The 47,591-nt window shown below is 69.7% G+C and carries 39 protein-coding genes; 27 read left to right on the plus strand and 12 right to left on the minus strand.

From position 1 onward, the window contains the following. Positions 1-197: 197 nt before the first annotated feature. Positions 198-773, plus strand: a complete 576-nt coding sequence (locus ACFU53_RS16950) for a hypothetical protein (protein WP_383992165.1) — start codon at positions 198-200, stop codon at positions 771-773. 90 nt (positions 774-863) lie between these two features. Here the strand turns inward: ACFU53_RS16950 and ACFU53_RS16955 are convergent, their stop codons facing one another. Beyond that, positions 864-1,169 carry a ferredoxin gene (locus ACFU53_RS16955; RefSeq protein WP_383992168.1) on the minus strand — a complete coding sequence of 102 codons (306 nt, stop codon included), beginning with the start codon at positions 1,167-1,169 and terminating at the stop codon, positions 864-866. 245 nt (positions 1,170-1,414) lie between these two features. Between ACFU53_RS16955 and arc the strand changes: the two genes are divergently transcribed. The 6 genes from arc (at position 1,415) to prcA (ending at position 7,586) form a co-directional block, all read left to right on the plus strand. Beyond that, on the plus strand, positions 1,415-3,181 hold the full coding sequence (arc, locus tag ACFU53_RS16960) for a proteasome ATPase (protein WP_383992171.1): 1,767 nt from the start codon (positions 1,415-1,417) through the stop codon (positions 3,179-3,181). Between the two features lie 234 nt (positions 3,182-3,415). After that, the gene (dop, locus tag ACFU53_RS16965; RefSeq protein ID WP_383992174.1) at positions 3,416-4,927 is read left to right on the plus strand and encodes a depupylase/deamidase Dop; all 1,512 of its coding nucleotides are present in this window, start codon (positions 3,416-3,418) and stop codon (positions 4,925-4,927) included. 189 nt (positions 4,928-5,116) lie between these two features. Beyond that, entirely contained in the window at positions 5,117-5,332 is a 216-nt protein-coding gene (locus ACFU53_RS16970; RefSeq protein WP_005485230.1) for a ubiquitin-like protein Pup, read from the plus strand. 49 nt (positions 5,333-5,381) lie between these two features. Next, positions 5,382-5,981, plus strand: a complete 600-nt coding sequence (locus ACFU53_RS16975; protein WP_383992177.1) for an endonuclease VII domain-containing protein — start codon at positions 5,382-5,384, stop codon at positions 5,979-5,981. After that, a complete protein-coding gene (prcB, locus tag ACFU53_RS16980; RefSeq protein WP_383992180.1) occupies positions 5,933-6,778 on the plus strand; it encodes a proteasome subunit beta in 846 nt (281 codons plus the stop codon). The genes ACFU53_RS16975 and prcB overlap by 49 nt, the downstream gene beginning before the upstream one ends. Positions 6,779-6,845: 67 nt before the next feature. Then, positions 6,846-7,586 (plus strand): proteasome subunit alpha, encoded by a 741-nt coding sequence (gene prcA / locus ACFU53_RS16985; protein ID WP_383992183.1) that lies wholly within the window; start codon positions 6,846-6,848, stop codon positions 7,584-7,586. A gap of 148 nt (positions 7,587-7,734) precedes the next feature. On the opposite strand, the gene ACFU53_RS16990 is transcribed toward prcA, so the two are convergent. Further along, positions 7,735-8,757, minus strand: a complete 1,023-nt coding sequence (locus ACFU53_RS16990; RefSeq protein ID WP_383992185.1) for a LacI family DNA-binding transcriptional regulator — start codon at positions 8,755-8,757, stop codon at positions 7,735-7,737. A 117-nt stretch (positions 8,758-8,874) separates the two neighbouring features. Between ACFU53_RS16990 and ACFU53_RS16995 the strand changes: the two genes are divergently transcribed. The 11 genes from ACFU53_RS16995 to ACFU53_RS17045 all read left to right on the plus strand — a co-directional run bounded on the left by ACFU53_RS16995 (position 8,875) and on the right by ACFU53_RS17045 (position 20,414). Then, positions 8,875-10,134 (plus strand): MFS transporter, encoded by a 1,260-nt coding sequence (locus ACFU53_RS16995; protein WP_383992187.1) that lies wholly within the window; start codon positions 8,875-8,877, stop codon positions 10,132-10,134. Positions 10,135-10,143: 9 nt separating this feature from the next. Next, on the plus strand, positions 10,144-11,505 hold the full coding sequence (gene pafA / locus ACFU53_RS17000; protein ID WP_383992190.1) for a Pup--protein ligase: 1,362 nt from the start codon (positions 10,144-10,146) through the stop codon (positions 11,503-11,505). A 130-nt stretch (positions 11,506-11,635) separates the two neighbouring features. Then, positions 11,636-12,628 carry an FKBP-type peptidyl-prolyl cis-trans isomerase gene (locus ACFU53_RS17005; protein ID WP_383992193.1) on the plus strand — a complete coding sequence of 331 codons (993 nt, stop codon included), beginning with the start codon at positions 11,636-11,638 and terminating at the stop codon, positions 12,626-12,628. 62 nt (positions 12,629-12,690) lie between these two features. Continuing rightward, complete coding sequence (locus ACFU53_RS17010; protein WP_383992196.1) at positions 12,691-13,062, plus strand: FKBP-type peptidyl-prolyl cis-trans isomerase; 372 nt, start codon at positions 12,691-12,693, stop codon at positions 13,060-13,062. 150 nt (positions 13,063-13,212) lie between these two features. Beyond that, positions 13,213-14,166, plus strand: coding sequence for a helix-turn-helix transcriptional regulator (locus tag ACFU53_RS17015; RefSeq protein ID WP_383992199.1), 954 nt, complete (start codon positions 13,213-13,215; stop codon positions 14,164-14,166). Positions 14,167-14,181: 15 nt separating this feature from the next. After that, on the plus strand, positions 14,182-15,180 hold the full coding sequence (locus tag ACFU53_RS17020) for a helix-turn-helix transcriptional regulator (RefSeq protein WP_383992202.1): 999 nt from the start codon (positions 14,182-14,184) through the stop codon (positions 15,178-15,180). Between the two features lie 106 nt (positions 15,181-15,286). After that, entirely contained in the window at positions 15,287-15,547 is a 261-nt protein-coding gene (locus ACFU53_RS17025) for a hypothetical protein (protein WP_383992270.1), read from the plus strand. A gap of 128 nt (positions 15,548-15,675) precedes the next feature. After that, complete coding sequence (locus tag ACFU53_RS17030) at positions 15,676-15,870, plus strand: hypothetical protein (RefSeq protein ID WP_383992205.1); 195 nt, start codon at positions 15,676-15,678, stop codon at positions 15,868-15,870. 258 nt (positions 15,871-16,128) lie between these two features. Continuing rightward, positions 16,129-16,416 carry a Sec-independent protein translocase subunit TatA gene (tatA, locus tag ACFU53_RS17035; protein ID WP_383992208.1) on the plus strand — a complete coding sequence of 96 codons (288 nt, stop codon included), beginning with the start codon at positions 16,129-16,131 and terminating at the stop codon, positions 16,414-16,416. A 50-nt stretch (positions 16,417-16,466) separates the two neighbouring features. Continuing rightward, positions 16,467-17,426, plus strand: coding sequence for a twin-arginine translocase subunit TatC (tatC, locus tag ACFU53_RS17040; RefSeq protein WP_383992211.1), 960 nt, complete (start codon positions 16,467-16,469; stop codon positions 17,424-17,426). Positions 17,427-17,564: 138 nt separating this feature from the next. Continuing rightward, a complete protein-coding gene (locus tag ACFU53_RS17045) occupies positions 17,565-20,414 on the plus strand; it encodes a DEAD/DEAH box helicase (RefSeq protein ID WP_383992214.1) in 2,850 nt (949 codons plus the stop codon). A gap of 188 nt (positions 20,415-20,602) precedes the next feature. Here ACFU53_RS17045 and atzF read toward each other — a convergent pair whose 3' ends face one another. The 4 genes from atzF to ACFU53_RS17065 all read right to left on the minus strand — a co-directional run bounded on the left by atzF (position 20,603) and on the right by ACFU53_RS17065 (position 27,579). After that, complete coding sequence (atzF, locus tag ACFU53_RS17050) at positions 20,603-22,261, minus strand: allophanate hydrolase (protein WP_383992217.1); 1,659 nt, start codon at positions 22,259-22,261, stop codon at positions 20,603-20,605. A 334-nt stretch (positions 22,262-22,595) separates the two neighbouring features. Further along, complete coding sequence (locus ACFU53_RS17055) at positions 22,596-26,123, minus strand: 5-oxoprolinase/urea amidolyase family protein (protein WP_383992220.1); 3,528 nt, start codon at positions 26,121-26,123, stop codon at positions 22,596-22,598. Next, complete coding sequence (locus ACFU53_RS17060; protein ID WP_383992223.1) at positions 26,120-26,758, minus strand: urea amidolyase associated protein UAAP2; 639 nt, start codon at positions 26,756-26,758, stop codon at positions 26,120-26,122. The genes ACFU53_RS17055 and ACFU53_RS17060 overlap by 4 nt, the downstream gene beginning before the upstream one ends. Continuing rightward, positions 26,755-27,579, minus strand: a complete 825-nt coding sequence (locus tag ACFU53_RS17065) for an urea amidolyase associated protein UAAP1 (RefSeq protein ID WP_383992226.1) — start codon at positions 27,577-27,579, stop codon at positions 26,755-26,757. Before ACFU53_RS17065 ends, ACFU53_RS17060 begins: the two co-directional genes overlap by 4 nt. A 200-nt stretch (positions 27,580-27,779) precedes the next feature. Between ACFU53_RS17065 and ACFU53_RS17070 the strand changes: the two genes are divergently transcribed. The 6 genes from ACFU53_RS17070 to ACFU53_RS17095 all read left to right on the plus strand — a co-directional run bounded on the left by ACFU53_RS17070 (position 27,780) and on the right by ACFU53_RS17095 (position 33,431). Then, entirely contained in the window at positions 27,780-28,415 is a 636-nt protein-coding gene (locus ACFU53_RS17070) for a TetR/AcrR family transcriptional regulator (protein WP_383992229.1), read from the plus strand. Between the two features lie 345 nt (positions 28,416-28,760). After that, complete coding sequence (locus ACFU53_RS17075) at positions 28,761-30,398, plus strand: sensor histidine kinase (RefSeq protein WP_383992232.1); 1,638 nt, start codon at positions 28,761-28,763, stop codon at positions 30,396-30,398. Further along, complete coding sequence (locus ACFU53_RS17080) at positions 30,395-30,802, plus strand: roadblock/LC7 domain-containing protein (RefSeq protein ID WP_383992235.1); 408 nt, start codon at positions 30,395-30,397, stop codon at positions 30,800-30,802. Before ACFU53_RS17075 ends, ACFU53_RS17080 begins: the two co-directional genes overlap by 4 nt. Further along, positions 30,799-31,209 (plus strand): DUF742 domain-containing protein, encoded by a 411-nt coding sequence (locus ACFU53_RS17085; protein ID WP_383992238.1) that lies wholly within the window; start codon positions 30,799-30,801, stop codon positions 31,207-31,209. The genes ACFU53_RS17080 and ACFU53_RS17085 overlap by 4 nt, the downstream gene beginning before the upstream one ends. Next, positions 31,190-31,813, plus strand: coding sequence for an ATP/GTP-binding protein (locus ACFU53_RS17090; protein WP_383992240.1), 624 nt, complete (start codon positions 31,190-31,192; stop codon positions 31,811-31,813). The genes ACFU53_RS17085 and ACFU53_RS17090 overlap by 20 nt, the downstream gene beginning before the upstream one ends. A gap of 139 nt (positions 31,814-31,952) precedes the next feature. After that, a complete protein-coding gene (locus tag ACFU53_RS17095; protein WP_383992243.1) occupies positions 31,953-33,431 on the plus strand; it encodes a cytochrome P450 in 1,479 nt (492 codons plus the stop codon). Between the two features lie 19 nt (positions 33,432-33,450). On the opposite strand, the gene ACFU53_RS17100 is transcribed toward ACFU53_RS17095, so the two are convergent. The 3 genes from ACFU53_RS17100 to ACFU53_RS17110 all read right to left on the minus strand — a co-directional run bounded on the left by ACFU53_RS17100 (position 33,451) and on the right by ACFU53_RS17110 (position 38,150). Continuing rightward, the gene (locus tag ACFU53_RS17100; protein WP_383992246.1) at positions 33,451-34,392 is read right to left on the minus strand and encodes an RluA family pseudouridine synthase; all 942 of its coding nucleotides are present in this window, start codon (positions 34,390-34,392) and stop codon (positions 33,451-33,453) included. A gap of 530 nt (positions 34,393-34,922) precedes the next feature. Beyond that, positions 34,923-36,038 (minus strand): terpene synthase, encoded by a 1,116-nt coding sequence (locus ACFU53_RS17105; RefSeq protein WP_383992249.1) that lies wholly within the window; start codon positions 36,036-36,038, stop codon positions 34,923-34,925. A 591-nt stretch (positions 36,039-36,629) separates the two neighbouring features. Next, the gene (locus ACFU53_RS17110; protein ID WP_383992252.1) at positions 36,630-38,150 is read right to left on the minus strand and encodes an amino acid permease; all 1,521 of its coding nucleotides are present in this window, start codon (positions 38,148-38,150) and stop codon (positions 36,630-36,632) included. A 319-nt stretch (positions 38,151-38,469) separates the two neighbouring features. Between ACFU53_RS17110 and ACFU53_RS17115 the strand changes: the two genes are divergently transcribed. Beyond that, positions 38,470-39,360, plus strand: a complete 891-nt coding sequence (locus ACFU53_RS17115) for an N-formylglutamate amidohydrolase (protein WP_383992255.1) — start codon at positions 38,470-38,472, stop codon at positions 39,358-39,360. Here ACFU53_RS17115 and ACFU53_RS17120 read toward each other — a convergent pair. The 3 genes from ACFU53_RS17120 to ACFU53_RS17130 form a co-directional block, all read right to left on the minus strand. Further along, positions 39,347-40,963 carry a serine hydrolase gene (locus ACFU53_RS17120; protein WP_383992258.1) on the minus strand — a complete coding sequence of 539 codons (1,617 nt, stop codon included), beginning with the start codon at positions 40,961-40,963 and terminating at the stop codon, positions 39,347-39,349. The genes ACFU53_RS17115 and ACFU53_RS17120 overlap by 14 nt on opposite strands. A gap of 283 nt (positions 40,964-41,246) precedes the next feature. Beyond that, a complete protein-coding gene (locus ACFU53_RS17125) occupies positions 41,247-42,092 on the minus strand; it encodes a siderophore-interacting protein (protein WP_383992261.1) in 846 nt (281 codons plus the stop codon). A 171-nt stretch (positions 42,093-42,263) separates the two neighbouring features. Then, complete coding sequence (locus ACFU53_RS17130; RefSeq protein WP_383992273.1) at positions 42,264-43,193, minus strand: 5'-3' exonuclease H3TH domain-containing protein; 930 nt, start codon at positions 43,191-43,193, stop codon at positions 42,264-42,266. A 506-nt stretch (positions 43,194-43,699) separates the two neighbouring features. Between ACFU53_RS17130 and ACFU53_RS17135 the strand changes: the two genes are divergently transcribed. Both ACFU53_RS17135 and ACFU53_RS17140 read left to right on the plus strand, forming a co-directional pair. Then, entirely contained in the window at positions 43,700-44,893 is a 1,194-nt protein-coding gene (locus tag ACFU53_RS17135; protein ID WP_383992264.1) for a glycine betaine/L-proline ABC transporter ATP-binding protein, read from the plus strand. Beyond that, entirely contained in the window at positions 44,886-47,498 is a 2,613-nt protein-coding gene (locus ACFU53_RS17140) for an ABC transporter permease/substrate binding protein (RefSeq protein ID WP_383992267.1), read from the plus strand. The genes ACFU53_RS17135 and ACFU53_RS17140 overlap by 8 nt, the downstream gene beginning before the upstream one ends. Positions 47,499-47,591: the final 93 nt, after the last annotated feature.

The following is a 47,591-nucleotide window of genomic DNA, read 5'->3' on the forward strand; positions in this document are numbered from 1 at the left end:
GCGACCCGCCGCGTACAACGCGCCCTAGACATGGCCGAGTTCCCGGCAGCGCCCGGGAACTCGGCCACGGCGCTTTCCCGTTGACGCGCCACCAGAAAGCTGCGGGAACCACGTACCCCGCCGTTCCACCCCCACTGTGACGTGTGGCACCATGCGGGTCATCCTCACCGGCACAGCACCCTCGGGAGACGCTCCTAGTGCAGCAATCCGCCGTCCCGGAACTGGCACACGCGCACACCCGCCCCATCCACTGGCTCGCCACGGCCACCGCCCTCGCCGGAGTCGTGGCCCTGTCGTCCGCCCTCCAGCCCGACGCGGCGAGAGCGGCCCAGCCCGTCCCGAAGGCGAACCCGGCCCCGGCCGTCGTGGCCGCCCCCGACCCCACCGAGGTCGACCTCCCGCTCGACTGCGGGCCCGTCGGCGTCGTCGTGAAGAAGAAGGGCTCCGGGGACCTCGACGGAGACGGCCGCCCCGAGACCGTGGCCGTCGTGCACTGCGACGCCAGCATGGGCACCCCGCCCGACGGCGTGTACGTCCTCACCCGCTCCACCGACGCGGCGCAGCCCCGGGTCGTCGCCACCCTCGTGAACCCCAAGGACCGCGAGACCGTCACCGACTTCACCGTCCGTGACGCCGTCGTCACCGCGACCCTGCACGGCTACTCGTCGGCCGACGTGCCCAACTGCTGCCCGGACGTCACGGACCCCGTCAAGTGGCAGTGGAAGAACGGGGCGTTCGTACGCTCCACGCCCGCCGGAGTACAAAGCGTCTGACACCGCCCGCCCCCGGGCGAACGGGAAGTGATCACCCGGCAAACCCGGTGTGAGAAAGCAGACACAGGGCGACGCGGAGTGCCCGCCGGGTCACTCCGCGTCAGGCCCGAAGACCTCGACGCTGTCCGAAACCCGACGTACGTGGATGCAGTCGCCCGGACACTCCTTCGCGGAGTCCACCACATCCATGAGAAGCGGCAGCGGAACGGGCGTTGTGGCCCCCGGGGCCTGCAGCAACTCGTCTCCCGGGCTCTTCACGTACGCCAGCCCGTCGATGTCCAGCTCGAACACCTCGGGCGCGTACTGGACGCAGATACCGTCACCGGTACAGAGATCCTGGTCGATCCAGACCTCCAGCGCCTCGCCCGCGACCCCGGCCTCCTGCTGCACGGTCATCTCTCCTGCCGTCTCGATCGTCGAGCCGGTCGGGAACGATGCAGGCTCTGACGGGTGTTGAACACTTCGACCCTACCCGGGGCGGCTTCCCAACCATGTTCGGTGGGTATTCCCCTGGCGTGAGGGAGAGCGCAAGGGTGAAGATCGGACACACCCCGACCGTCTTTGTGATCTAGGGGTTTCAATCGACACCCACCCAGGTAGGGTCTGGAAGCGTCCAGCTCCCCTTGGAGGAGGTGAGGACCGTGGCAGCCCACGACGACGACATGAACCGCGGCATCCGCCCGGGACGAGGGTCCGACGACCCTGCCGGGCAGATTGCCTACCTTGAGCAGGAGATCGCCGTCCTGCGGCGCAAGCTCGCCGACTCTCCGCGACACACGAGGATTCTCGAAGAGCGGATCGTCGAGCTGCAGACCAATCTGGCCGGCGTGTCCGCACAGAACGAGCGGCTCGCCAACACACTCCGTGAGGCCCGCGACCAGATCGTGGCCCTCAAGGAAGAAGTCGACCGGCTCGCACAGCCGCCGGCCGGCTTCGGTGTCTTCCTCACGGCGAACGAGGACGGCACGGCCGACATCTTCACCGGCGGCCGCAAGCTCCGGGTGAACGTCAGCCCCAGCGTCGAACTCGAAGAGCTCCGACGCGGCCAGGAAGTGATGCTCAACGAAGCCCTCAACGTGGTCGAGGCCATGGAGTACGAGAGCGTCGGGGACATCGTCACCCTCAAGGAAATCCTCGAGGACGGCGTACGCGCCCTGGTGCAGGGGCACACCGACGAGGAAAGGGTGGTACGGCTCGCCGAACCACTCCTGGACGTCGTCATCCGCCCCGGCGACGCCCTCCTGCTCGAACCCCGCTCCGGCTACGTCTACGAGGTCGTACCGAAGAGCGAGGTCGAGGAACTCGTCCTCGAAGAGGTCCCCGACATCGGCTACGAGCAGATCGGCGGCCTGGGCAACCAGATCGAGATGATCCGCGACGCCGTCGAGCTCCCCTATCTCTACCCCGACCTGTTCAAGGAGCACGAACTGCGGCCGCCCAAGGGCGTCCTCCTCTACGGGCCCCCCGGATGCGGCAAGACACTCATCGCCAAGGCCGTCGCCAACTCGCTGGCCAAAAAGGTCGCCGAGGTCACCGGACAGGCCACCGGCAAGAGCTTCTTCCTCAACATCAAGGGCCCCGAACTCCTCAACAAGTACGTCGGTGAGACCGAGCGGCAGATCCGCCTCGTCTTCCAGCGTGCCAGGGAAAAAGCCAGCGAGGGCACACCCGTCATCGTCTTCTTCGACGAGATGGAATCCCTCTTCCGCACCCGCGGATCAGGCGTCAGCTCGGACGTGGAGAACACCATCGTCCCCCAGCTGCTCGCCGAGATCGACGGCGTGGAAGGCCTGCAGAACGTGGTCGTGATCGGCGCCTCCAACCGCGAGGACATGATCGACCCTGCCATCCTGCGCCCCGGCCGCCTCGACGTGAAGATCAAGATCGAGCGCCCGGACGCCGAATCGGCGAAGGACATCTTCCAGAAGTACCTCACCGAGCGCCTCCCGCTCCACCCCGACGACGTGGGTGAGCACGGCAACGACAAGACCGCCACCGTCCAGAGCATGATCCAGACGGCCGTGGAACACATGTACGCGGAATCCGAGGAGAACCGCTTCCTGGAGGTCACCTACGCCAACGGTGACAAGGAAGTCCTCTACTTCAAGGACTTCAACTCCGGCGCCATGATCGAGAACATCGTCGGCCGCGCCAAGAAGATGGCCATCAAGGACTTCCTCGACAAGAACCAGAAGGGCCTCAGGGTCTCCCACCTCCTCCAGGCCTGCGTGGACGAGTTCAAGGAGAACGAGGACCTGCCCAACACCACCAACCCGGACGACTGGGCCCGAATCTCCGGAAAGAAGGGCGAACGGATCGTCTACATCCGTACGCTGATCACCGGAAAGCAGGGCGCCGACACCGGACGCTCCATCGACACGGTGGCGAACACCGGACAGTACCTGTAAAAGACAGGGCGGCTGCGGGTGCCCTCAGTGGGTGCCCGCAGCCGACTGTTTTTCTGGTAAAGGCCGGAGCAAGGCAAAGACGCAAATGATCTCCCAACCAGCGCAGAGCCGTTCTAGGCTCGTTCGTACCGCCGAGTCGCGCAGTGCGGGGACGGGCACCGCACACGCACCGGAGCGCCAGCGGTACTTGAGCGGCGTCCCCGACCGAGGACGCCGCCGGGCAAGGAGGGCCGCATGACCGTACGGCGAGTAATGGGCATCGAGACGGAGTACGGGATCTCCGTCCCCGGCCACCCCAATGCCAATGCCATGCTCACCTCGTCCCAGATCGTCAACGCCTACGCCGCGGCGATGCACCGGGCCCGCCGGGCCCGCTGGGACTTCGAGGAGGAGAACCCGCTGCGGGACGCGCGAGGCTTCGACCTCGCCCGCGAGTCCGCCGACTCCAGCCAGCTCACCGACGAGGACATCGGCCTCGCCAATGTCATCCTCACCAACGGCGCGCGGCTCTACGTCGACCACGCCCACCCCGAATACAGCGCCCCCGAGGTCACCAACCCCCTGGACGCCGTCCTGTGGGACAAGGCCGGCGAACGCATCATGGCCGAAGCCGCCGAACGCGCCGCCCAGCTCCCCGGCGCCCAGCCGATCCACCTCTACAAGAACAACACCGACAACAAGGGCGCCTCCTACGGCACGCACGAGAACTACCTGATGAAGCGGGAGACCCCCTTCTCGGACATCGTGCGCCACCTCACGCCGTTCTTCGTCTCCCGCCAGGTCTTCGCCGGCGCCGGCCGCGTCGGCATCGGCCAGGACGGCCACGAACACGGCTTCCAGCTCAGCCAGCGCGCCGACTACTTCGAGGTCGAGGTCGGCCTGGAGACCACCCTCAAGCGCCCCATCATCAACACCCGCGACGAACCCCACGCGGACGCGGAGAAGTACCGCCGCCTCCACGTGATCATCGGCGACGCGAACCTCTCGGAGATCTCCACCTACCTGAAGCTGGGCACGACGGCCCTGGTGCTGTCGATGATCGAGGACGGCTTCATCGCCGTCGACCTGGCCGTCGACCAGCCGGTCCGCACGCTCCACCAGGTCTCGCACGACCCGACCCTGCAACGACTCGTCACCCTCCGCAGCGGACGCACGCTGACCGCCGTACAACTCCAGATGGAGTACTACGAGCTGTCGCGCAAGTACGTGGAGGAGCGGTTCGGGGCGGATGCCGACGACCAGACCAAGGACGTCCTGAGCAGGTGGGAGGACACCCTCAACCGGCTCGAGAACGACCCGATGAGCCTCTCCGGCGAGCTGGACTGGGTCGCCAAGCGGGAACTCATGGAGGGCTACCGGCGCCGCGACGACCTCGACTGGGACGCCGCCCGGCTCCACCTCGTCGACCTCCAGTACGCCGACGTGCGCGCCGAGAAAGGCCTCTACAACCGTCTCGCGGCCCGCGGCAAGATGAAGCGGCTCCTGGACGAGACGGACGTCGACCGGGCCCGTACGAAGCCGCCGGAGGACACCCGGGCGTACTTCCGAGGTCGTTGTCTGGAGCAGTACGCGGACGACGTCGCGGCGGCCTCCTGGGACTCGGTGATCTTCGATCTCCCGGGCCGGGATTCGCTCCAGCGCGTCCCAACCCTCGAACCGCTTCGCGGAACGCGAAATCACGTCAAGGAGCTCCTGGACCGCTGTCGAACGGCAGAAGACCTGGTCAGGGTCCTGTCCGGCCACTGAACCGGGCTGTGATCCGATTCCGCCGGGCAGGGTGGAAACAGCGGCGTCCGGGAATCATCGAGGTGGTCCCCGGACGTTGTGCAAACAACGGGGCCAATGTCAGACCCGGCTTGTAGGGTCTGATCATGACCGATCGGCAGGAAAGCAGACCTGCCGACCATGTCGGGCGAACTGAGCGGGGTGAGGGTTATGGCGACCAAGGACACCGGCGGCGGCCAGCAGAAGGCGACCCGTTCCACCGAGGAGACCGAGGCGGCGCCGGAGGCGCAGGCATCGGAGGACCTCAAGGAACGACAGGAGAAGCTGAGCGACGACGTGGACTCGGTTCTCGACGAAATCGATGATGTGCTCGAGGAAAATGCCGAGGATTTCGTGCGTTCATTCGTGCAAAAAGGTGGCGAGTAAAGGTAAAGAGCCACTTTGACCTTCGGATCGAAGATTCGGGTGGCGGGGGATGGAAGAAGCCGGCAAGCGGTGCAGCGGGTGCAGGCGAGTGCAGCCCGTCACCGCTTTCGCGAAGGACAAGAACCGTAGCGACGGCCTCCAGGTGAGGTGCCGGGAGTGCGTGGGCGAGTACAGCGCCGCGCACTACCGGCGTCGCCGAGAGGTCATGGGGAAGCCCGCACGGGAGAAGGTGGATGTCCCCACCGGGCACAAGGTCTGCCGGACATGTGGTGAGGTCAAACCGCACAGCGAGTGGCATCGCAACGCAACCGCGTCTGACGGCTTGTCTACGCGTTGCAAGGCGTGCCGAGCTGTCCAGAGCAGGCAGGACCATCTGAAGCGCCAGTACGGCATCACCGAAGCCGAACGTGATGAGTTGGTCGCCTCTCAGGGGGGCGTCTGCTGCATATGTTTGGCGGCTTTGCCGGTGCATGTGGATCACTGCCACGAGACGGGTAGGGTCCGAGGCGTACTGTGCTTCAGCTGCAACGCGGCGCTGGGGCAGTTCAAGGATCGGCCCGACGTCATAAGGCGGGCTGCGACATACGTGGAAGGAAACGCGTGGAAGCCAACACTCGTAGCACCGGGCGTCTACCAGCTGCCTTCCTGACGCCTGGGTCGTCGTCCTTCATGGACTTCCTGTCGGACCACCAGCCGGAGCTGCTCCCCGGCAAGCGGCAGCTGCCGCCGATCCAGGGTGTCATCGAGGCCCCGCACGGCACGACGATCGTGGCCGTGTCGTTCCCCGGTGGTGTGGTGCTCGCCGGTGACCGCCGGGCCACGATGGGGAACATGATCGCGCAGCGGGACATCGAGAAGGTGTTCCCGGCGGACGAGTACTCGGCGGTGGGCATCGCCGGCACGGCCGGTCTGGCCGTGGAGATGGTGAAGCTGTTCCAGCTGGAGCTGGAGCACTTCGAGAAGGTCGAAGGCGCCCAGCTCTCCCTGGAGGGCAAGGCCAACCGTCTGTCGACCATGATCCGTTCCAACCTCGGCATGGCCATGCAGGGCCTCGCCGTCGTCCCGCTCTTCGCCGGTTTCGACGTCGACCGCGGCAAGGGCCGCATCTTCTCCTACGACGTGACGGGTGGCCGCTCCGAGGAGAGCGGCTACGCGGCCACCGGTTCCGGCTCGATCTTCGCGCGCGGCGCGATGAAGAAGCTCTTCCGTGCCGACCTCACCGAGGACGAGGCCACGACCCTCGTCATCCAGGCCCTCTACGACGCGGCAGACGACGACTCGGCCACCGGTGGTCCCGATGTCGCCCGCCGGATCTACCCCATCGTCACCGTGATCACCGAGGACGGCTTCCGCCGGCTCACCGACGAGGAGTCCTCCGACATCGCCCGCTCGATCCTGGAGCGGCGTCTGGAGCAGCCCGACGGCCCGCGCGCCGCGCTGCTCTAGCCGGTCCGGTCGACGGCCCTCTTATCAAGGTGATCCAGTGACTTCGACAGAAAGGGACGGATAACCGGTGTCGACGCCGTTCTATGTCTCACCCCAGCAGGCCATGGCCGACCGGGCGGAGTACGCCCGCAAGGGCATCGCCCGTGGCCGCAGCCTGGTCGTGCTGCAGTATGCCGACGGCATCGTGTTCGTCGGCGAGAACCCGTCCCGCGCGCTGCACAAGTTCAGCGAGATCTACGACCGGATCGGTTTCGCGGCCGCCGGCAAGTACAACGAGTACGAGAACCTGCGGATCGGTGGTGTGCGGTACGCCGATCTCCGTGGTTACACCTATGACCGTGACGATGTGACCGCCCGTGGTCTCGCCAACGTCTACGCGCAGACCCTGGGCACGATCTTCTCCTCGTCGGCCGAGAAGCCGTACGAGGTGGAGCTGGTCGTCGCCGAGGTGGGGGAGACCCCCGAGGGCGACCAGATCTATCGGCTGCCGCACGACGGTTCGATCGTCGATGAGCACGGCTCGGTCGCGGTCGGCGGCAACGCCGAGCAGATCAGCAGCTACCTGGACCAGCGCCATCAGGATGGAGTGTCCCTGGCGGAGGCCCTCAAGCTCGCCATCCAGGCCCTGTCCCGTGACACCAACGGCACAGAGCGGGAGATCCCCGCCGAGCGCCTCGAAGTCGCCGTCCTCGACCGTACGCGCCCGCAACAGCGCAAGTTCAAGCGCATCGTCGGCCGCCAGCTGGCCCGCCTCCTGGAGGCCGAGGGCGCCGCCACCGAAGCCGAAAGCTCCGAGGAAGAGGAGTAGCACCGGCTCCTTCGAACCCCGTCCGTAGTGTGCCCCGGCCGACCGAGGCCGGGGCGCGCGGCGTGATGGGGTGCAGTGCAGCGCCCCTGAAAGGGGTTCGGGGGACTGCGCGATGAGCCACGGACGACTCGCAGTCGGGCGGCTCTGCTCAGGGCCCTGGTGGTGCCGTGGATCCCCGCACCACCAGTTCCACGGGAATGTCCCCCTCGGCGGGTGTGCGGCCCTCCAGGACGGCCAGCAGGGCCTCCATGCCCCGCTCCCCGAACAGCTCCGCGTCCAGCCGCACGGTTGTCAGTTCGGGATCGAGCGCCGTGGCGAGGGCCAGGTCGTCGAGCCCGGTCACGGAGACGTCCTCCGGCACTCGTAGCCCCAGCCGCCGTGCGGCCTTGTAGGCGCCGGCCGCGAGTTTGTCGTCGTCGCACACCAGTGCCGTGGGCCGGGACCCGGTCGGCGCGGCGTCGGTCAGGGCGGTTTCGGCGGCAGCCAGTGCCCCCTCGATGGAGATCGGCGCGGCGGCCGTACGAAGGGACGTCCCCGGCATCGAACCCAGCCGCGCCGCCAGTTCCCGCGCGCGGACGTCGAAGGTCCAGGAGGGCACGTCGGCGGCCAGATGCAGGAAGTGGCGATGTCCCAGCCCGAGCAGGTGCTCGGCGATCTGTCGTACCCCGTCGCGGATGTCGAGGTTGACGGTGGCGGCCCCCAGGCTGCCTTCCGGGTCGCTGTCCAGCATCACCAGGGGCAGTTGGTCGCCCCGGATCGCGGTCAGTGCGCCGGCGGCCATGGAGGAGGCGATCACGCCGTCGAGGGCGGCCTGGGCGGAGGCGAAGGGGTCGCGGGCGGGGCCGACGCCTTCGGGGGAGGGGTAGAGCACGACGCCGAAGCCGTGGCGTGCGGCGACCCGGGCGGCGCCCGTGTAGACGCCGGCGAAGAACTCGGTCGTCAGGGCGGGGACGACCAGCAGTACGGTCCGGGTGCGGCCGAGGCGGAGGTTGCGGGCGGCGAGGTTGGGCCGGTAGCCCAGCTCGCGCGCGGCTTCGCGTACGCGTTCGGCCGTGGTCTCCGAGACGCGGCCGCGCCATTTGTCGCCGAGGACCAGGGAGACGGCTGCCTGGGAGACGCCGGCGGCCTGGGCGACGTCACGGCTCGTGGGCCGCGTACTACCTCGTGCCACCGTCGGCCTGCTCCCTCGTCTGGACTCGCGGACAGGGCACATGGTACGTATGACGGAGGACGTTATACGTAACACTTCCTCCGTCGAGAGCCGACGGGAGCCGTCGAGAGGCAGGACATGGCCGCCGGATATCTCGAGATCCTCAGGACGCGGCACGCCGCGCGGCTGCTCGCCGGAACGCTGGTGGGCCGGTTGCCGAACGCCACCGCCGCGATCGCGATCGTGCTCTTCGTCCGCGCGGAGGGCGGCACCTACAGTCTGGCGGGCGCGCTGGCGGCCGTGTACGGCCTCGCCAACGCGGTCGGGCAGCCGCTGCTGGGGCGGCTGGTGGACCTCTATGGACAGCCGCGTGTGCAGTTGCCGGCGGCTGTCGTCTCCGCCCTCGCCATGACCGTCTTCGCCCTGTCGGAGCTGGATCCGCGGCCGGTGGCGTATCTCGCCATGGCGGTCGCCGGGCTGTTCACGCCTCCTCTGGAGGGCGGGCTGCGGGCCCTGTGGTCCACCGTTCTCCGCAAGGAGGAGCAGGTGCACACGGCGTACGCGATGGACGCGGTGGCCCAGGAGATCATGTTCACTGTCGGGCCGCTTCTGGTGACCCTGTGCGTGGCGCTGTGGTCGGCGTCGGCCGCGCTCGTCGTGCTCAGTGTCATCGGGGTGCTGGGCGCCCTCTGGGTGGTCGTCTCGCCGCCCTCGCGGGCCTGGCGTTCCGCGCCGCGCGAGGCCCACTGGCTGGGCGCGCTGCGCTCGCCCGGGTTGCTGGCGCTTCTCGGCGCGTTCCTCTTCGTCGGTATCGCGCTCGGCTCGATCACCGTGGCCGCCGTCTCGTACGCGGACGACAACGGCGGGGACGCCGTGTACGGCTGGCTGATGGCGGGCGTCGGGCTGGGCGCGCTCGTGGGCGGCACGGTGTACGGCGCGCGGCAGTGGAGCGGGGCGCCGGAGCGTCGCCTGCAGGTGTTGGTGGCGCTTCTGGCGGTCTGTTATGTGCCGCTGACGCTGATGCCCGGTCCGGTGGGCATGACGGGGCTCACGACGCTCGCGGGTGTGTTCCTGGCGCCGGCCATCGCCTGTGTGTTCGTCCTGGTCGACAGGCACGCGCCGCGCGGCACGGTCACGGAGGCGTTCTCCTGGATCGTGACGACGTTCACCGTGGGCCAGTCGGTCGGAACGGCCGTCGCGGGACCGGTCGTCGAGTGGGGCGGGACGCTGTGGGGGTTCGTCGTGCCGGGGGCCGCGGGGGCCGTGTCGTTGCTGGTTCTGCTGGCTACGGGGCGGGTTCTCGCTGTTCCTTCTGAGGGTGCGGTGGTTGCGGCCTCTTCGGAAAATGATCCAAACCGTGCTGCCGAACCCCGTTTCAGCTCGGTGGATCGGGCGTAATGTTCAGTCATGGACCGCCGCATTTTCGGGCTGGAGAACGAGTACGGCGTCACATGCACGTTCAGGGGACAGCGCCGTCTGTCTCCTGACGAGGTGGCGCGGTACCTCTTCCGCCGTGTCGTGTCATGGGGCCGCAGCAGCAATGTGTTTCTGCGGAACGGGGCCCGCCTCTATCTCGACGTGGGCTCACATCCGGAATACGCGACACCCGAATGTGACAACGTGACCGAACTGGTCACTCACGACAAGGCCGGCGAGCGCATTCTCGAAGGACTGCTGGTCGACGCCGAACGCCGCCTGCACGAGGAGGGAATCGCGGGCGACGTCTACCTCTTCAAGAACAATACGGACTCGGCGGGCAACTCATACGGTTGCCATGAGAACTATCTGGTGGCGCGGCACGGGGAGTTCTCCCGGCTCGCGGACATCCTGATTCCGTTCCTCGTCACCCGGCAGCTGCTGTGCGGCGCGGGCAAGGTGCTGCAGACCCCGCGTGGTGCGGTGTACTGCGTGAGCCAGCGCGCGGAGCACATCTGGGAGGGCGTCAGCTCGGCGACCACCCGCTCCCGGCCGATCATCAACACCCGCGACGAGCCGCACGCGGACGCGGAGCGGTACCGCCGTCTCCACGTCATCGTGGGCGACTCGAACATGTCCGAGACGACCATGCTGCTCAAGGTCGGTGCCACCGACCTGGTGCTGCGCATGATCGAGGCGGGCACGGTCATGCGTGACCTCACCCTGGAGAACCCGATCAGGGCGATCCGCGAGGTCAGCCATGACCTGACCGGCCGCCGCAAGGTGCGGCTGGCCAGCGGCCGTGAGGCCTCCGCGCTGGAGGTGCAGCGCGAGTACTACGAGAAGGCCGTGGACTTCGTCGAGCGCCGCGGCATCCGTACGGGCACTGTCGAGCAGGTCCTGGAGCTGTGGGGCCGCACGCTGGACGCGATCGAGGCCGAGGACCTCGACCGGATCGGTACCGAAATCGACTGGGTGATGAAGTACAAGCTCATCGAGCGGTACCGCGCCAAGCACAACATGACCATGTCGAATCCGCGGGTCGCGCAGATAGACCTCGCGTATCACGACATCCACCGCCGCCGTGGCCTCTACTACCTGCTGGAGAGGAAAGGTCAAGCCACCCGCATCTGCAATGACTTGAAGATCTTCGAGGGCAAGTCGGTTCCGCCGCAGACCACTCGGGCGCGGCTGCGCGGCGACTTCATCCGGCGCGCGCAGGAACAGCGTCGTGATTTCACGGTCGACTGGGTGCATCTCAAGCTCAACGACCAGGCACAACGTACCGTGTTGTGCAAGGACCCGTTCCGTTCCGTCGACGACCGGGTGGAGAAGCTCATCGCGGGAATGTGAGCAGAGATGTTCCGGGAGACTTTCCGGAACGCAACGCGGGGCGCCGTACGTTTGCCGTACGGCGCCCTTCTCACGCCGTAGAGTTGCGCGCACGCCATCCGACAAGATCGACCGATACGAGGCCTTCACCGTGCGCCGACGCTCACTCCTCATCGCTGTCCCCGCTGGACTGGTCACGCTCGCTGCCTGCGGTGACGGTGAGTCCGACTCGGCCAAGGCCAGCAGCACACCGTCCGCGTCGGCGAGCGCGGCGAAGCCGCCGAAGATCGTGGACGGTCCGCTGCCGGCGATCACGGACGGGGTGAAGTTCGACGAGAAGCCGACCGTGGCGAAGGGCAGTGGCGATCCGTCGAAGGATCTGGCGGTGAAGACGGTCATCGCGGGCAGCGGGCAGACGGTCGCCGAGGGTGACTACATCCAGGCGAACTACCTGGGGCAGATCTGGGCCACGGCGAAGGTCTTCGACAACTCCTACGACCGCAAGACACCGCTGGTCATCCAGCTCAGCCCGCAGGGCATCATCGACGGCTGGCGGTACGCGCTGACCGGGAAGAAGGCCGGTAGCCGTGTCCAGATGTCCGTGCCGCCGACCTGGGGCTACGGCACCGAGGGCAACGCGCAGGCGGGGATCAAGGGCACCGACACGCTGGTCTTCGTCGTCGACATCCAGAACACCTTCAACGGCAAGAGCTCCGCGAAGGGCACCGAGGTCGCACAGGACAACGTGGACCTGCCGAAGGTGGGCACCAACACCGACGGCAAGGCGCCCACCATCGAGGTGCCGAAGGTCGACCCGCCGACCAAGCTGGTCGCGAACTACATCCTCGAGGGCGACGGTCCCGAGGTCGGCGCCGAAGACAGCCTTCTGGTGCAGTACAAGGGCGTGCTGTGGGACACCGGCAAGGAGTTCGACTCCTCGTACAGCCGGGAGGCGCTGAGTTCGTTCGGGCTGCAGCAGGTCGTCAAGGGCTGGTCCCAGGGCATGACCGGCAAGAAGGTGGGCAGTCGCCTTCTCATCGTCATCCCGCCGAAGCTGGGTTACGGGGACACGCCGCCGAGCGGCAGCGACATCAAGAAGGACTCCGTGATGGTGTTCACCGTGGACATTCTCGCGAAGATGTAGCAGCCCGGGATGCGAGACTGTCCGGCGTTGTCCAGTACATACACAAGCAGGAGCCTGAAGACGTGAGCATTGAGAAGCCCGAGATCGACTTCCCCGAGGGTGAGCCGCCGGCGGACCTGGCGATCAAGGACATCTGGGAGGGCGACGGCGAGGTGGCCCAGGCGGGCCAGACCGTCACCGTGCACTACGTGGGTGTGTCCTTCTCCACCGGTGAGGAGTTCGACGCCAGCTGGAACCGCGGTGCGCCGTTCCGTTTCCCGCTCGGTGGCGGTCGTGTCATCAAGGGCTGGGACCAGGGTGTGCAGGGCATGAAGGTCGGTGGCCGTCGCCAGCTGACCATCCCGGCCCACCTCGCCTACGGCAACCAGAGCCCGACCCCGGCGATCAAGCCCGGTGAGACGCTGATCTTCGTGGTGGACCTGCTGGGGGTCTGATCTGTCGGATGCCGTGTCGTGGCCGATCGTGCCGCGACCGGTCTCGACTGTCTGGGGTCCATGCCTGTTCGGGCATGGGCCCTCGGCTTTTGCCGCGACGCTTCGTAGCGGTACGGTCGTGCCGCGGGAACACCCATAGGAAGGGCGTCGATGGCCATTGCCAAGGCCGAGCGGTTGATGAACCTGGCGCTGTGTCTGCTGGGGACGCGCCGGCCGCTCAGCAAGCGCGAGCTGCGGGAGTCCATCGAGGCCTATCTCGAAGCGGGCAGTGACGACTCCTTCAATCGCATGTTCGAGCGCGACAAGGACGATCTGCGCGAACTCGGCCTGGTCATCGAGACGGTGGAGAACCTCGACGGCGAGGTCGGCTATCTGGCCCGCCGTGACAGCAACAGCCTCCCGCCCATCACCCTCGACGCCGAGGAGGCCGCGGCCCTCGGGCTCGCCGCGAAGGTCTGGCAGCAGGCCCGCTTCGCCGGTGCTGCGAGTGGCGCGCTGCAGAAGCTGCGCGCGGCCGGGCTGCCCGAGGACGTCGACCCGTACGAAACCCATGGCGCCCTGGAGCCGCGGATCCCGGTGCACGAGGCAGCCTTCGAGCCGCTGATGCTGGCGTGCCGCGACCGCCGCCCCGTCGTGTTCGAGTACCGCAAGGCCACCGCCGCCCGCCCAGAGCCCCGCCATGTCGAGCCGTGGGCGCTGGAGTGCTGGCGCGGTCACTGGTACCTCGCCGGCTTCGACCGCGACAGGGGCGCCGAGCGCGTCTTCCGGCTCTCCCGGATCACCGGCAAGGTCCGCAGCCGGGGCAGCGCCTTCACCGCCGAGGTGCCGGATGTCGTCACCGTGCGGGAGACGGTCGCGAGCTGGGCGGGGGAGACCGCCGACCGCTCCGCGCTGATCCGGCTGCGTACGGGTGCCGGCTACCCGCTGCGGGCGAAGGCCTCCGTCGTGCGGGAACTCGGAGACGGCTGGGACGAGTTGGAGATTCCGTACGGGCACGGTCTGGATGCCTGGCTGGTCGAGTTCGGGCCCGATGCGGTGGTCCTGGAGCCCGCCGAGCTGCGGGCCGACGTGATGGACCGGCTGCGTGCCGTGGCCAAGGGTTGAGGGGGACATAAGAACGTGGTGGGAAAACCGGCGCGGCCGGGGAACGCCATCGACCAGACCCGGCGGATGCTCTCCCTGGTGACGTATCTGCGAGAGCGGCCCGGCGCCCGGATCGAGGACGTCGCCCGTGCCTTCGGGATCACCGAGGACGAGCTGGTCTCGGATCTCGATGTGCTGCCCATGTGCGGGACCAGCTTCCGCGGCGGTGATCTGCTCGACATCGACACCGACGGCGAGCGCATCTGGTGGCACAACCCTGCCGCCCTCGGCGCGGAGGCCGCCGAGCCGCTCAGGCTCGCCGCCGACGAGGCCACCGCCCTGCTGGTGGCCGCCCGCGCGGTGGCCACGCTGCCCGGGCTGCGCGAAAGCGACCGGCAGGCCCTGCTGCGGGCCACCGCCAAGGTCGAGACCGCGGCCGGGGAGGCGGCGGGCGCCAGCTCGCGTCTGTCGGTCACCTTCGAGGCCGAGGGCGGGGTCTTCGCGGACGTCGACCGGGCCATCTCGGAGCGCCGGCGGCTGTGGATCCGCTACTACTCGCCCGCCCGCGACGAGGTCACCGAACGCGAGATCGACCCGATCCGCCTGGTCAGCGTCGGACACACCTATGTCGAGGCCTGGTGCCGCCGCTCGGAGGCCCGCCGTACCTTCCGGCTGGACCGGGTCGCCGAGATCAAGATCCTCGACGAGCCGTCCGCGCCGCCCGAGATCGAGCTGCGGGACCTGTCGGAGGCGCTGGTGCAGCCCGCCGCCGAGGACCCCGAGGTGGTCGTCGAGGTCGGTCCCGGTGGGCGCTGGGTAGCCGAGTACTACCCGCACGACAGCGCCGAGGAGCTGCCGGACGGCGGGCTGCGCATCAGCCTGCGCACCCCCGACCCCGCCTCGCTGCGGCGTCTCGCGCTGCGGCTCGGGCGCGACGGCCGGATCGTCTCCCCGCAGGACCTCGCCGACAGCGCCCGCCGGGCGGCCCGCGAGGCCCTGGCGGCCTACGACGAGACCGTGACGGCGAGACCGTGACGACGGCGTGCGACCGGAAAAGGGAGATGCGAGGGCTGTGAGCGGCGGGTCGGTTGTGTCGGGTGTGAAGGCCGGCGTGAAGTCCGGTGTGCAGGAGATCCAGGAGATGACCGTGGCGGTCGCCTTCGCGGGCATGAAGAGGGCGGTCGACGTGGTGTTCCGAGCCGGCTGCCCCGACTGCCGGGCCGATTTCGAGCTGGGCGCGAGCGCGCTGCGCCTGGCCGTCGGCGCCACCAGCAAGACCACCTTCTACTCCTTCACCTGCCCCGAGTGCGGCATCGCCGTCCGCAAGCCGGCCGGGGAGCGGATCGTCGAGCTGCTGACCGGGGGCGGGGTGCGGACCCTGCGGCTGCATTCGGCGGGCTAGGGCCTGCTCGGCGGATCAGTCCGGCTCCGGGCGGCGGTGGCTCGTTCCCTGGCGGTGAGCGGGGTCTGGTGCGTGCCGGAGCCCGCGTCGCTGGCCTCATGCACCGGGCAGGCCCTAGGGTCGGCGCCATGTTCTGGGCGATGTTCGCGGTGGCTGTGGGTTTTGTGGGGCTGGTCGTGCTCGGGGTGCTTGCCGTGCGGGTTTTTCTGGAGGCTCAGCGGCTGGGTACGCAGGTCACGGAGTCGGCGCGGAGGATCAACCGGGCGGCGGAGGATCTGGAGCGGGCGACGGCGAGCGCGGCCCGCTCTGTGGACGCTCTGTGAGTTCCGGCCGAGGCCCCTGTGACTTGGCCGGTGAGTGCGTTTTGCGCCACTTCGCCCTGTCACCTTCTCACCATCGGCAGGTACGCTGCCTGTCGCGGCACGGAGAACGAGGCCCGGGTCGCGGATCGGGAGTACGCACAGGGATTGCCTGAGGTTTACCCCTGAGCGTTACGATCGCTGCCAGCACGATCGTTCGGACACTTGTCCGGCCGGTCGGACAGCCCCCACCCACCGCCTCGGTGAAGAAGGTAGACAGCTATGGGTAACCTCGGCCCCACCGAGATCATTCTGATCCTTGTCGTCATCATCCTGCTGTTCGGTGCGAAGAAGCTGCCGGACATGGCGCGCTCGCTGGGCAAGTCCGCCCGCATCCTCAAGAGCGAGGCCAAGGCCATGAAGTCCGACGGTCAGGACGACAACACCGCGGCGGCCGCGCCTCCGCACGCCAACAGCGAGACCCCGGCGCAGCGCACCATCCAGGCCGCTCCCGGCGATGTGACCACCTCCCGCCCGGTCGCCGAGCCGACGGACACGACCAAGCGCTGACGCAAGGCCGGACAGGATTTCCGGCCTGCCGCACGAGATGAGGACGTGGGTTGCTCAAGTCTGCCCGCAAGACGGAGAAGGACAAGGATCCGGAGGGGCGGATGCCCCTCGCGGAGCACCTGCGCGAGCTGCGAAACCGCCTTGTCAAGAGCCTGCTGGCCATCGTCGTCACGACGGTCGTCGCGGTGATGTTCTACAAGGACATCATCCAGTTCTTCACGGATCCCATTCTCCAGGCGGTGGGATGCCAATACAGTTTCGCCGAGTTGGCGAAGGACAGTAGCCAGACCAGTTGCGCGCGCATCGTGCAGAACGGTCTGCTGAGCCCGTTCACGCTCGCCCTCACGGTTTCGTTGTCGTCGGGCGTGGTGCTCGCCGCCCCGGTCTGGCTGTACCAGCTCTGGGCGTTCGTCGCGCCGGGCCTGCACCGGAACGAGAAGAAGTACGGCCTCGGGTTTGTGGCGGCAGGCTTCCCGCTGTTCCTGATGGGCGCCTACTTCGCCTACTGGTCGCTGCCCAAAATGGCGTCCGTCATGCTGCAGTTCTCGATCATCGGAAGCGACAACCAGCTTCCCCTCGATGATCTGCTGAACCTGATCATGCGGATGATCGTCGTCTTCGGCCTCTCCTTCGAGCTGCCCCTGCTGCTCGTGATGCTGAACTTCGGCGGGGTCCTCTCCGGTAAGAAGATGGCCGGCTGGTGGCGGGGCATGATTTTGGGCATCACGCTCTTCGCGGCGATCGCCACCCCCAGTACCGACCCGATCTCCATGATGGCGCTGGCGGGCCCCATCTGGGTCCTGTACTTCTGCGCGTGTGGCATCGGGCTGGTCAACGACAGGCGCCGTGCCCGTGTCGAGGCCATGAAGCCGGATGACGACGAGGCCTCCGAGCTGGACCTCACGCCCGAGGGCATCGGCGAGATCGAGACCGTGTCGGCGAGCAGGGCGCTCCCCTCGCAGACGGAGCCCGAGCGGGAACGGATCAACGGATACGACGACGTCACCTGAGCACCGGCCGACGCGCTGTGTGTACGGCGACAAGGGCAGTGGGCCCCACCGGGAATCCTCGGTGGGGCCCACTGCCGTCGTCGGACTTCTTTTCCAACGGAAGGCGGTCCGGATCTCGACGGTGGCACGATCCGGATAATGATCGTCCTGTTGTCAGTGGGGCCCGGTACGCTCGAAAGCACGATGACAGAGGACCTCTCCCCGGCCGAGCGGTACGCGGCAGCACGTAGGCGCGCTGTCGAGCAGGCCACCGCGCTCGCCGGTTTCCGCGCGATGTACGACTTCGGTCTCGACCCCTTCCAGATCGAGGCCTGCCAGGCGCTGGAGTCGGGCAAGGGCGTCCTGGTGGCCGCCCCCACCGGCTCGGGCAAGACGATCGTCGGCGAGTTCGCCGTGCACCTCGCCCTGCAACAGAGCAAGAAGTGTTTCTACACGACACCCATCAAGGCCCTGTCGAACCAGAAGTACTCCGACCTGTGCCGCCGCTACGGCGCCGACAAGGTCGGCCTGCTCACCGGCGACAACAGTGTCAACTCCGACGCCCCCGTGGTCGTGATGACCACCGAGGTGCTGCGGAACATGCTGTACGCGGGCTCCCAGACCCTCCTTGGCCTCGGCTATGTGGTCATGGACGAGGTGCACTACCTCTCCGACCGTTTCCGCGGCGCCGTCTGGGAAGAGGTGATCATCCACCTTCCCGAGTCGGTCACCCTCGTCTCCCTCTCGGCCACCGTGTCCAACGCGGAGGAGTTCGGCGACTGGCTGGACACCGTGCGCGGCGACACCGATGTGATCGTCTCCGAACACCGGCCCGTGCCGCTGTTCCAGCACGTGCTCGCCGGACGGCGGATGTACGACCTCTTCGAGGAGGGGGAGGGCAACAAGAAGGCCGTCAACCCCGACCTCACGCGCATCGCGCGGACGGAGGCCAGCCGCCCCTCCTTCCAGGACCGCCGACGTGGCCGCGCCATGCGCGAGGCCGACCGTGAGCGCGAGCGCAGACAGCGCTCGCGGATCTGGATCCCGAGCCGCCCCGAAGTCATCGAACGGCTCGACTCCGAAGGTCTGTTGCCCGCCATCACCTTCATCTTCAGCCGCGCCGCCTGCGAGGCCGCCGTCCAGCAGTGCCTGTACGCGGGGCTCCGGCTGAACGACGACGACGCCCGGCTCAGGGTCCGCGCCCTGGTCGAGGAGCGCACGGCGTCGATCCCGAACGAGGACCTCCATGTCCTCGGCTACTACGAGTGGCTGGAGGGCCTGGAGCGTGGCATCGCGGCCCACCACGCGGGCATGCTGCCGACGTTCAAGGAGGTCGTCGAGGAACTCTTCGTACGCGGCCTGGTCAAGGCCGTGTTCGCCACCGAGACCCTCGCACTCGGCATCAACATGCCCGCCCGCTCGGTGGTGTTGGAGAAGCTCGTCAAGTGGAACGGCGAGCAGCACGCCGACATCACCCCCGGCGAGTACACCCAGCTGACGGGGCGTGCGGGCCGACGCGGCATCGACGTCGAGGGTCACGCCGTCGTGCTCTGGCAGCGCGGTATGAACCCCGACCACCTCGCCGGACTCGCGGGCACCCGTACGTATCCGCTGCGCTCCAGCTTCAAGCCGTCGTACAACATGGCGGTCAACCTGGTCGAGCAGTTCGGCCGGCACCGCTCGCGGGAACTGCTGGAGACCTCCTTCGCGCAGTTCCAGGCCGACAAGTCGGTCGTCGGGATCTCTCGGCAGGTGCAGCGCAACGAGGAGGGCCTGGACGGCTACCAGGAGTCCATGACCTGCCACCTCGGGGACTTCGAGGAGTACGCGCGCCTGCGGCGGGAGCTGAAGGACCGCGAGACCGATCTGGCGAAGCAGGGCGCGGCCCAGCGGCGGGCCGAGGCGGCCGTCGCGCTGGAGAAGCTGAAGCCGGGCGATGTCATCCACGTTCCGACGGGCAAGTACGCGGGCCTGGCACTGGTGCTGGACCCCGGGCTGCCCGCAGGGCGGTCCAACGGCCACCGCGGGTTCGAGCACCACGACGGGCCGCGCCCGCTGGTGCTGACCGCCGAGCGGCAGGTCAAGCGGCTGGCATCCATGGACTTCCCGGTGCCGGTGGAGGCGCTGGAGCGGATGCGGATCCCGAAGTCCTTCAACCCGCGTTCGCCCCAGTCGCGGCGGGATCTGGCGTCGGCGCTGCGCACCAAGGCCGGGCATCTCGTGCCCGACCGGAACCGCAAGCGCAGGGCCGCCGCCGCGGACGACCGTGAGATCGCCCGGCTGCGTGCCGAGCTGCGGGCGCATCCGTGCCACGGGTGCAACGACCGTGAGGACCACGCGCGTTGGGCCGAGCGCTACTACCGGCTCAAGCGGGACACCGCGCAGCTGGAGCAGCGCATCGAGGGCCGTACGAACACGATCGCGCGGACCTTCGACCGGATCGTCGCCCTGCTGACCGAGCTGGACTATCTGCGGGCTGACGAGGTCACCGAGCACGGGAAGCGGCTCGCGCGGCTCTACGGCGAGCTGGATCTGCTGGCGAGCGAGTGTCTGCGGGCGGGTGTCTGGGAGGGGCTGGGGCCTGCCGAGCTTGCCGCGTGTGTTTCCGCTCTGGTGTACGAGGCTCGGGCCGCGGACGACGCGATGGCGCCGAAGCTGCCGTCCGGGAACGCCAAGGCCGCGCTGGGGGAGATGGTGCGGATCTGGGGACGGCTGGACGCGCTGGAGGAGGAGTTCCGGATCACGCAGAGCGAAGGGGTCGGCCAGCGGGAGCCGGACCTCGGCTTCGCCTGGGCCGCGTATATGTGGGCCTCGGGATCGGGGCTCGACGAGGTGCTGCGGGAGGCGGAGATGCCGGCCGGCGACTTTGTGCGGTGGTGCAAGCAGGTGATTGATGTGTTGGGGCAGATCTCGGCGGCGGCGCCCTCCGGGTCGAGCGTGGGGAAGAGTGCGCGTAAGGCTGTCGAGGGGCTGCTGAGGGGGGTTGTGGCTTACTCGTCGGTGGGGTGAGGGTTCGCCCGATGCGGGGGCGGGGTGGGTTGTTCGGCGGGTGCGGGTGGGTTGTGGCTGGTCGCGCCCACGCGGCGGAGCCGCATATCGATACAGCCCCGCGCCCCTGAGAAGACAAGAGCCGGTGGACACCCCTGAGGTGGCACAAGCCTGCCCGCGCTCCCCGGACGAGGGGCGCGAGTCGTTGCTCAGAGGGCCAGGTAGCTTCGCCAGCCGCCGTACTCCGTGATGTCCGGGGCGTCTTGCAGGGCGCCGGGCTCGCAGAGGAAACCCGGGGCCCGGGTGCCGTCGGCCAATTCGACGGTGCCCAGGGTCATGGGGCGGGGGAGGGTGGTCAGGAGGCGGCCCAGGCCCTCCGCCGGGAGGCGCCAGATCTCGGCTTCGATCGGGGCGCCGCCTTCGCCCACGTGGACCAGGCCCGGCTTGGGCGGGGTCGTGCGCAGGGCGTGGAGGCGGTAGACGGGGGCCGTGGTGGTCGTTTGCTCCAGTTGGGCGCCCAGGGACAGGAGCTGGGGGTTCAAGGGCTGGCCCGAGAGGTGGGCGCCCACGACCGCCAGGCGGGTCTCCGGCTGGAGGAGGGTCGCGATGCGGGCCAGGCGGTCGTCCGTGAAGGCCGGACCGACCAGCATGACGCCGAACGGAAGGCCGTTCACCTCGCCCGCGGGGACGGCGACCGCCGCCAGGTCGAAGAGGTTCGTGGAGTTGGTGAAACGACCGAGGCGGGCGTTCGCGCCCAGCGGATCGGCGGCGACGTCGGCGAGCGTGGGGTGGCCCGGCGCGGTCGGCAGCAACAGGGCGTCCGCGTCGGCCAGTTCGGTGAGTGCGCGGGTGCGCAGGGCTGTCAGGTGGTCCTGGTCGGCGAAGAGCTGGTGGGCCGGGATGTCGCGGGCGCGGGTGATGATGCCGGCGACGGTGGGGTCGAGGGAGTCGACGCCGTCTGCGATGGCCTTGTCGACAAAGCTTCCGACGGCGGTGTAGCGCTCGGCCACGAACGCGCCTTGGTAGAGCATGGCCGCGGCCTCGGTGAAGGGGGTGAGGTCGAGAGGGCGTACGTCCGCGCCCGCGGCCTTGAGGCGGGTCACGGCTGCGTCGTATGCCTCCGCCCAGCCCTCGTCCAGTTCGCCGAGCTGCTCGCGCGAGGGGACCGCGATGCGCCACGGGCCCGGGGTGCGCTGGGGGAGGGGTGGGAGGGCGCGGGCGGGCGGGGAGGCCATGTGGGCGAGGGCCTGTTCGGCTTCGGGGAGGGTGCGGGCGAACACCGTCACACAGTCGATCGAGGCGCAGGCCGGGACGACGCCGGTCGTGGGGACCAGGCCTCGGGTGGGCTTCAGGCCGACGATGCCGTTGAAGGCGGCGGGGACCCTGCCGGAGCCGGCCGTGTCGGTGCCCAGGGCGAAGTCGACGATGCCCAGCGCTACCGCTACGGCGGAGCCGGAGCTTGAGCCGCCGCTGATGCGGGACGGGTCGTGGGCGTTGCGGACGGCGCCGTGCGGGGAGCGGGTGCCGACGAGGCCCGTGGCGAACTGGTCCAGGTTGGTGGTGCCGAGGACGATGGCGCCGGCCTCGCGGAGGCGGGCGACCACGGGGGCGTCGGCGTCGGGGGTGAACGCGTAGGCCGGGCAGCCGGCGGTCGTGGGGAGGCCGTGGACGTCGATGTTGCCCTTCGCGGCGAAGAGGCGGCCGGCGAGGGGGAGTCGGGCGCCGGCGGTGAGACGTTCGTCGATGGAGCGGGCCTCTGCCTCCACCTCGGGCCGGGGGCGTAGGTCGATCCAGATCTCGGGGCGGTTCACGGCGTCGATGCGGGCGTAGGCCATACGGACTCTGGTGAGGGTCTGGGGCTGCGACATCTGTGCTCCTGGGCTGGGGTGGCTGTCGGCTGCCGGCCGGTGGCTGGCGTGTGCCCACCCGTTCCGCCCTGCGGAACGACTGCCCACACGCCACCAGGCCGAGTTTCAGGGCACCTGCGAATCGGGTGGCCACAGACCGCGGCGGAGTTTCGGGTCCCGGCGGGGGCGGCTGGTCGCAGACCACCGAGACGAGTATCGGGGGTGTCCGGTGGGGCTGTCGGCCATGGACGATCGAGGCGAGTGGCAAGGCGCTGGTGGAGTGGTCGGCCGCAGACCGCGTGGTTGTCTGAAGGTGCCCGCTAAAGGGGGCGGTCGCGAACTGCGAGGCTGGGTGTCAAGGCGCGCTGGGCTCTGTGGGCGTCAGGACGACCAATGCCGTGCCCGCTTCCACCTGGGCCCCCGGCCTCGTCAGGATCCGGTCGACCACGCCGCTCGTCGGGGAGTGGATGCGGGACTCCATCTTCATGGCCTCCAAGGTCAGCAGGGGCTGGCCGGTGGTCACCTGGTCGCCCGGCCGTACGTGCAGTTGCCAGACCGAGGCGGCGAACTCGGCTTCGACCAGGTGGCCGCCTTCGGGGACGTGCACTTCCGCCGGCGGCGTCGGTGCGGCGGTCGCCGTCTCCGCTCTCGTGAACTCGCCGGCCGCTTCCCAGGCCGCCCTTTCCGCCGCGAAGGCGGTCTGTTGCCTGGACCTGAACTCGGCTATGGAGTCGGCGTGTTCGGCCAGGAAGGTCTTGTACTCGGCCAGGGAGAAGGTGCCGTGCTCCACATGCGGTACGAAGCGGCCCGAGATGATGTCCGAGCGGAGGGCCGGTAGTTCGTCGGCGTCGACGGGGTACCATTGGATGCGGTCGAAGAAGCGGAGCAGCCAGGGGGAGCCGGGTTCGAAGGCGCCGCGTTGCTGCCAGGGGGACCAGACCTGGGTGGTGCGGCCGACGAACTGGTAGCCACCGGGGCCCTCCATGCCGTAGACGCACAGGTATGCCCCGCCGATGCCGACCGAGTTCTCGGCCGTCCAGGTGCGGGCCGGGTTGTACTTCGTCGTCACCAGGCGGTGGCGGGGGTCCAGCGGGGTCGCGACCGGGGCGCCCAGGTAGACGTCGCCGAGGCCCAGGACCAGGTACTCCGCGGCGAAGACCGTGTCGTACACGTCGGTCACCGAGCCCAGGCCGTTGACGCGGCGGATGAACTCGATGTTCCAGGGGCACCAGGGCGCGTCGTCGCGGACGCCCGCCATGTAGCGGGCGATGGCCTCACGGGTCGCGGGGTCGTCCCAGGAGAGGGGGAGGTGGATCGTGCGGGAGGGGACGACCAGTTCGTCCGCCGGGGGGAGGGCCGACACGATCTGCCGTACCGCCGTGAGGAGTTCGGGCTGGGGCAGTACCGCCGGGTCCGTCTGGATCTGGAGGGAGCGGATGCCGGGGGTGAGGTCGGTGACGCCGTCCAGACCCGCTTCGGTGACCGCTTCCATCAGGGCGTGCACCCGCATGCGCAGGGCCAGGTCGAGTTGCATGGGGCCGAACTCGATCAGCAGGTTGTCGTCGCCGCTGCGGCGGAACGTCGCGTCGCCGTCGCGGGCCAGGACGCCGCCGTCGGCGATCGCGGGGCGGGGCGAGGCGTCGTCGGCCACCGGGAGGAAGCGGACCGTGTCTCCCGGGCGCAGTTGGCCGAGCTTCCAGCGCTCGGTGGAGACGACCGTGGCCGGGCAGACGAAGCCGCCGAGGGAGGGGCCGTCGGGGCCGAGGAGGACCGGCATGTCGCCGGTGTAGTCGACGGCACCGACCGAGTACGGGGTGTCGTGGATGTTGGAGGGGTGCAGGCCCGCCTCGCCGCCGTCGGTGCGGGCCCAGCGGGGCTTGGGGCCGATGAGCCGTACTCCGGTGCGGGCCGAGTTGAAGTGGACCTTCCAGTCGGCCGCGTAGAACTCGTGGATGTCCTCCTCGGTGAAGAACTCCGGTGCCGCGTGCGGGCCTTCGAGGGCGGCCACCTGCCAGGAGGTGGGGAAGGACGGGCGTGCTTCCGGTGGGACGGGGCTGCCGTCTTCCGTGGCCTCTCCGCCGTGCAGGACGTCGCCCGTCCGCAGAGCCCGGCCGCCATGGCCGCCGAAACGGCCCAGGGTGAAGGTGGCCGCGCTGCCGAGGAAGGAGGGCACGTCCAGGCCGCCGCCCGCCAAGAGGACGTAGGTGCGGAGTCCGTGTTCCGTGGGGGCGCCGATGGCCAGTACGGCTCCGGCGGGTACCGTCACCGGCTCCCACTGAGCGACCGGTGAGCCGTCGACGGTCACCTGGGCGGGGGCGCCCGTCACGCAGACCGTGGTGGCGTGGGTGAAGCGGAGGGACGGTCCCTGGAGGGTGCATTCGAGGCCGGGGGCGCCCTCGGGGTTGCCGAGTGCCCGGTTGCCGAGGCGGAAGGACAGATCGTCCATGGGGCCGCAGGGCGGGACGCCGACCTGCCAGTAGCCGGTACGGCCGGGCCAGTCCTGGACGGTGGTGAGGGTGCCGCCCAAGACGACCTCGACGCGGGGGGTCGGGTCGGTCACGGCCCTGAGGGTGGCCGTGGAGTGGGTGGCCTGCCGGAAGTCACGGGTGTCGAGGGCCGCCCGGACCAGGCCCAGGTTCGTCTCGATGCCGTCGACCCGGGTCCTGGCCAGCGCCTCGTCGAGCCGCCGCAGGGCGTGGGCGCGGTCGGAGCCGTACGCGACGACCTTGGCGAGCAGCGGATCGTAGGACGTGGTGACCTCGGTGCCGGTCTCCACCCAGCCGTCCACGCGGACGCCCTGCGGGAACTCGACCCGGGTCAACAGGCCCGCGCTCGGCCGGTGTTCACGAGAGGGGTCCTCGGCGTAGACGCGGGCCTCGACGGCGTGGCCGCGGGGTTGCGCCGGGGCCTGTACGACGGCGGAGTCGCAGCGCGCCAGGCGCAGCATCCAGGCGACGAGGTCGACGCCGTAGATCTCCTCGGTGACCGGGTGTTCCACCTGGAGGCGGGTGTTCACCTCCAGGAAGTACGCCTCCTCGCGTGCCGCGTCGTAGACGAACTCGACGGTTCCGGCGGAGCGGTACTCGACGCTCGCGCACAGGTCGCGGGCGGACGCGGTCAGTCGCTCGCGCACGTGGTCGGGGAGGCCGGGGGCCGGGGCCTCCTCGACGACCTTCTGGTTGCGGCGCTGGAGGGAGCAGTCGCGGTCGCCGAAGGTGACGACGAGGCCGTCGCCGTCGCCGAAGACCTGCACCTCGACATGGCGGGCCCGTTCGACGAGGCGTTCGAGGTAGACGCCGGCGGAGGAGAAGGAGGCGGCGGCGACGCGCTGCACCCGCTCCCAGGCCTCGGTCAGTTCTGCGCCGGAGCGACATGCCGACATACCGATACCGCCGCCTCCGCCGGTGGCCTTGAGCATCACGGGGTAGCCGATGGCCGAGGCGTGGTCGAGGGCTTCGGCGAGCGAGGGCAGCAGGCCGGTGCCGGGGAGGAGCGGGACGCCCGCTGCCTCGGCGGCTTCCCGTGCCGTGTGCTTCGCGCCGAACAGTTCCAGCTGTTCGGGGGTCGGACCGACGAACACGATGTCCGCGTCCTCACAGCGGCGGGCGAAGGCCGCGTCCTCGGAGAGGAAGCCGTAGCCGGGGTGGACGGCGCCCGCGCCCGTGTCCTTGGCGGCCTTCAGGATCAGGTCCGCGTCGAGGTACGACTCCTTCGCGGGCGCCGGGCCGAGCCGCACCGCCTCGTCGGCGAGCCGGACATGGGCGGCGGCGCGGTCGGCGTCTGAGTACACGGCGACCGTCCGCAGGCCCAGTTCGCGGGCGGTGCGGATGACGCGGACGGCGATCTCGCCCCGGTTGGCGACCAGCAGGGTGTCGAAGGTCATACCGGGCCCCCCTGTGCCTGTGCGGACGCACCCCGGCCCTGCGCGGGCGCCTCGACGGTCATCTCCACGGCCGTCGGGTCGAAGCCGTTGCAGGGATTGTTGATCTGGGGGCAGTTGGAGACCAGGACGAGCACGTCGCACTCGGCGCGCAGGGTCAGGGCGAGGCCCGGTGCCGAGATGCCGTCGACGATGCCGAGGGTGCCGTCCTTCTCGACCGGCACGTTCATGTACCAGTTGATGTTCGACACGAGGTCGCGCTTGCCGAGGCCGTGCCTGGCACCCTCCGCGAGGAAGTTGTCCACGCAGGCGTGCTGAGACCAGGTGTGGTGCCCGTACCGCAGGGTGTTCGACTCCTTGGAGCAGGCGCCCCCGACCGTGTCGTGCCGGCCCACGTCGTCGGCGACCACGGTCATCAGCGGGGTGTGCTCGTTGGACATCAGCACACTTCCGGTGGTGAGGAAGATGCCGCCCTGCGCATGGATCGTGTCGGGCGCGCTGTAGCGGACGGCCGTGTCGTGGGCGTCGTACACGAGGAAGTCGACGGCCTGGTTGCCGTGCAGATCGGTGAGGGTGAGGGTCTCGCCGGCGCGTAGCACGGACGACCAGGCCGCCCTGGCCGGAACGACGGTCTTCATGCGATCCCCCTCGCGGCGAGGAACTCGGCGGTGTTCAGGAAGGCACGGTGGCCCTCGGGGGTGGCGTCCCACAAGGCGTCGCCGGGCCGGGTCGGCTCGGCGCGCCAGGCGAGCACCTCCAGCGGGGTGCTGACGTACTCGGGGCGCGGGTCGGCCGGGTGCGGCACGTTGGCGATCAGTACGGTCACGTCCTGCTCGGTGCGCAGGGTCACGGCGGCGCCGGGGCCGGCGGAGCCGGTGAAGTCGAGGGTGCCGTCCTCGCGCACTTCCACGCCCTGGAAGAAGGAGAGCGAGGGCGGGAGGTCCCGGGGTTCGAGGCCGTTCTTCGCGGCGGCCAGCTTGAACAGTTCGCGTCCGGCGGGGGAGGGGGACTGTGGGCTGCCGTCCCCGTACCGCCCGGTGTTGCGCAGCAGTGTGGAGGTGCCGCACAGCGCGTCGTGGCGGCCCGAGGTGTCCGCGACGACCGAGGCGAGGACGCGGCCCTGGTCGGACAGGAGCAGGACGCCCTCGCCGAGGTAGGCGTTCCACTGGACCTTGACGGTGTCCGCGACGTTCAGCCGCTCCCAGGGGCGGTCGGCGTGGTGCAGGAGCAGATGCGCGCACGCGTCGCCGCACAGATCGGTCAGCCGGACCTCGGTGCCCCGAGCCAGCACCTTGTGCGTGTAGTTGCCGCCGGCCACCGTCTCCGCCCACACCAGCCGTTCCGTCTCGCAGGGTGGGGTCGGCCAGCGGCTCGCGGGCACCACGGGCATCGCCTCGGCCAGGGCGCCCTCCTGTGCGCGGGCGTGGTCACGTGCTCCGTACGTCGTCGATGTCGCCATCGCGGGACCTCCGGGTGCGGCGTGTATTTCTGTCGTGCGACAGAAATTAGGGGCGGGGCGGGTCGATGCCATGTCCCTTGCGTTGCGGAGCAGTTACCGGCCCCTCACGATGGTCCTGCCTCGTCAGGGGCGCGGGGAACCGTGCGACCGGTCACAGCGGACGCGCGGACGCGCGGGCGCCGTGTGCGAGGATCGGACGCATGGGAAGCGCGGGGGGCACCGGGGGGCGGCGGGTCGGCAGGCCCCGGGCCGAGGGGCGCCCGGAGACCGGGCTGTCGCCCCGGGACGAACTGCTCGCGGCCGCCGCCGAGTTGTTCACGACGCGGGGCTACGCGGCCACCACCACCCGGGGCGTCGCCGAGCGCGCCGGCATGCGTCAGGCGTCCATGTATCACTACGTCTCCGGCAAGGAGGAGCTGCTCGCCGAGCTGCTGGAGTCCACGGTCACGCCGTCGCTCATGTACGCCCGCGAACTCCTCGCCCAGGACGGTGCCCGCGCCGGGGAGCGGCTGTGGGAACTGTGCCGCGCCGACGTCGCTCTGCTCTGTGGCGGCCCGCACAACCTCGGCGGCCTCTACCTCCTCCCGGAGGTCCGCGCCGAACGCTTCGCCGGCTTCCATGCCGTACGGGCCGAACTCAAGGACGCCTACCGGCAGTTGATCGCGGCGACGGCCGCGGGCGGGGCGCTCGCCAAGTGTGAGCTGGATCTGCGTACGGATCTCGTCTTCGGGCTGATCGAGGGCGTCATCCTCGTCCACCGCTCCGACCCCGACCGCTCCGTCTCCGCCTTCGCCGAGGCGACGGCGGACGCCGCGCTGCGCATCGTCGGCGTCTGACGAAGGCGCCCCCGGCAGTCCGCCTCCGGCACCGATTCACTCTGTCAAGGGGCTCTTTTCGTACGCCTGTATGCGGTCACGTACTGTGTGCGAATGACGCCCCAGCGTGTAAATGACCAGAGCGTACTCCTGTCGCGAGGGTGATTTCAGTCGGTTGCTGAATATGACACAGCGATGATCCGGTCGGACTAAGCTCGCCCGCAGCGCACCGAGTTGAGATGTATTCGGGCGCTTGTTCCAAAAAATACCGAAGATCCAGTTTGATTCGCGGATGAACCCGAGCAACCTCCGGCAACTCCCCGCAAGTCCCCCGACCTTCGACCGATCTGTCTTTAGAGGGCATACATGGTGAGTGTTCAATCGCCTCCCGGTGGCCGTGAACTTCCCTACGCGCGCGTGCTGCCGCTACCGGCGATACTGATGGCCGCGGCGACCGGAACCACTGTCTCCCTGGTGACGGGGCCGGCCCGGCTCGCCGTCGGCTTGTGCGGAGCCGTCGCGACGCTCCTGCTGATCACGGCCGCCGTCGTCGCGGTGCGCGGCGGCCGTCGTACGGTCCGTGAACTGCGCGCCGAACAGGGGCGTCGGACCGCCTTTCTCGAGCAGCGGATCGCCGCCCACGACCAGGAATTCACCCGGCTGGGCAAGGAGATCCTGCCCGCCGCGCTGTACCGGCTGCGCGGCGGAGAATCCCCCTCAGAGGTGATTCGTCACGTCGTCGACGGTGACGCCGAGTGGCGCGAACTTCCCGCGTCCCAGCGTGACTTGCTGCACACCCTGCTCACCATCGTCGACCGCGAGGACGCACTCCGCGACTCCTCGCAGCGGTCGTTCGTCAACATCGCCCGCCGCGTCCAGGCGATCGTCCACCAGCAGAACAACGAACTCCGGGAGATGGAGGAGGACCACGGGCGCAACCCCGAGGTCTTCGACGACCTGCTGCGCATCGACCACGGCACCGCGCTGATCGGCCGCCTCGCCGACTCCATCGCCGTCCTCGGCGGCAGCCGCCCCGGCCGTGTCTGGCCCCGGCCCGTCCCCTTGTACAGCGTGCTGCGCGGAGCCATGTCCCGCATCCTGGAGTACCGCCGCATCGAGCTCGAATCGATCGCCAAGGTCAACGTCAACGGCGTCTCCGTCGAACCGGTCATCCACGCCTGCGCCGAACTCCTGGACAACGCCACCCGCTACTCGCCGCCCCACACCAAGGTGCACGTCACCGCCGTGGAGGTGCAGACCGGCATCGCCATCGAGATCGAGGACGGTGGCATCAGCCTCAGCGAGGAGACCCGCGCCAAGGTCGAGGACATGCTCGCCAAGGCCCAGCAGGGCGTGGACGTGCAGGACATGGGCGACACCCCGCGTCTCGGCCTCGCCGTCGTGGGGCGGCTGTCGACCATGTACAACATGCAGATCTCGCTGCGGCCGTCCGCCTACGGCGGCGTCCGCGCCGTCGTGGTCGTACCGCGCGACATGCTCACCGAGGAGCCCGCCCCCGGCCTCGCCCACGGCATCGGCATCGGCGCCGTACCGACGATGGACACCGGCGGCGTCGAAGGCCCCAACCGCAAGGCCAAGCGTCGCCGCCCGACCACCGGACCGCGGATCCCGAGCTCCGCGGAGGAGATGGGTCAGGGCAGGGAGGACGACGCCCCCGTCGTCACCGAGTGGACGGCCAACGGCCTGCCGCAGCGCCGCAGCCGCAGCAAGATCCCGCTCAGCCAGCGCTACGCCGAGGCCGCCGCAGCGGAGGCCGCGGCCGAGGCCGCCATGGCCGCCGCCCCCGTGTGGCAGCCGGAGCCCGAACCGGAGAAGGAGCTGCCCCCGCCCGGCATGTGGGTCGAGGCGTTCATGGCCGGGCTCAAGGGCGACCCCGACCCGAACGCCTATCGGAACCCGGAGGGCCCGACGGCGTCCACCGCACTCACCGCGAACACCGAGCCGGCCCGCACCGAGGCCGACGACGAGGGGGACCTCAAGTGATCCAGCAACGAGCCAATTTCGACTGGCTGCTGAAGGATCTGGCCGACGGCGTACCCGGCATCCAGCAGATCGTCGTGCTCTCCGCCGACGGCCTGCGGATCGCCCGCCACGGCGGCGACCCGGACGCCGCCGACCGGGTCGCCGCGGCCTGCGCGGGACTGCAGAGCCTGGCCGGCGCCGTGGCCGGTGAGATCCCGCAGAGCGACGGCCACATGCGGATGGTCATCATCGAGATCAACGGCGGCTACTTCTACATGATGGCCGCCGGCTCCAACGCCTATCTCGCGGTGCTCGCCAACGAGATCGCGGAACCCGGACTGATGAGCAACCGCATGCGCGACCTCGTCGACCGGATCGGCTCCCACCTCACCAGTCCGCCGCGGCGGAACGGGCAGACCGTATGACGCCTCCGCAACGCCGGCGGCGCCAACCCGAGCAGGAGCCGGCTCCCCCACCGCCTCAGGACGATGCGACGAGCGGAACGGGGGAGCGCCCCCCCGAGCGGCTCTACATCCTCACCGGCGAGGACGGCGAGCGAGCTCCGATCGACCTCGTCACGTTAATCGTGGCGCGCGCCGATCCACCGCCGTCCGCCGCGCCGGAGCAGTCGGCGCTGCTCCGGATCTGCCAGGCACCCCTGTCCGTGGCCGAGATCTCGGCCTATCTCAACCTGCCGATCAGCGTGGTGACCGTCCTGCTCACCGAGCTGCTGACGGCCGAACTGGTACAGGCGCGCGCACCGGTCGTCCGGCAGGCGCGGGCAGACCGTTCCCTCCTCGAAGCGGTGATGCATGGACTTCAAAAGCTCTGACACCATCACGGGTCCACGGACTGAGGACCACCTGCCGCACACCGCGCAGGCCGCGGCGAAGATCGTGATCGTGGGCGGTTTCGGCGTCGGCAAGACGACCATGGTGGGGTCCGTCAGCGAGATCAGACCGCTGACGACCGAGGAGACCATGACGCAGGCCGGCGTAGGGGTCGACGACAACTTCGGCTCCAAGTCCAAGACGGCCACCACCGTGGCCATGGACTTCGGCCGCATCAGCATCACGGACGAGCTGGTGCTCTACCTGTTCGGCACCCCCGGGCAGGAGCGCTTCTGGTTCCTGTGGAACGGCCTGTTCGAGGGCGCCCTCGGCGCCGTCGTCCTGGTCGACACCCGTCGGCTGGAGGTCAGCTTCGATGTCATGGGCCGCCTGGAGGAGCGCGGTGTGCCCTTCGTCGTGGCGGTCAACGATTTCCCGGACGCGCCCCGCTACGCCGTCGACGAACTGCGTCAGGCCCTCGACCTGGCCGAGGAGATCCCGATCATCCGCTGCGACGTGCGACGCCGGGCGTCCAGCCGGGACGTCCTGATGACCCTCATGACCTTCCTGCACGCCCTGGCGAGGTCGGGGGCGGCGTCGGCATGAGCCCTGTGAACCCTGTGAACCCTGTACGAGTCCCGTGAGCGTCCCCCGGCCGGGAGCCGTGCCGTCCCGCACGCTGTCCCCTCCCGGCCTCCCCAGCAACTCCCAGACACCGGATCCACCTCAGCTCGGAGCGATCATCGTGACGCCTGAATCCCACTCCCTGACCGGCACGGACGACCCCACGCTCGGGCCGCCCCCCGGTTGCCCCGCCCACGGCATGGGCCCCGGCGAGCTGCGCCGTCTGTACGGCCCCGAGGCGGAGGACCTGGGAGCCGTGTACGAGAAACTACGCGCGGAGCACGGGCCGGTTGCCCCCGCACTGCTCCACGACGACGTGCCGATCTGGGTCGTGCTCGGCCACGGCGAGAACATGCACATGGTGAGCGCGCCCTCGCAGTACTGCAAGGACAGCCGGTTGTGGACTCCCATGCAGGATGGCACGGTCAAGCCCGACCATCCGCTCATGCCGCACTTCGCCTGGCAGCCCATCTGCGCCCACGCCGAGGGCGACGAGCACCTGCGGCTGCGCGGCGCGGTCACCGGCGCCATGTCGACCATCGACCACCGAGGCATCCGCCGCTACATCAACCGTGCGACGCAGCACCTCGTCAACCAGTTCTGTGAGCAGGGCAGCGCCGACCTGGTCAGCCAGTTCGCCGAGCACCTGCCGATGGCGGTGATGTGCGAGATCCTCGGCATGCCCGAGGAGTACGGCGACCGGATCGTGCAGGCCGCCCGCGACATGCTCAAGGGCACCCAGACCGCGATCGCCAGCAACCAGTACGTCATGGATGCCCTGACACGGCTCACCGCCCGCCGCCGGGCCGAGCCCGAGGACGACTTCACCAGCCACCTCATCAACCACCCGGCGGGGCTCACCGACGAGGAGGTCAGCCAGCACCTGCGTGTCGTCCTGATCGCCGCCTACGAGGCCACCGCCAACCTCCTCGCCAACGTGCTGCGCATGGTGCTCACCGACCCCGGCTTCCGCGCCCAGCTGAAGGGCGGTCAGATGACCGTGCCCGAGGCGGTCGAGCAGTCCCTGTGGGACGAACCGCCGTTCAGCACCGTCTTCGCCTACTTCGCCAAGCAGGAGACCGAGCTGGGCGGCCAGCGCATCCGCAAGGGCGACGGACTCCTCCTCGGCATCGCACCGGGCAACGTCGACCCGCGCGTCCGCCCCGATCTCGAGGCCAACATGCAGGGCAACCGCTCCCACCTCGCGTTCAGCGGCGGCCCCCACGAGTGCCCCGGCCAGGACATCGGACGGGCCATCGCCGACGTCGGCGTCGACGCGCTGCTTGCCCGCGTTCCGGACATCCAACTCGCCTGCGGGGAGGACGAACTGCGCTGGCGGGCGTCCGTCTCCACCCGGCACCTGGTGGAACTGCCGGTGAAGTTCGCGCCGAAGTCCCCACAGGAGGTCATGGAGCGGCCCGCCGTCAAGCCGGTGCAGCCGCAGCGCCCGGACAACCGGCAGGTCAGCAGGGAGCAGCCACAGCCCACGGCTCCGGAACCCGCCGTCCCGGCCAACGAGCCCACGCCGACGCCGGCGTCCGAACCGGCCCGCCGACCGGGCGTGTTCCGGCGTCTCCTGCGCTGGTGGCGCGGCAACTGAGCCGACCGGGCACCGAGGGCTACCCCGCCCACTCCTCGTACGACGACCAGGCCCGCAGCACACGTGGGCTGACGAACCGGTGCTCGCACCCCGTGACCGGATCGGTGAACTCCAGGGCCCGCGCCAGCAGTTGGAGCGGGCGCCGGAAGTCACCGGTCGGCACGGGGGCGGTGACCACCGGATAGAGGGGATCGCCGAGGATCGGCACCCCCAACGCGCTCATGTGCACCCGCAGTTGGTGGGTCTGCCCGGTACGCGGCATCAGCCGGTACCGGGCACGCCCGTTGCGGTGCTCCAGCAGCTCGGCGCGGGTTTCGGCGTTGGGCTGGCCCTCGACCTCGTAGGCCGCCATGATCCCGCGCTCCTTGACGATCCGGCTACGCACGGTGCGGGGCAGGACCAGCGCGGGGTCGTACGGCGCCACGGCCTCGTACTCCTTCGCCACCCGCTTGTCCCGGAACAGCGACTGGTACGCGCCGCGCTCCTCGGGCCGCACGGTGAACAGCACCAGCCCGGCCGTCAGCCGGTCCAGCCGGTGTGCCGCGCCGAGTGCCGGGACGCCCAGCTGTCTGCGCAGCCGGGCCAGGGCCGTCTCGGCGACATGGCTGCCGCGCGGGGTGGTGGCCAGGAAGTGCGGCTTGTCGGCCACCACCAGGTGCTCGTCCCGGTACACGACGTCGACCTCGAACGGCACCCGCTCCTCGTCGGACAGCTCACGGTGGAACCACACGAACATCCCCGGCACGTACGCCAGGTCCCGCCGGACAGGACGCCCGGTGACGTCTACGATCAGCCCAGCGTCCAGCATTCCGTCGATCACCCCGGCCCCGGCCGCGAGTCGCGCCACGAGATGATCCCGCACGGTCGCCCACGCGTCCCCGGCCGGCAATCGCACCCGCACCGGATCCACCCCATCGCGCTGCGGCAGGGGAGAGGGCGGGGGCGGGGTACGGCGTCTCATCACGATCAGCATACGAGGAGCGTGGCGTGCCGGACTCGCTCCCATCGCCTGGGCCGTTCTTGCGCCGCAGGTCAGAGAGCTGTCCCTCGATCAGACGGGCGAACACCGACTGGCGGGTCCGCTGCACCGGAACGGTGCACGGTGGGTTCGGTCCGAGCGAATCGGGAGCGTCACTGGAAAAGGCTCCGCACAGCGAAAACCTCGTCGGCGGTCTGGCGTCGGGCGGGTGCCAGGACGGGACTTCGGGCTGTGGAACTATCTCCGCCCGGGAGCGTCCGCGTCGAACCACTGACTCGCGCAGTGAGCCACGTCCGCCCAGACCCGGTGCCGTGCCCAGGCCGCTCGGCGAGGCCGGACGCGGACTGTTTCTCGTCGACGCGCTCGCCCGCTGGGAGGGGGACCATAAGCCGCCGCCGCGTATGACCGGGCGCGCCGAGGCCGGCGTACTCAACCGGCACGCCCTCGCCAGAAAGGCGTCGCTCAACGCAGAGCCGACGCCACCGGCTTCCTGACCTCCTCCCCGGGTTGGTTCACGCAACCGCTGCGGCTGCGTTGTGGCGGTCCCCGCAGTGTGGGCAGACACCGGCGGCGGTCGAGTGGTGCACGTCGGCCCATATTCGGTCATGGGTGGGGCCATGAGGCCCTGTCCTGGGGGTAGGGCGTCCCGCGCGATGGTTGTGTCGTCCGGTGAGGGTGTGCCATTCGAGATTTCCCCGCATCCAGTGCCGCAGTCCGGCCAGATAGCGGGCGAGTTCGGGCGAGGCGTGGCGCGCGACGTCGGGTTCCAGACGCAGATACGCACGCATGAGGCGGTCGTGGAGCTCGCCGGTCGCGCACATGCTCTGTTCGAGAGACCATCCGTGGCGTGTGGAGAGCACGGTGGGCAAGCTGTGGCTGCCGATGTCAGCGCTTTCTTTGGCGACCGAGTACAGGTCGTTCACCAGCATGATCATCAATGAGGCGGCGAGCGACAGAGACCGGACACCAGGCTCTTCCCAGTCACGGACGGGCAGTTCGTAGCCGCCGACGGCATCGATCAGTACCAGGCATGCCATGGCCCCGTTGTACTTGCGATGAGCCAGGTATTCCGCGGGATCGGGAACGTGCCCGGCGATACGCCAGGAGTTTTCCGCCGCCATCGCCAAGAACGTGGCGATCGTCTCGTGGCGCAGACGGCCTACTTGCGCCGGCGTGCCCAAGCGTGCCATGTGTTCTGCCGTCTCGCGGAGCGAACGCGCGACTGGGTCACTGCCGACAAACCCCTCTATCGAGGGGCAGTCGGGCAGCCGGGAGCCGTTCTCCAGCGCGGTCAACGACCCCGCGAGCCGTGAGGCGCTCAGGGCGAGCCGGACGCCTTCGATTCCCTCGTCGCAATAGTGATCGTCCGCGGCGAACAGGGCGGTGATGTTGCGGGCCGCGAGCATCAGGTGGTCATGGTCGACTGCGTCAGGGTGCGTCAACGCCGCGAACGTGCCGAACCGGTAGCGGTTCAGCTCGGTCCGCTGCCCCGGGAAGAGGTCAAGGCTCAGCGCCCAAGCGACGATCTCCTCGTCCGCCTTGCGAGCCTCCGTCTCGTCGTACGTGACCGGAAAGGGGCACAACACACTCGGCACTGACAAATACCGTGTGGAGGTGTCGATACTCATGCCTCGTATGGTGCGATGCGCGCGTCCCTTGGGGAATGGCTGGTTCTGGCCACAATGGCGCGGTTCCCAAGTTCCTTTCCCTCGCAGCAGCACCGACCGTCCCTCTCGCATCGGATCTTGTGCTGGATTGAGGCAGGGTGGCCGGCTTTGAGCGAGGCCGCAGCCTCGGCGATACGGCGGGGCCTGTGACGGGCCGCCGGCAAGACCACCTCGCTGGATCGACCATAGTCGGCCACGTGGGAGGAGCCGTAGGGATTGCCTGACTGAAAATGGATGCGCTTGGTGTAGCCGGTGGCACGATGATGCCGCCCCAGCGGTAGAGCGTGGGCCGGCCGGGTTGCCGAAGCGGGCGGGGGTACCGAACAGCACCGCGTCGACCCAGACCGGCTTGGCGCTGCTCGACCCCGGTGGGGCCAGTTCGGCAACCTCGCGCAGTCGCACGTGTGCGTCGGCGATTTCCGCGCCCTCGGCGGCCTGCCTTTGCTATCGGCCCTGCAACGGGCTCCCGGCGTCCGGGACCGGCATATGACTTCGCCTCCTATCGACCCGGGGCTGAACCCTGACTCGGATGCCCGCCCAAGCGGACCAGGCTCACTCGGCAGAGCGCACGCGTTGTGCACGCATCAGCCGGTACAGCACTCCGAGCCCCACCGTCACCAGCAGGAACAACACGGTGAACCACTGGAACCACCAGTGGCCGCCCGCGGGGTCGTACACCTCCGCGCGGGGCCAGGCCAGGTTGACGGTCATGAAGAGGCCGTAGAGGAGGGCCAGGGCGTTGACGGGGATGCCCCAGCGGCCGAGGGAGAAGAGGGGTTTGCCGGTCTCGTCGGTGCCGCCGGAGGGGACGGTGCCCTTCAGGCGCCGTACGAGGAGCGGGCCGGTGACCATCGCGTACGCCAGGTACAGCATCACGATGCAGGTGGTGCCGATGGCCAGGAACGCTTCCGGCGAGGCGAAGTTGAGGAGCAACAGGGCGGCTGCGAGGAAGCCGACGGCCAGGGCGGGGGCGGTGGGCATGCCGGTGCGCGGGTTGACCTTGGCGAGCCGCCCGGAGAAGGGGAGCTGCCCGTCGCGGGCCATCGAGAAGAGCATGCGGCAGGCCGAGGTCTGGATCGCGAGCGTGGCCACGGTGATCGCCACCACCACGTCGGCGAGCAGGAGGCGGCCCACTCCGTCGCCCAGGCTGCTGGTCAGCACGTAGCTCAGGCCGTCCACGCCCAGTCTGCCGTCGGTGAGGCTCGGCGCGGCGAGGAGGCCGCCGAGGACGAGGAGACCGCCGAGCAGGCCGGCCGCGCCGAGTGCCGTGAGGATCGTGCGGGGCGCGGTGCGGCGGGGGTGGTGGGTCTCCTCGCTCATCTCGCCCGCGCTGTCGAAGCCGATCATCACGTACGCCGCCATGAACGAGCCCACCAGCAGGGCGCCGAGGAGGTCGGTGCTGCCCTCGGCCGTGTGGAAGGTGATGCCGGGGGAACGCTCGGAGTGGGTGAGGAGGAGGGCGATGATCAGGATCGCGCCGATGATCTCGGCGGTCACGCCCACCCGGTTGACCATGGACAGCACCCGGTTGTCGAGGACGTTCACGACCGTGGTGAGGACCAGCAGGATCACACCCAGGACGGCCGCGTTCGCCGCGCCCGTCGCCGTGGTGGGCGTCGGGTCGCCGCCCACGATCTGGAAGCCCGACCAGATCGCGGGCATCACCATCTGCAGCGCGAGCGCGGCCGCCGCGACCACCACGATCTGCCCGATCACCATGATCCAGCCGGCGAACCAACCAAACGTTTGGTTGGAAAGACGCGAGGACCACTGGTAGATCGCGCCCGATATCGGGTAGCGCGCCGCCAGCTCCGCGAAGCACGCGGCCACCAGCAACTGGCCGATCAGCACCGCCGGCCAGGTCCAGAAGAAGACCGGGCCGCCGAACGCGTACCCGAAGGCGAAGAACTGGAAGACGGTCGTGAGGACCGAGATGAAGGAGAAACCGGCGGCGAACGAGGCGTACCTGCTCAGGCTGCGGTGCAGCTCCTGGCGGTAGCCGAACTCGGTCAGGGAGCGGTCGTCGGGGGAGTGGGGTGGCTCCGGACGGACATCGGGGGCGGTGCTCGTCATGGCGGCAACCTGCTTTCGCACAAGCGTCGCGAGCTTTCGCGCACGAGCGGCGCGAATTCCTGTCGGGCGACAGAAATTAGGGGAGGGCTGTGTCGCGCGTGTCACGCGACCATGTCCGGGGCGAGCCCAATTCCTCACGACTTTTCCAGGGGTGGGTAGTTGGGGGCAAGAGCGGGGAGCGAGGTGGCCGGAGGTGGTCGGGCGCGCCGCCGACCTTATGCTGAGCGGCCTCGGACAACCCGCAGCCCGATGGCCCGACAACCCGCAGCCCGACAACCCGCAGCCCGACGGCCCACAGCCCAACGGCGAGGATTCCCGGATGAACGACGTGTCGCCCTCCTACCGGCTCCTCCCGGGCGTGCCGGAGTCGCCCGTGCTTCTGCACGTGCCGCACGGTTCACGGATGATCCCGGCCGCCGTACGGGACGGGATCGTTCTCGATGACGCCGCGCTGGAGCGGGAGTTGGACCACATCACGGACGCGTACACGGACCGGATCGCCGAGCGGGCCGCCGAGCGGTCGGCCATGCGTCCCTGGAGGTTCGTGAACCAGCTGTCCCGGCTCGTGATCGACCCCGAGCGGTTCCCGGACGAGAGGGAGGAGATGCTGGCCGTGGGGATGGGCGCCGTCTACACGAGGACCACGCACCGGGAGGTTCTCCGCCGGGCCGGACACGACGGCCTGCCGCTCGGCGGCGGACAACCGCTCGGTGGCGGACAACCGCTCGGCGACGGGCAACCGCACAGTGGCGGACGGCCACTCGGTGGTGGGCAGTCGCTTGTCGACGGCTACTTCCGGCCGTACGCCGACGCCATGACCGACGCCGTGACCGACCGGCTGGAGGCCGTGGGCCGGGCCGTGGTCGTCGACGTCCACTCGTATCCCACCGAGGCCCTGCCCTACGAACTCCACGGCGACGGACCCCGGCCGCCCGTCTGCCTGGGCAGCGACCCCTTCCACACCCCGGCCGACCTGCTGGCCGCCGCCGAGGACGCGTTCGCCGGGTTCGGCGGCACGGGAGTCAACAGCCCGTTCGGGGGCGCGTACGTCCCGCTGAAGTACCACGGGCACGAACCGCGGGTGACCGCTCTGATGATCGAGATCCGCCGGGACGTCTACATGACCGAGCCGGGCGGTCCGGCGGGGCCGGGGGTGGGGGCGCTCGCGGACGCGCTGGCCCGGCTGGTGGACGTGCTCACGACCGTCTGAACGTCCCCAGCCCGCTCGCGTCGAACGCCTCGATCGTCACCGACGTCGCCCTGCCGTTCTCGTCGCCCTTGAAGGTCACGCCCGACGGGCCGCTCGCGTTCTCCCCCACCGTCTCGAAGAAGTATGTGTCGCCCGCGTAGTGGGTCAGGCGGAAGGTCATGGGCCTCGGGCCGAGGCGCATGGTCAGTTCGCCGTTGGTCTCGGTGACCGTGAGGGGACCGTAGTACGGGTTGGCGTAGGTGCCGGTGTAGTTGGAGTCGGCGCGGGCGTCGGAGGCGTCGTCCGGGGGCTTGGAGTAGTCGGTGGGGGAGCGGGACTCCTGGGCCTCCTGCTCGTAGAGCCCGCCGGCCAGCTCCAGCCAGTCCTCGGTCGGCTTGCCGTGCTGGGCCGTGTCGAAGAAGTCGAAGGAGACGGCGTCCGCGAGGCCGACGGGTTCGCCGTTGGTGAGGACGGCGATGCCGAGCTGTTCGCCGGGCAGCATCGTGACGTTGGTGTTGGCGCCGAGGGCGAAGGCGCCGGAGTGGCTCAGGCGGAGGCGGCCGAGGTCGTCGTAGGAGACGTTCCAGCCGAGGCCGTAGAAGCCGGCGCGGCCCGCCGGTGCGGGCGGTGGGCTGGAGACGATCTCGGGGACGTGGGTGCGTTCGAGGGGGTCGGCGGCGATGATCCGGTCGCCGTCCAGCTCGCCGTTCGCGAGCTGGAGCCGCAGCCAGAGGGAGAGGTCGCGGACCGTGGAGCTCGCACCGCCGGCCGGTGACTGGGCGTCGGCGTCCCGTACGTACCTCGCCTCCCAGTCGCCGGTGCTCCCGCCTTCGGTGCCGTCCTCGCGGACGTGGGCGAAGGCCTTGTTGTTCGTGCCCTCGTAGTCGCTGAAGCGGGAGCTGGTGGCGTCCATGCCGGCCGGCTTGTAGAGGATGTCCTCGGAGAGCTTCTCCCAGGTCGTCCCGGCGGCGTCGGCGACGGCCTGGCCCGCCGCCGTGACGCCGAAGTTGGTGTACGCGTAGCTCGCGCGGAACGGCGTCAGGGGCTCCAGGCGGAGGTGTTCGAGGATGTAGTCGCGGTTGTAGCCGAGGTCCTCCAGGAGGTCCCCGGCGTGGTCGGGGAGGCCGCTGCGGTGGGAGAAGAGGTCGGCGACGGTGACGTGGTCGGTCACCCACGGGTCCTTCAGGGCGAACTCGGGAAGGTGCTCGGCCACCGGGTCGTCCCAGTCGACGGTCTTGTCGCCGACGGCCCCGGCGACCACGGTCGAGGCCAGCGGCTTCGACAGGGACGCCAGCTGGAACACCGTGTCCGGGCCGACCTCACCGTCCTGGCCGACGTGCCGCTTGCCGTAGCCGTCCAGATGGATGACCCGGTCCTTGTACACGACGGCGACCGCGACGCCAGGCACCCCGCTCCGGTCCATGCCGCGCTCGACGATGCCGTCGAGGGCGTCGACCGCCCGGTCGACGTCCTCCTGGGTGAGCTGCGGCGGCGGCTGCGGCGGGGGAGCGGCGGAGGCGGTGCCGAGGCCGTACGGCGCACCGCCGAGGACGAGGAGCGAGGCCAGGGCCGTCGCGCCCCGGGTCCTGCTTCTGCGGCGTGCCCTCGTCTGTCGAACACCCATGTGTTCATTCAAACGGGTGAGCCGGGCTTTGTCCTGTGGAGGACGGGGCCCGGCCGCCGGAGGGCACAGGGGCGGATCGTCGGAGGGCACAGGGCCGACCGCCGAAGTCACGCGGTCGGATCGCCGAAGCCGCGAGGTCCGGACGCCGAAGTCACGCGGGCTGGACGCCGAAGTCACGCGGGCTGGACCGCTCGACTCAGACGGGTCGGTCCGCCCGAGGCACACGGGCGCACCGCCGTAGCTCGTACGTGTCGGACTGTCGGACCGACGGAGTCGCACGCGGTCACGTCGTCGTGGACTCGCCCTCCTGCTCCGCCTCGACGCGCGCGTTCCACTCCCTCTTCGACGCCTGCCAGCCGTCCTCGTCGTGGCCGAGGCGCCAGTAGCCGGAGATCGACAAGTCATCGCGCGGAACGGCGAGTTCGACGCGCAGCAGACGGCGCAGCTGCTTCACGAAGCCCGCCTCGCCGTGGACGAAGGCGTGCAGCCGGCCCTCGGGGAATTCCAGCGCGCGTACGGCCTCGACCAGGGCGGCGCCGACGGGACGGTCGCCGCGGTGCAGCCAGACGACCTCCACATCGGAGTTGATCTTCTGCTCCTCCTCGGGGCCGGCGACCTCGACGATCGCGTGGACGCGGGCGCCGTCGGGGAGGGCCTCCAGGGAGGCGCCGATCGCAGGCAGGGCGCTCTCGTCGCCGACGAGGAGATGCCAGTCGGCCTCCGGGTTGGGCGCGTAGGCACCGCCGGGGCCCAGGAACCGGATCAGCTCGCCCGGCTGGACGCGGGTGGCCCAGGGGCCCGCGATGCCCTCGTCGCCGTGGAGCACGAGGTCGATGGTCAGCTCACGCAGTTCGGGATCCCAGGCACGCACGGTGTACGTCCGGGTCACGGGCCACTGGTCCCGGGGGAACTCCGCGCGGATCCGCTCGGTGTCGAAGGGCTCCGGGTAGGTCACACCCTCGGGGCCGAACAGGAGCTTCACGTAATGATCGGTGCTGCCGCGCGGGGAGAACTCGGCGAGGCCGTCGCCACCGAGTACGACGCGCTGCATATGCGGGGTGAGCCGCTCTGTGCGGACGACTCGCGCGGAGTGGGGCTTCGGGGCCCTGCGTACCGGACGCTCTGCCATGACGGCCTCCCAAATACCTAGTAAGGCTTACCTAAGTTATCATCTCCCCCTTATTAACACCCCATGTTTGAGGCGAGTGCGAGGACTTCACGATGTGAATCGCGCCTCAGAGTCCTCACCACGGAAGTGTCACCCCACCCCGGCGAAGCCCCGCCCGCGGGGGCGTCCACCTCACGCCTGCAGTGTCGTGAGTAGCCGTTGCAGCGATCCGCCGAGTCCCCAGCGCACCGCGAGCGCCTCCAGCGTCGCCGGGTCCCGCGGTTCGCGCGGCAGAGCCGTGTCGACGTCCGGCAAGGGTACGTCGCCCGCCACCAGGACCACCTTGGGGGCGACTGCAACGTAAGGTCGCGCCTCGTCGAGCCTCTTGCGCTGCGAGGGCGTGAGCTTCGCCGCCGGGTCGTCGACCGCGGCCATGATCCCGGCCAGGTCGCCGAACTGGTCGAGCAGCTTCGCCGCGGTCTTCTCGCCGATGCCCGGCACCCCCGGCAGACCGTCGCTCGGGTCGCCGCGCAGCAGGGCCAGATCCGCGTACCCGCGCCCGACCACCCCGTACTTCTCGCGCAGCCAGGCCTCGTCGGTCAGCTGCAGCGTGCCCACGCCCTTCAGGGGATACAGCACGCGCACCCCGCGCCCGTCGTCGACCAGCTGGTACAGGTCGCGGTCGCCGGTGACGATGTCGACCGGGTCCTTCGCGAGGGCCGTGAAGGTGCCGATCACGTCGTCCGCCTCGTATCCGGCGACGCCCACGCGCGCGATGCCGAGGGCGTCCAGCACCGCCTCGATGACCGGCACCTGCGGCGACAGGGTGTCCGGCACCTCCTCCTCGTCCGGCCCGACCGCGTGCTCCTCGGCGACGCGGTGCGCCTTGTAGGAGGGGATCAGGTCGACCCGCCACTGCGGCCGCCAGTCCGCGTCCATGCACGCCACCAGGTCCGTCGGCCGGTGGTCCTTGACCAGGCGGTCGATGAATTCGAGCAGCCCGCGCACGGCGTTCACCGGGGTGCCGTCCGGGGCCTTCACGGATTCCGGCACCCCGAAGTAGGCGCGGAAGTACAGCGAGGCGGTGTCGAGAAGCATGAGGCGTCGGGTCACGCCCCGCATCATGCCGTACGCCACCGACACGCGGCTCCCGACGCAACCGCCGGAAGCGCGGGCTACGACCGCCGGGGCCGCGGGCGCCGACGGCCCGTGCGGTGGGCGCCGACGGCCCGTGCGGTGGGCGGCGACCGCCTGGACGGTGGGCGGCGACGGCCCGGGCGGTGGGCGGTGACGGCCCGGGCGGTGGGCGGCGACCGTCCGGACGGGTGGGCGGTGACGGCCCGGGCGGTGGGCGGCGACGCTCCGCGAACCTGGTTCGGTAACCGCGTTCGTGGCGACGGCACGTGACCCGCGTGCACGCGTTCCGTGAACACCTCTGGCCTGCGGTGAATGCCCTGTGAAGCGGGCCACTGTCGCGTTTCGGGTGGTCGGGCCGGGGCAGGCACGGCCCCGGAGCAGCGCCGGCCGGGTTCCTGGAACACCGGCCGGGCGGGCCGATCCCGCCGCGCTCCACGGCCGGCCTGCGGGGCGGGGAGGCGAGCCGTTCCGTTGCGATCCAAGAGGTGCATGTGTCAGCCAGGGAGTCATCCAGACTCGAAGCCGAGGGCCTGTTCAAGGTCTTCGGCAGACGACCCGACGACGCGGTGGACCGGCTGAGGGCCGGCGCCGACCGCGAGGAACTGCGCACCGAGGGCACCACCGCCGCCGTGATCGACGCCTCCTTCACGGTGGAACCGGGCCAGATCTTCGTCGTCATGGGCCTGTCCGGCTCCGGCAAGTCCACGCTGCTGCGCATGCTCAACGGGCTCCTGGAGCCCACCGCCGGGCACGTCCGCTTCGGCGGCCGGGACCTGACCGCGATCGGCGACCGTGAGCTGCGCGCGGTCCGCGCCAAGGGCATCAGCATGGTCTTCCAGCACTTCGCGCTGTTCCCGCACCGCAGCGTCCTGGAGAACGCCGGGTACGGCCTGGAGGTCCAGGGCGTGCCGCGCGTCGAACGGCTGAGGCGCGCCACCGAGGCGCTCGCCCTGTGCGGTCTGGCCGGTTGGGAGAAGTCCTGGCCGGACGAGCTGTCCGGCGGTATGCAGCAGCGCGTGGGCCTGGCCCGCGCCCTCGCCACCGACGCCGATCTGCTGCTGATGGACGAGTCGTTCAGCGCGCTCGACCCGCTGATCCGCCGCGACATGCAGGACCAGCTGCTGGAGCTGCAGCAGACCCTGAAGAAGACCATCGTCTTCATCACGCACGACCTCAACGAGGCCATGCGCCTGGGCGACCGCATCGCCGTCATGCGCGACGGCCGCATCGTCCAGACCGGCACCGCCGAGGACATCCTTATCCGCCCCGCCGACGACTACGTGGCCTCCTTCACCCAGGACGTCGACCGCTCCCGCGTGCTCACCGCCGGAGCCGTCATGGACACCGCCGTACGCGGCGACGAGGCGGACTGCGGCTGTGAGACGGCGACGCCGCAGACGCCGTTCGCGGAACTCTGCGCGCTCAGCGCCCGCCTGTCCCACCCGGTCGCGGTGCTCGACAAGAAGGGTGTGCTCGTCGGCGTCGTACCGCAGCGGCGGCTGATCGGGTTCCTTGGTGACCAGCGTGACCAGCGTGACCAGCGTGACCAGCACGACCAGCGCGACCAGCACGACGACCAGCGTGACCGGCAGGGCCAAGCCGACCGGCAGGGCGAACCCGTGCCGTGCGACGTCCCGCGCGAGAAGCGCGAGAAGACCGTCCGGGTGGTGAAGGCCAGTGCCTAGGATCCACATCGGTGACTGGGTCGCCCACGGGGTCGACTGGCTGCGCGACAACCTCGGTCCGCTCTTCGACCTGATCAAGGTCGTCGTCGAGACGATGTACGACGGAGCGAACGCGGTGCTGACCGCGCCCGACCCGCTGCTCCTCGCCGGCCTCCTCGCCGTGCTGGCCTTCTGGCTGCGCGGGCTGCTGCCCGCCGTCCTGGCCTTCGCCGGGCTGGCGTTGATCGACTCGATCGAGCAGTGGGAACCGGCGATGAACTCGCTCTCGCTGGTGCTCGTCTCCTGCGTGATCATCTTCGCCTTCGCGGTGCCCATCGGCATCTGGGCGGCCCGCAGCCGCGCGGTCAGCGGCACGATCCGTCCCGTGCTCGACCTCATGCAGACCATGCCCGCGATGGTCTATCTGATCCCGGGCATCTTCTTCTTCGGTGTCGGCCCGGTGCCCGGCATGGTCGCCACCATCGTCTTCGCGATGCCGCCCGCCGTACGCCTCACCGAGCTCGGCATCCGGCAGGTCGACGCCGAACTCGTCGAGGCCGCCGAGGCGTTCGGCACCCACCCGCGCCGCACACTCTGGCGGGTGCAGCTGCCGCTGGCGCTGCCCACGATCATGGCGGGCGTCAACCAGGTGATCATGCTGGCCCTCTCGATGGTCGTCATCGCGGGCATGGTCGGCGGTGGCGGCCTCGGCTCCACGGTGTACGACGGCATCAGCTCCGTCGACGTCGGCCTCGGCTTCGAGGGCGGTATCGCGGTGGTCATCCTCGCGATCTACCTGGACCGGATGACCGGCGCCCTCAACCAGCGGGTGTCGCCGCTCGGCCGCCGCGCCCTCGCCAAGGCGAACACGGCCCTCGGCGGCTTCAGGTTCCTCCACTGGAAGCCGGCCACCCCGGTCGCGATGGTCGGCGTGCTCGTCCTCGCGCTGGTCGCCGGCGGCCTGAACGTCTTCGCCAAGTCGGATGACGGCAACGAGGTCACCGCGAACGTCGGCCAGGGGCGCCCGATCAGCATGGGCTACATCGACTGGCCCGAGGGCGTCGCCTCCACGTACCTCTGGAAGGAGATCCTCCAGCAGCGCGGCTTCACCCCCGAGGTGAAGTCGCTGGAGGTCGGCGCCCTCTACAACGGCCAGGCACAGGGCAGCGTCGACGTGCAGACCAACTCCTGGCTGCCGGCCACGCACGCCTCGTACTGGGCGAAGTACAAGGACCGGCTGGAGGACTACGGCAGCTGGTACGACAAGACCTCGCTGGAGATCGCCGTCCCCTCCTACGTCAAGGGCGTGAAGTCGCTCGACGACCTCAAGGGCAAGGGCGGTCTGTTCAAGGGCAAGATCTACGGCATCGAGCCGGGCGCGGGCGAGACCAAGCTCTACGAGGACAAGGTCCAGAACGTATACGGCCTCAAGGGCGACTACGAGCTGGTCAAGTCCAACACCTCGGCCATGCTGGCCCAGTTGGACCGCGCGTACCAGAAGAAGGAGCCCATCGCGGTCACGCTCTGGTCGCCGCACTGGGCGTACGACAAGTACGAGCTGACCAAGCTCAACGACCCCGAGGGCGCCTTCGGGTCGGGCGACGGGATTCATACGATCGGGCGGAAGGGCTTCGCGAAGAAGGAGCCCCAGGTCGCCCGGTGGCTGAAGGACTTCAAGCTCACCGACACGCAGCTCACCTCCCTCGAAGGCGCCATCCAGGACGCAGGCAAGGGCCACCGGGAGGAGGGCGTCAAGGCCTGGCTGAAGAAGCACCCCGGGATCGTCGACAAGCTGGCCCCGGTCGCCAAGTCCCGCTACGCGCAGGGCAGGCAGGCGGGTTCCGCGCCCGTCATCGGCTACCCGGCGTGGGACGAGGGCATCGCCGTCACCCACCTCTGGGAGAACGTCCTGGAGAAGCGCGGCTACCGGCCGAAGAAGACCAAGCTCGACATCGGCCCGCTGTTCACCGGCCTCTCCACCGGGCAGGTCGACGTCGAGTTCGACGCCTGGCTGCCGGTCGCGCAGAAGCAGTACTGGGACAAGTACAGGAACGATCTCGTCGACCTCGGTGCCTGGTACGACAAGACGTCGCTGGAGATCGCCGTCCCGTCCTACGTCAAGGGCGTGACCACGATGGACGATCTGCGCGCGCACGAGGACGAGTTCAAGGGCCGGATCGTCGGTATCGAGCCCGGCACGGGCCAGATGGTCCGCCTGGAGAACACGGTCATGCCGGCCTACGGCCTGTCGGACTTCAAGCTCACCAAGGCCGGGACGAGTTCGATGCTCGCCGAGCTGGAGCGTGCCTACGCGAAGAAGGAGCCGATCGCCGTCGTGCTCTGGTCGCCGCACTGGGCGTACGACAAGTACGACCTCACCCGGCTCGCCGACCCCGAGAAGACCTGGGGCGCCAACAACCAGATCCGCACGCTCGCCAACAAGGGCTTCCCCGAGAAGTACTCCGAGCTGAACGGCTGGCTGAGGAACTGGCACATGACCCCGGACGAGCTGATGAGCCTGGAACAGGCGATTCAGAAGGCCGGGCGGGGACAGGAGGACGAGGGCGTCCAGAACTGGATCGACGCCCATCCGGGGATCGTCGACGAGATGGCCCCCGTGAAGTAGCCGAAAAGTAGCCGGACGAGGCGCGATGCCGCGCCGCGCGATGCCGTGCCCCGGCCGACGGTCCTGCCGTCGGCCGGGGCTCGGTCGTGCGCG

The organism is Streptomyces sp. NPDC057474, assembly GCF_042802555.1.
Lineage (GTDB): Bacteria > Actinomycetota > Actinomycetes > Streptomycetales > Streptomycetaceae > Streptomyces.

Coding starts and splice junctions, on each gene's coding strand:
- ACFU53_RS16955 (WP_383992168.1), bottom strand. CDS start 1,169: ATGACCGTGCAGCAGGAGGCCGGGGTCGCGGGCGAGGCGCTGGAGGTC.
- dop (WP_383992174.1), top strand. CDS start 3,416: ATGACCGTACGGCGAGTAATGGGCATCGAGACGGAGTACGGGATCTCC.
- ACFU53_RS16970 (WP_005485230.1), top strand. CDS start 5,117: ATGGCGACCAAGGACACCGGCGGCGGCCAGCAGAAGGCGACCCGTTCC.
- ACFU53_RS16975 (WP_383992177.1), top strand. CDS start 5,382: ATGGAAGAAGCCGGCAAGCGGTGCAGCGGGTGCAGGCGAGTGCAGCCC.
- ACFU53_RS16995 (WP_383992187.1), top strand. CDS start 8,875: ATGGCCGCCGGATATCTCGAGATCCTCAGGACGCGGCACGCCGCGCGG.
- pafA (WP_383992190.1), top strand. CDS start 10,144: ATGGACCGCCGCATTTTCGGGCTGGAGAACGAGTACGGCGTCACATGC.
- ACFU53_RS17015 (WP_383992199.1), top strand. CDS start 13,213: ATGGCCATTGCCAAGGCCGAGCGGTTGATGAACCTGGCGCTGTGTCTG.
- ACFU53_RS17025 (WP_383992270.1), top strand. CDS start 15,287: ATGACCGTGGCGGTCGCCTTCGCGGGCATGAAGAGGGCGGTCGACGTG.
- ACFU53_RS17030 (WP_383992205.1), top strand. CDS start 15,676: ATGTTCTGGGCGATGTTCGCGGTGGCTGTGGGTTTTGTGGGGCTGGTC.
- tatA (WP_383992208.1), top strand. CDS start 16,129: ATGGGTAACCTCGGCCCCACCGAGATCATTCTGATCCTTGTCGTCATC.
- ACFU53_RS17045 (WP_383992214.1), top strand. CDS start 17,565: ATGATCGTCCTGTTGTCAGTGGGGCCCGGTACGCTCGAAAGCACGATG.
- atzF (WP_383992217.1), bottom strand. CDS start 22,261: ATGTCGCAGCCCCAGACCCTCACCAGAGTCCGTATGGCCTACGCCCGC.
- ACFU53_RS17055 (WP_383992220.1), bottom strand. CDS start 26,123: ATGACCTTCGACACCCTGCTGGTCGCCAACCGGGGCGAGATCGCCGTC.
- ACFU53_RS17060 (WP_383992223.1), bottom strand. CDS start 26,758: ATGAAGACCGTCGTTCCGGCCAGGGCGGCCTGGTCGTCCGTGCTACGC.
- ACFU53_RS17065 (WP_383992226.1), bottom strand. CDS start 27,579: ATGGCGACATCGACGACGTACGGAGCACGTGACCACGCCCGCGCACAG.
- ACFU53_RS17070 (WP_383992229.1), top strand. CDS start 27,780: ATGGGAAGCGCGGGGGGCACCGGGGGGCGGCGGGTCGGCAGGCCCCGG.
- ACFU53_RS17075 (WP_383992232.1), top strand. CDS start 28,761: ATGGTGAGTGTTCAATCGCCTCCCGGTGGCCGTGAACTTCCCTACGCG.
- ACFU53_RS17085 (WP_383992238.1), top strand. CDS start 30,799: ATGACGCCTCCGCAACGCCGGCGGCGCCAACCCGAGCAGGAGCCGGCT.
- ACFU53_RS17090 (WP_383992240.1), top strand. CDS start 31,190: ATGGACTTCAAAAGCTCTGACACCATCACGGGTCCACGGACTGAGGAC.
- ACFU53_RS17100 (WP_383992246.1), bottom strand. CDS start 34,392: ATGAGACGCCGTACCCCGCCCCCGCCCTCTCCCCTGCCGCAGCGCGAT.
- ACFU53_RS17105 (WP_383992249.1), bottom strand. CDS start 36,038: ATGAGTATCGACACCTCCACACGGTATTTGTCAGTGCCGAGTGTGTTG.
- ACFU53_RS17110 (WP_383992252.1), bottom strand. CDS start 38,150: ATGACGAGCACCGCCCCCGATGTCCGTCCGGAGCCACCCCACTCCCCC.
- ACFU53_RS17115 (WP_383992255.1), top strand. CDS start 38,470: ATGAACGACGTGTCGCCCTCCTACCGGCTCCTCCCGGGCGTGCCGGAG.
- ACFU53_RS17120 (WP_383992258.1), bottom strand. CDS start 40,963: ATGGGTGTTCGACAGACGAGGGCACGCCGCAGAAGCAGGACCCGGGGC.
- ACFU53_RS17125 (WP_383992261.1), bottom strand. CDS start 42,092: ATGGCAGAGCGTCCGGTACGCAGGGCCCCGAAGCCCCACTCCGCGCGA.
- ACFU53_RS17130 (WP_383992273.1), bottom strand. CDS start 43,193: ATGCGGGGCGTGACCCGACGCCTCATGCTTCTCGACACCGCCTCGCTG.